This is a genomic window from Alistipes sp. Marseille-P5061 (assembly GCF_900290115.1).
GTDB lineage: Bacteria > Bacteroidota > Bacteroidia > Bacteroidales > Rikenellaceae > Alistipes > Alistipes excrementigallinarum.
This window is the reverse complement of sequence record NZ_LT985749.1, coordinates 22,230-79,900: the sequence shown is the minus strand read 5'-3', so window position 1 is coordinate 79,900 and position 57,671 is coordinate 22,230. Positions and strand designations below refer to the sequence as shown.

Below are 57,671 nucleotides of genomic sequence, written 5' to 3'. Positions count from 1 at the left end.
GCTGGATGAAGAGCGCCGGGTCGTGGCGGTCGATTTGCGGGGCGACGCCCTGCGTGAGTGGTTCGAAAAGGTTTCGCAAAACAATTAGGAAAATTTTATCATACAAATGGCTTTTCCCCACTACACCCAACTCGATGCGATGGATTGCGGGCCGACGTCGCTACGAATCATCGCGCAACATTACGGCCACCATTACTCGTTGCAGACGCTGCGCGAGCGGTGTCATATCACACGCGAAGGGGTTTCGCTGTTGGGTATCAGCGATGCTGCGGAGTCGATTGGGTTTCGCACAACTGGGGTAAAGATTACGTGGAAACAACTGCGCGATGCGGCCACGTTGCCGTGCATCGTCCATTGGAACCAGCAACATTTCGTGGTGGTTTACCGCATCGCCCGGCACCGCGGCAAATGGTGGATATATATATCCGACCCGGCTTCGGGTCTGCTCAAATACGGCGAGGAGGCGTTTCTGAAAGCCTGGATTCAGAGCCGGGAGCTTCCTGATGCGGCAGAGCTATCCGACAGGGCGAGGCACGACACCCGTTCTTCTTTCCTGTCCTCAGGCAAGGGTATTGCGCTGCTTCTGGAGCCCACGCCCCAATTCTACCGGGAGAAAGGCGACGAGGACAAGCGGCTGAAGTTCTCCGGTCTGGTGCAGTACCTGCGACCCTACAGGAGCTACCTGGTGCAGTTGGCGCTGGCGATGCTTACGGCCAGTGTACTGAGCCTCATCCTGCCGTTTCTCACGCAGTCGGTGGTCGACAAGGGCATCGGGACGAACAACCTTTCGTTCGTGGTGATGATGCTTGTGGCGCAGGTGGTGCTGACGCTCGGGCAACTGGCCAACAACCTCATCCGCTCGTGGCTGATGCTGCACATGACCACTCGAATCAGCATTTCGCTCATCTCGGACTTCTTGGCCAAGCTCATGCGACTGCCGATTGCCTTCTTCGACTCGAAGATGGTGGGCGACATCATGCAGCGCATCGGCGACTACGACCGCATCCAGTCGTTCCTCACGGGTTCGCTGCTGAGCATGGGGATGGCCGTGCTCACGTTCGCCATCTACGGGGCGGTTATGGGAGGCTACGACCTAACGATTCTCGGAATCTTCCTGCTGGGCAGCGCCCTCTACATCGGTTGGATTCTGCTCTTTCTGCGTCGGCGTCGCAAACTGGACTATATGCGCTTCCAGGAGGCTTCGGCCAACCAGAGCAACATCGTGCAGCTCATCAACGGCATGCAGGAAATCAAGCTCAACAACTGCGAGAAGCAGAAGCGCTGGGAGTGGGAACGTATCCAGGCACGGCTGTTTCAGGTCTCGATTAAGGGGCTCGTGCTGGGGCAGACACAGGAGGTAGGAGGCACGTTCATCGACCAGACAAAGAATGTCGTAATCTCGTTTCTGGCGGCCTCGGCCGTCATCGAGGGCGAGATGACGCTCGGCATGATGGTCGCTCTGCAGTACATCATTGGACAGTTGAATGCGCCGCTGTCGCAGTTCATCCAGTTCGTTCAGGCAACGCAGGATGCGAAGATTTCGCTCGAACGCCTTTCGGAGGTGCAGGAGAAGGAGGACGAGGAGCCGGCCGACGGGGAGCGGATTCGCGAGATTCCGGATTCGGCCGACCTGGAGTTCCGGGGTGTGACGTTTCAATACGACGGGCCGCACTCGGCCAAGGCGTTGGACGACGTGTCGGTCACAATCCCGGCGCATAAGGTGACGGCCATCGTGGGGGCGAGCGGCTCGGGGAAGACTACGATGCTGAAGCTGCTGCTGGGCTACTATGCTCCGACGGCGGGGGAGGTGCTGCTGGGCGACCGCCGCATTGGACAGTACAGCCCCTCGTGCTGGCGGCGGGCTTGCGGCACGGTGATGCAGGAGGGGTATGTCTTCTCCGACACCATTGCGGGTAACATCGGCGTTTCGGACGAGCGTCCCGACATGGAACGGGTGCGCCGTGCCACGCGTATCGCCAACATTGACACCTTCATCGACGAGTTGCCGCTGGGTTACAACACCAAGATTGGAGCCGACGGCCACGGACTGAGCGTCGGACAGAAGCAGCGGCTTCTGATTGCCCGGGCGGCTTACAAGCGAGCGAAATACCTCTTTTTCGACGAGGCGACCAACTCGCTCGACGCGAACAATGAGCGAACAATCATGGAGCGGCTCGAACGGTTGTTTGAGGAGAAGACGGTCGTGGTGGTTGCGCACCGCCTCTCGACCGTCAGGAACGCCGACAAGATTATTGTGCTGGACCACGGCCGCATTGTCGAACAAGGCACGCATGCCGAGCTCACGGCTAAGCGAGGATACTACTACGAGCTAGTCCGAAACCAGCTGGAGTTGGGAAACTAAAGATATGAATTACACGCAAACTCGTTTTTTGCGGCCTTGCCAGCCGCAGCTGACGAAAAAGCTCTCCTGTGAGAAGGCAAAACAGAGAATGACAAGTTCGTATGTTTAACCAAAACGTAGAAAGGCATTACTAAAGTGGCAAATTTTTTCGGAATCGCGGATGCGACAATGAAAACGGCTGTTCCAGGACATCTGTCGAGAAACAAAAGTCTGAAAATTATTAAATCGATTAAAAAATGTCAATCATGAAAAAGTTTCGAGTTGTTGAAGAAGGACGTAACCTCACTTATAAAGAAATGAGTAAGACTTGTGGAGGAGCATGCTCTGATACCACTCAATTAGCGAGCTGTTCCAGCGTTAAGTTTCTTACTTGTACGCCTTGTGCGTGGTATATGATTTGTACTGACAGCCAATTCAGTATGTGTGGAGCAACCGCATTGGAGACCTGCAAAGGAACGCAGCGAGTTACTATCGATCAATCTAAATTGAATCAATGATTTAAAATTCGATATAGGGTGGATTATTTCGCCCTATATCAATAATCTTCAACATATGCGACATTTTATCTTTTTTATTATATTGTTTCTCTCGCACTATAGTTCTTTGGCTCAATCTATTGGGCAAGTCCATGAGTGTGTTGAAATGACTAATATCGTGTTTCGTTTAGCCGATATCCCAGAATATAGCAATGTCACCAACTCGCAATACATAAAGGATATAGATATGTATATGGGAAAAGATAAATCGCATGAAATCGTTCAGTTTGTGCAGAAACTAAAAGAGACGAATCAAAAGGCATATGAAATGCTCCCTAAAATTACAGCCTGCTTGGATATATCTGATGGAACTGTCGGATTTCGGGAAACGGTTGATTTAAATACGCTTCAGGCTGAGTTGGTGGAGAAAGGACTACAATCAGTATGCAGTCGTTTCGTCGCATTGCTCAATGATTTTTATAGAGTGTCTGGATTCAAGAGATTCTTTTTGAATCATTCCTCGTTTTATCATAATATTCAATGCAGATTTAATGCACTCTTGGCACAACTAGGGACGAGTTGGCTCCCGTCTTTTTTTGAACCCCAGTTTCGAGAAAGCATAATTGCAGTTTCCCCAAGTAATGGCCCATTTAATTATGCAATACCGAATCTTCCTGATAAAAAATATCAGGCGTTTGTCATAATTGGTAATTCTCGATTTGATGAGTTCGGATTACCCGTATACGATGAGATGGAGCTCTTTGCAACCGTACATGAATTGATGCATCCCTATACGAATTCTATTGCTGATGTTCTATATCCCATGATTCAATCTGCAGTCGCGCGTATCTATTCGAATACGCAGGAAGCCATCAATGCGGCAGGTTATTATTCTCCGGAAATGATGTTTACGGAATGGCTGAATAACCTATTTACGATACAATCTCTCAAGTCGGTTTTAAATCAGGATTCGGTCAATTTCCTACTGCGAATTCTTGAAGGGAATGGATTTATATATATGAATCGTTCGCTAAGTTTTTTGGAGCATTTTATTGCGAATAAAAGCGATTGTGTAGCACAAGACGTATTACTGACTCAATTTGCCGGTTTCATAAATTATACAGCAGACCATATTGCACAAATTCAAAATGAAATAGCTTACAAGCATCCTTATATTGTAGATGTTTTTCCTGCGTTGAACAGTTTGAATGATGTGGCAGGTATAAATTGCATCATTTTCAGCTTTTCTGTTCCTATGCGAACAAATGCCTATGGATATGCATGTTTGCAAGATGCATATGTAAACAATTTGTATCCTGTTGTCAAGAATGCCTTATGGCAAGATGCGTATACGTTTGTGCTAGAAATTGACAGTTCAAAACTCAATTTTGGTACAGAGTACGGAATCCTTCTGAAAAAAGACTCGTTCCAATCCGTGTATTATTATACTTTGGCAGAAGATTTTATCTACAAAATAAAAACGAGAAAGCTATGAAAGTCTCAAACTATTCTTTTCTTTTTAGTACCGAAAATTATGAATTTTACATTTATAATACGCTGTCAAACGCATTGATTGAAATAGATAACGATACCTATAATATCTTACTCAAGGCTCGACAGAACAAATCAGAGGTGTCAGAACAAATGTTGGACTCCGATTTATATAATACGTTGTGTCAAAAAAAATTCATAACAAATAATGAACAAGATGATTTTCTGTTGTATAAATCCATAGTTCTTAAGCAAAGAGCTGATAAATATCATATACATATGACTGTAGCTCCCACAATGGATTGTTGCTTCAATTGTCATTATTGTTTTGAAAAATTTAAAGCTCCAGATTATATGTCTGAGGCAATAATGGACTCCATAGTTTTGTATTTGAAAAACCTAGATTCGAAGCCGCAATTACGAATTACCTGGTTTGGAGGAGAACCGTTAATGGCATTGCCACAAATGGAAATGTTGTATGATAAGATTTCTACCTCATACCAAAAACCGAAACACTCCGATATTATTACCACAGGATTTCATATTACCCCCCAAGCTATAGAGATATTAAAAAAAATAGGGATAGAATCGATGCAAATCACTTTGGATGGCTTGAAAGATACTCATAACCGAATCAAAACAACACATAATTGTGACGATGTATTTGGAAAGGTTATGGATAATGTTGACTTGTTGTTGAAAAATACCGACATACATTTGATTTTCCGTGTCAATTTAACCAAGCGAAATGCCCATGAGTTTGTTTATTTATATAAATATTTGTCATCCAGATTCTCATCACACCTTCATAAAATTGGAATATGTCCAGCTTTTGTTATGGACCGAGGTGACTGTAATTTATCAGATGATGAGATTGAATATATCTTCACTCACGATGAAGATGCTATGTTTGCATTAGACTTGTATAATAAGGATGGTATAGCAACTCAATACACTCAATATCCATCTCGATTCTTTAATGAATGCGCAATTCGTAATATCATGTCTATTGCTTTTGACCCGCAAGGATATGCATATAAATGTTGGGAAGTTATCGGAAATCGAAAGCATGCTTTTGCTCGTTTATATCAGAATGGATTATTTGAAGAATTTAATGAAGTGATTCTTAATCGACATTTATTTGGTGCAGACCCTCTTGAGGACCCTAAATGCTCACAATGTGCATACCTCCCGATTTGCAATGGTGGTTGTCCAATACAGCGGATTCAAAATGTTTTTGAATGTCGAAAAAATTGTACTTGTACTCATTTTAAAGGGCACATGGCAGATTTTCTGAAGATACATTTACGTCTCACCAAGGCTGGTTTTGATAATCACTCATAAAAAATAGATTATGCCTCTAATAGAACATATTTCGCACAGCGAGGAGGCACAGTCGATTCTGGGCCGGGCTCCGTCTTGGGTTGTGCGGTGGGGGGTGACGGTTGTTTTCTGCATTCTTGCAGGAATCGTATTGGGCTGTTATTTCATCAAATACCCGCAGACGGTCACGGCCCCGATTTCAATCACGACGATCAATCCGCCCTCAGACCTTGCGGCCCGCTATGACGGACTGCTCGATACGGTCTGCGTCTCGAACGGCGATGCGGTGCATGCGGGCGAAGTGATTGCCCTCTTCACGACGGCCGCCCGCTACGGTGATGTCGCCACCCTGGAGCATTCACTCCGCGGGGCCGACACCCTGTCGTATCCGCTTCTGGTACGCTCGCCGTGGCTCGACGGGAGCTATGCGCTTGGGGAACTCCAATCCACGTGGGCCGACTTTCTGCGACAGTGCCGCGACTACCGTCACTACCTCGATATCGACTATTCGGGGCACAAGCGCCGGCTGCTCGAGGCGCAGATTGCCAAAAATGAGGAGTACTACGACCGGCTGCTGACGCAGCGTGCGCTGCTTGCCGCCGATCTGAACTACGGACGCCGCACGCTGGAACGCGATTCACTGCTGCTTCGCGAGGCAGTGATTTCCGAGGCGGACTACGAAAACACGGCACAAAATTACCTCTCGAAACGCAATTCGCAGGCGGGGTTCGATGCCACGCTGACCTCCACCGAGCTGACGATTCTCCAGACGCGGCAGCAGCTTGTGGAGCTGACGCTCGACGCGGCGAACGAACGGGCGGAATACGAGCGGGCGCTGGAGCAGTCGCGTCAGCAGCTGCTGGCGCAGATTGCCCAATGGCGCGAACAGTATGTCATCACGTCGCCGGCCGAGGGGCATGTCTCGCTGCAGCGCTATTGGAGCCGCAACCAGCACGTCTCGACGGGCGAGGTGATTGCATCGGTGGTTCCCGACGGGGAGCTGGCCGTCATTGGACGCATGCAGGTTGCCTCGGCCAGCTTCGGAAAGGTCCACACCGGGCAGCAGGTTCTCGTCAAGCTCAATGGATTCCCCTATATGGAGTTCGGCGTACTGTACGGCGCAGTCCATTCGATTTCAGCGGTTCCCGAGCAACAGCAAACCCAGGGCGGCACGAGTATCGTCTATACCGTCGAGGTGGAGTTCCCCGCCGACCTGCGGACTACCTACCGCCGTGAGTTGCCGCTCATCCAGCAGATGGACGGTACGGGCGAGATTATTACGGAGGAGATGCGCCTGATTGAACAATTCATCCAACCCGTCGTCTCTCTCTTCAAAAACCGATAGCCGCATGAAACGAATACTCATCCTATCAATCGGCGTACTGCTGTTCTTCGGCACCTCCGGCTATGCTCAGGAGCGGCGCTGGACACTGGAAGAGTGCATCGCACATGCTTACATGCAGAATATCGAAATCAAGACGCAGGAGCTCGCGGCCGCGGAGAAACGCCTATCGCTCTCAGAGTCGAGGTGGGGCTACGCTCCCGAACTTTCGGCTTCGGCGGGCTACACGCTTTCGACGGGACGTGTGTTGGACCCCACGACCTACGACTTCGTGGAGAACCAGATTGTATCGGGCAACAACGCTTCGGTCGGGGTGAGCCTGCCGCTTTTCAGCGGACTGCGCAACCACTACAACCTTCGGCGGGCGAAACTTGACCTGCGTTCGTCGCTGCTTGCCGTGGAGACGATGCGCCGCAGTGTGCGGCTGAACGTCACGGCCCGCTACCTGGAGGTGCTGTGCGCCGAGGAGACAATCCGCGATGCCGAGCAGGTCGTCTCCGAGCTGGAGGTCCAGGCCGGAAAGACGGAGCGGATGGTTGAGGCCCGCAAGGTGACGATGGCCGACCTGCTGCAGATTCGTTCCCAGCTTTCGGATGCCCGAAACGACGTGCTGACGGCCCGGAACACTTACGAGATTGCCCGGCTGGAGCTTTGCCAACTGCTTGAAATTGAAGACTACGCCTCCTTCCGGACCGTGGCTCCCGATACCGCCCGGCTGGTTCACGGAGGTCTTGCGGAGGATGACTCCGTCCTCGATGCCGCGCAGCAGCTACCCGAAGTGGAGTCGGCACGGGTGGGAATTGAGTTGGCCCGGCGCGATTTGCAGCTTGCACGTACCGCCTACTGGCCGACCCTTTCGCTCGCGGCGGGTTACGGCTCGAGCTACTCGGATGCGCGGCAGAAGATGTTTCAGCAGGCCGACGGGACCTATCGCTACGAGGCGTATCCCTTCTTCGAACAGTACCGGGACAATGCGAGCAGCTATGTGTCGCTGTCGCTCAGTATTCCGATTTTCGGGAAGTTCACGACGCGGAAGAACGTGCAGCGTCAGAAACTGGCCCTGCAGCGTGCGGAGTATGCGCTGCGAACGGCCGAGAAACAGGTAGAGAAAGAGGTGACGCAGGCGCTCATAGATGCCCGTACGGCCTGGGCGCGATACCTCGGGGCGCAGGAGTATGTTGCCTCGGCCGAGGAGGCGGTCCGGCAGGTGGGTCGGAAATACGACCTCGGTGCTGCGACCGTAACGGATTACAACGCGGCTGTAACCACTCGGGTCAAAGCCCGTTCACAACAGTTGCAGGCGAAATATGAATATCTGTTCAAATGCCGGATTCTCGAATACTACGCCGCGCCGTGACTACCTCGGGGAAGAGTGGTCAAATTCTTGTCAATTCATTGATTGGTCTCAAGGGATATCGATGTAAACGGAACATTCGATGCCGGACTTGTTGCCGCTGTTGATGCATTTGTGAAACTTTGGTTCAACTGCTGGAAATATTCAGCAGTTAGGCGTCTTGACAAAACCTCTGTTGTTCCACTCTTTCTCTATAGGGCCTACTTCAAGCGGTGGGTAGCCTATCCCCTCCGACTGAAATATCTTGGGAGCCATACAACTGCCGCTGCGCAGTCCTGAACCGCAAGAACCGCCTGACCCACTTCCTCGATACGCTGCGGGGTACGCTGGTCGAGTTAAGTCAGAAGTAAACCCTTTCTTCCCGGATGGTCTTTCGACTGTTCGGGATTTTTGCAGGAGTGGGGTAGTGAGTACCCTCCCTGCCGGCCATCCGCGGCCTGGGGAGGTCGGCTGGAACAGGTCGTCTCATTCCTCTGCTATCTTGCTGCCCTTAAACCGACAAGTATGCAGCAGGAGGATGATTTGCGGGCATTGGAGAAGATTGTCCAGTTTGCCCGGGCCCTGGGAATCGTGTTTCTGGGGCTGAACAGTTACTGGTTCTGTTACGACTGGTTCGCGCGCCACGCGCTGACTACTCCCGTCGTGGACCAAATCTTCTGGAACCTTCAACAGTCGACCGGGCTCTTCACCTGGTCATCCATCACGAAACTCTGCGCCCTCTTCTTTCTGGTGTTGGGATGCTACGGCACACGCAGCGTGCGGGACGGGAAACCTTCGAAGCGGCAAATCCTCCTCCTGGCGCTGGCTGGTTTCTTCCTGCTCTTCGGCAACGACACGCTGCGGAGCCTTCCCGCTGGGCTGGAGTTTCGTTTCTGGAGCTATGTGCTGACCCTGCTGGGCGGCTACCTTGCGCTGTTGACCGCCGGGGTGTGGGTCCGCCGCCTGCTGCATACGACCCTTGCCAGTGACCCCTTCAACGACGACAACGAGAGTTTCGAACAGGAGGCTCGTCTGCTCGAAAACGAATACTCGGTCAACCTTCCGACCCGCTACTACTACCGGGGTGAGTGGCGGCCGGGGATGATTAACGTCATCAACCCCTTCCGGGCGACGATGGTGCTGGGAACCCCCGGCTCGGGCAAGTCCTATGCCGTGGTGAACAGCTACATCCGCCAGCAGATTGAGAAAGGCTTTGCCATGTATATCTACGACTTCAAGTTCGATGACCTGTCGCTGCTGGCCTACAACCACCTGTTGCGCCATCTGGATGCCTACCCGACGCGGCCGCGCTTCTGCGTCATCAACTTCGACGACCCCCGACGTTCGAACCGCTGCAATCCCATCGCCCCGGAGTTCATGACCGACATTTCGGACGCCTACGAGTCGGCCTATACCATCATGCTGAACCTGAACAAGACGTGGATCCAGAAGCAGGGCGACTTCTTCGTCGATTCGCCGATCATCCTGCTGGCAGCGATCATCTGGTACCTGAAGATCTACGACGGAGGCCGCTGCTGCACCTTCCCGCACGCCGTGGAGTTTCTGAACCAACCCTACGAGAAGATCTTCCCGGTGCTGACCTCCTATCCCGAACTCGAAAACTACCTCTCGCCCTTCATGGATGCCTGGCGGGGCAATGCGCAAGATCAGCTACAGGGACAGATTGCCTCGGCAAAGATTCCCCTCTCGCGGATGATCTCGCCGCAGCTCTACTGGGTGATGACGGGCTACGACTTCTCGCTGGACATCAACAACCCGGCCTCGCCCAAAATCCTCTGCGTGGGAAACAATCCCGACCGGCAGAACATCTACTCGGCAGCCCTGGGACTCTATAATTCGCGCATCGTGCGACTCATCAACAAGAAAGGACGGCTGAAATCCTCGATTATCATCGACGAGCTCCCGACGATCTACTTCCGGGGGCTGGACAACCTCATCGCCACGGCCCGTTCGAACCGTGTGGCCGTCTGTCTGGGCTTTCAGGACTTCTCGCAGTTGGAGCGCGACTATGGCGACAAGGAGGCGAAGGTGATCTTTAACACCGTGGGCAACATCTTCTCGGGGCAGGTGGTGGGCGACACGGCCCGCACGCTCTCCGACCGTTTCGGCAAGATTGTCCAGCTGCGCGAGTCGCAGTCCGTCTCGAACGAGAACATCACCCATTCGACCAACACGCAGCTCGACGCGCTGATCCCGCCGTCGAAGATTTCGAACCTCACGCAGGGGATGTTCGTCGGTTCGGTGGCCGACAACGTGGACCAGCCCCTGCCCCAGAAGATTTTCCATGCCCGCATCGAGCTGGATAGTGCGGCAATCCAGGCCGAGGAGCGGCGCTTCGTTCCCATCCCGCAGATCTCCTCGTTCCTCGACGAGGAGGGCACGGACCGCATGGAGGAGATCATCCGCGAGAACTACTACCGCATCAAGGAGGAGGTGGTCCAGATTGTCGAGCGGGAGATCCGCCGCATCGAGAACGATCCCGACCTTGCGGGGCTCCTGCCGAAGAAAAAATAGGATTCCACCGTGCGGAAAACCCGCGGCTGACGGCCATATACGGCCTGCGCAGGACGATTGGAAGCGACGGACATTCAGCTCTTTATATTCGCGGCATCAACCTTTTGTTTCACTTAAAACAATTGTATTATGCCCGAAGAGAATCTGAATCAACCGATCAATCAGGCCCCGGAGCAGGCCAATCCTGCCTACAAGGAGACGCTGCTGCTCTACAACGAACAGAACGGCGCCGTGGAGGCCGTCTCGGAGCTCAAGCAGGAGGGCCGGCAGTACAAGGCCATCACCACCTCGCCGCTCACGGCCAACAAGCCGGCCTTCTTCGACCTGCGGAACAGTTCGGCCGTGGGCGCCTTCATCAAGGGGTTCCTCTCGCAGGAGAATGCCAAGCCGTTCCATTTTCTGAAAGTCGCAGCGGACAAGGCCAGCGAGGTGGCGCAGTCGCTGCTGCGGCTGGCTGACAACCCGAAGGACCCCGAGGGATTGAAGGCCTTGAACGACCACCGCGTCACCTCATACCAGCTCGAACGGGTCAAGTTCGACACGCAGGAGCTGCACCTGCAGGAGCTGAAGGAGATGGGCGTCATCGTTACGCCGAAGGAGCTGGAGGCGATGAAGCTGGGCCTTCCCACGACGGAGCTCCACAACATCAGTCTGAAGGTCGGCGACCTGTCCGTAGCCGGAGAGTTCGCCCTGCGTTCCTTCCGCGACCGGAACGGCGACGTGCAGGTCGGGCTCGAAAGCGCCCTGGCCCGCCCGGAGTTTGAACGCGAGGAGTTCCGGATGATGTTCACGGCCAGCGACAAGGAGCAGATGCTGTCGGGGAAGACCCCGGACCGCCTCTACGAGATGCCCAACCCGCATACGGGCGAAAAGGAGTGGTGCTACGTGACGCTGAACCCGGCTACCAACCGCTTCGTGACGGTCCCCCGGCGCGAAGTCCCCGAACTGCGCTTCTTCAACGGCGTGCGGCTGACCGATGCCCAGCAGGAGAACCTCGCCTCGGGAAGCCGTGTGCAGGTCGAGGGGTGCACGATGCGCAACGGCGACATCACCTATTCGGGGAAGGTCGGCTTCGATGCCCTGACGCGCGAATACCGGATGACGGACTACCGTTACAGCAAACCCTACATCCCCGAGTCGCTTTCGAAACAGTTGGACGAGCGGCAGCTTGCCGCCGTGAAGAGCCCCGAAGGACTCGACTGCTCGAAGGAGAAGGCCCGCCCGATTCTCGGACGCAACGGCAAACCGCTCTCGTGCATCATCCGGCTCAATCCCCGGACCAACGGCGTGGACTACGACTTCACGAACCTGCGCCGCCAGGAGCAGCAGGCTTCTCAGACGAAACAGCAGGAGCAGAAACAGCCCCAAAAGCAGGAACCGGCGCCCGAAACGCCGAGCCGGGGTCGGAAACGCTAATGCCGCACGACGATGGAACAACCCGATCAAACGTGGTTCAGCGAGCGCCTCCGGCAGTTTCTCGAGGAGCGGCACCCTTCGCAGCCCCGTTACCGACGGATGATCGAGCGGCGCAGCCGGTTGGCATTCGAGGGTTACAGTCAAAGTCTTGAAGCCGGTGTTCCGGTCGACCAGGCGATTCGTGTTGCCGACCGGATTCTGTTCCGGGGGCTGCTCTTCTCGCCTTACGATACGGTCCATCTGATCCTCGAAACCGACTACCCGGCCATTCCCCAAAGCCAGCGTCAGACGGTGGCGCTGAAGCTGATCCGGATCTGTTCGCCAATCTTCGAGCGCACGCCGCTGGGAGACGACTTTGCCCAGCGTCCCGAGTTCCGGCTGCTCAAGGAGCGGCTCCGACGGGCCATCCGCCGGTGGATCGACGAAAACGGGGTGCCGGGCTACCAGAGTCTCGAACGCCCGGCGCCTCTCTCGAAACGCTTCAAATAACCAATTTTTCAATCCCCTTTCAAATCTTACAACCATGAAAAACCGAATTTTTGCGATGGCGGCTCTCGCCGCTGTGCTGTTTGCTTCGTGCAACAAGGAAACCGAAATGATTAACCCCGCTCCGGAAGCACGCCCTGATGGTGCCACGGTAACAATCACCCTCTCTTCGGGCGATGATGCGCAGACCCGCGCCTTCTTCGATGCCACGGCCACGGCCGAGGCGTGGGAGAAGAGCCTCTCGTCGCTCTCTGTCTTCACGTTCAACGCCTCGGGCGATCTGATCCTGCGCCGCGATTTCACGGTCTCGGAACTCGCCTCGAAATCGGCGACCTTCTCGCTTCCGAAGTCGGCGGCGGGAACCGAATGCTCGTTCTATGCCGTTGCAAACTACGACGCCTCGTCGGCCAAAACCAAGTCGGCACTTACGGCCCTCGTGGAGAAGTCGGCTGGAGACTATAACGGGACCTTCGCGGATGTCTCGACCAAGGCGCTGCGCTCGGGCGGCTTCGTGATGTCGGGCTCGACGACCAAGACCGTCGGTGCGGTGAACACCTCGACGCAGGTGGGTATCTCGCTCAAACGCACGGTGGCGAAGGTTGCCCTGCAGACCACGATCGCCCCGGAGTTTTCGGAGAAGTATCCCGGCTCAATCACGATCAACTCGGTGAAGCTCTCGCGCGCCGCGTCGCAGTCGCTCGTCGTGGCCGGGGAGCCCTCGACGGGAGCCATGACCTACACGCATACCCAGACCCCGGGGACGGCCTCGTCGAAGTACAACAGCCTCTTCTACCTCTATGAGACGGGGACGCTCGATGCCGGAAGCCGCGTGCTGCTGGAGATCAACGCGACCTACGACAGCGACGGCAGCAGCTCGACGAGCGATGACCGTTCGGATGTAACCTATTCGGTCGAGCTGACGGGCAAAGCCGCGGGTCAGATCCTCCGCAACGGCTACTACCGGGTCGCTGCCAATATCACGGGCCTTGTGGGTCAGGATTGCCAGGTGTCGGTAACGGTTGCCGACTGGGAGACTCCCGTCACGCAGTCGGTTGATCTGGGCGCCTAATCCATGTGTTGCGGGTCCCGCCTTGCCCCGAGGGGTCGGACGGGACCCTTTTTTCTCACCTTTCAAACACGAACAGTTATGAAACGAATCCAGCAACTGGTACTCCTGCTGTCGGTCCTCCTTGTGACGTTGACCGGATGTCGGGAGAGCCTGACCGAGGAGGCCGTGGCGCCTCGCGGTGTGGCGGTCGAGATCGCCGTCCGTCCCGACGGGATGCAGGAGCAGACCCGCTCGACGGACGAGGATGCGATCGCCGATCTGAACTTTTACCTTTATGACGACCAAGGCAGTCTGCTCCTGCATCGCTACCAGCAGGCGACGACCCTTCGCTTCGAGGTCGTGCCCGGACATTATCGGATGCGCCTCGCTGCCAACCTCGGCCGCGACCTCGGGGCGGATCCCTCGGAGGAGGAGCTCCGAATCTCGAACGCCGAAAGTTACGAACGCCTTCCGATGGCCGCCGAGGAGGAACTTGATGTTACGAGCGTTGGCACAAGCCCCTCGACTATCGAGGTTCGGCGGTGCGTGGCCAAGGTCTCCTATGAGATCAACGTCAAAGACCCCAATATCGAGCTTCGCTCCGTGCAGCTGATCTCACTTCCGCGCACGGCGGTGCTCTTTAATCCGGAGGCAGCCCCGTCGTCCAATCCGGCCGACTATACGGACGGTCCCGAGACGACGCTCACGGGAACGGCGGCCTCGGGTGTCTGCTACCTGCTTCCGAATCTGCAGGGCACCGTTCCGTCGATCACGGACCAGCGGCAGAAGAGCCCCGAGCATGCTCCGGAGCACGCCTCGTACCTGCTGATCCGCGCCGCGAACGGCAGCCGGAACCTCCTCTATACGGTCTATTTGGGCGGCAACAACACCTCGGACTTCAACGTCCGGGCCAATGTTCACTATACCTTCCGCATCTCGATCCTGGGCGACGATAAGATCGACACGCGCGTCTATTCCTACTCGATTCAGGTGTGGGACGACTTCGATGACTACCGCTTTGGCGACTACTGCATCTACGAAGGAACGACCCTGCTGCATATCGACGTGGAGAACAACGACGATGAGCTGCCGCTGAACGGGACGTTTGCCGTCATCTCGGGCGAGAGCTCGAAGGTGTTTTTCGACGACTTCCACGGCGAATCGGGCCCGGATTTCAAGGTATATTATCCGAACAGCACCAATCTCTTCGGCGTGCAGTACAGCCCGACGGTTTACACCTCGTCGAACTCCCGCTTTGCTTACCGCATAACACTTCGGGATCCCTACGGGGTCTGCGGAACCTACGACTTCGAGCATCAGATGGCCAACGTCGTCTACATCAAACCCTCGGCCGGCGGTACGATCTCGGCCTCGGGGGCCTTGTGGAGCGGTGAGACCGGCTCGGGGAGCAGCCTTCGAAGCGTGGCGCTGTGCTACGAGCAGGGATGCAGCCTGACGGCACGCGCCGGTGCGGGGTATCAGTTCGAGGGGTGGTACTCGGACAGCAACTATTCGCAACGCCTCTCCACCTCGGCGACCTATGCGTTCCGTCCGGAGCAGGCCCGCACGGAACTCTACGCTCGGTTCAAATCGACGATTACGCCGCTGGACGGCAACGGCACGGCGAACTGTTATATCGCCCGCAAACTCAATACGACCTATTCGTTCGACGCAACGGTGCAGGGCAATGGCCGTTCGACCCAAAATGTAACGCCCCAAAAACTGTCGGGTGTCGAGGCGCGGATTCTCTGGGAGACGGGAGCGGTCCGTAATGCGGTGATTCGTTCGGCCGAATATGCCGATGGCAGAATCTGTTTCGAGACCGGCACGGCACACGGCAATGCCGTCATCGGGCTCTTCGACGCTGCGGGGACCTGCATCTGGTCGTGGCATATCTGGGCTGTGGACTACGACCCGCTTTCCACGGCGAAGACCTACTCAACGGGAGCCGTCTTCATGGAGCGCAACCTCGGAGCGGAGACCACTTCGCTGACGGATGTACGGTCCAAGGGAATGTACTACCAGTGGGGGCGCAAGGATCCCTTCATCTATCCCTCGGCAAATACGCCGACGACCTATTACACCCCGTCGGCCGTAACCAGCCTCGAAGGGTATGAATTCAAGGCCTATGGCCGCAATGCGAGCCCGTCGCTTCCGACGAGCGACTATACGGTACAGTGGGCCATCGAGCATCCGACGACTGTGATGGCCGGTAATCCCTATTCGGGAAGCTGGCACAACCCGCTGAATCCGAATCTCTGGGGCAACTACACGAACGGGACGACCGCCTCGCCCGTCAACCGCAAGACAATCTACGACCCCTGTCCGCCGGGCTGGCGGGTGCCGCATATAGAGGCGTGGGACAGGAACTACTTCAAGAAGGCGACCTACGTGAATGACGGCGGCTGGTATATGTATTACTCTTCGGGTTCATTGACGACGCTCTATCCCTTCACGGGCTATATGGATGGCAGTTCGGGACGGGTGCAGTACTACTGGCCAACCTGCCAGGTGCGTGTCTGGACGAACACCCCGAACCTCGGCTCGTCGAAAGATTACGGACAGCACCTCTATATTCTGGACGAGAGCGGCATTGTTGCCATTACGGACTCGGTCCGGCAGGATGAGGGGCTGGTCGTGCGCTGTATCCGGGAATAAAACGCGAAGACAATGAAACGACGACAAATCATACCGATTCTGACGGTGCTGCTTATGGCCTTGTGGGGTTCGCCCCACAAGGCTGCGGCACAGATTTTCGCCGTGCGGGCCAATGCGCTGGCCGCATGTACCGCGACGCTGAACCTTGGCGCCGAAGTGGCCCTGACGGACCGCTGGTCGCTGGAGGGAGCGCTGTTCTGGAATCCCCTGCGCACGGAGGAGTTTGCCACCTCGTTCCGTGCGGTGCAGCTCGGCGCCCGCTACTGGTTCTACGAAACGCAGGTCGGCCCCTTTGTGGGTGCGCAGCTCTCGCATGTCAACTACCTCGTCGGCCGCCGCACGCGGCGCTACGACGGACGGGCGTGGGGCGCGGGCCTCTCCTGCGGCTATTCGTGGATGCTCTCCAAACGGTGGAGCGTAGCCGTAGAGGGAGGCCTCGGGCTTTTCCATACGAAGGACACCCGACGAGACCCCACGGTCTCGGACTGGGACGATGAATATATCTACCACTCGCGACGCTGGACCTTGGCCCCTTCCCGCCTGGAGGTGTCGTTCGTCTATCTGTTTTAGCCATGAGAAAGCAACGAATGATTCTGGGCGGCGTGCTCGCTGCCGCGATGTGCGCCGCGACGGGCTGCTCGGTGGCCACACGCCTGGAGCGTCAGCGCGCCTCGGCACACCTCTCGCAACTGACGCGCGCGGAGCGTCAGGCCCAGCGGCAGGACTATCGGCCGCAGGTTGTGCGGCTCCAGCGCGACAGCAACACTTTCTTCCTGGCTCCGGTCGATACGCTGCCCGACGGCGAGCGGGTCATGTCGCTGCAGATCGAGCAGGTAACGGTTGTGGCGAAGGTCCGCTCGGTGCCCGAACGCAACGGACGGGTGCACCTCGACTTTGTGGTTACGCTTCCGAAGCAGCTGCTGGGCAGCAGCCGCAGCGTGGTCATCACGCCTCTGCTGCACAAGCCCGACGGAACCGTTCCGCTGGAGGATCTCGTAATCCGCGGGGGACGCTTCTCGCTGTTGCAGGAGCGCGACTACTGGCAGTACGAGACCTATGTGCGGCGCTTCCGGCCCGATACGCTGGGGCGGGAGGCGGCCTTCCAGCGCTTCGTGAAGTTTCCCTACCCGGAGGATGCGCGGCTCGATTCGCTGGTCGAGAGCCGCAGCACGATCACTTACTACTATTCGCAGGAGGTTCCGACGGACGAGACCTCGAAGAAGATGCTCATCACGCTCACGGGGAAGGTGCAGGCTGTGGACGACAGCGCCTACCTGCTGCCGCCCTCGGATACGCTGGCCTATCTGGTCTCATCGATGCTCTCCTTTGTCGACACGCTGCCGCGCTACCGCATCCGCGTCATAGACAAGTACGTCACGGTCCGCGACCGCAACTACATCCGCTTCTTTGTGGGCGACACCCGGGTGGTGGATACGCTGGGCGACAACGGCCGCGAGCTGGAGAAGATCTCCGGCCTGATGCGCCGGATCATCGAGCAGGAGGAGTTCTACGTCGATACGATCACCCTCACGGCCTCCTCCTCACCGGAGGGACGCTGCGCCTTCAACGAGCGCCTCTCACGGGGGCGTGCCGAGGCGCTGAAACGCTACCTGGTGCGTCACTACGGCCGGGGTATCGACACGCTGCTGACGGTGCGGTGGGTCGCCGAGGCGTGGCCCGAGCTGATGAACCGCATCCGCACGGACCCGGCGCTGACGAACCGCGAGGCGATACTGGAGCTCCTCTCCGCGGAGCGGAATCCGGACCGAAGAGAACGGCTGCTGCGCGAGCGCTTTCCCCGGGAGTACGCCTACCTGAAGGAGGTGGTCTACCCGCAGCTCCGCACCGTGGACTTCCGCTATAATCTTCGCCGCAAGGGGATGGTCAAGGATACGATCCACACCACGGAACTCGACACGACCTATGCTCGGGGAGTGGAGCTGCTGCAGCGGCGTCAGTATGCCCGGGCGCTCTATATTCTCAACGACTACAACGACCGCAATACGGTGGTGGCACACCTCTCGATGGACCACAACGAGCGGGCGCTGGAGCTGCTCTCGACGATGCCGACGGATGCCGTGACGGAGTACCTGCGGGCTATAGCCTGCTCGCGGCTGGGCCGCAAGGTCGAAGGGCGCGAACACTTCCTCGAAGCCTGCCGTCGGGATGAACGCATGGAGTATAGGGGGAATCTGGATCCCGAAATTTCAGAACTTTTGAAAGAGTAAAAACGATGAAACGCAAACGCATAATAACGATTCTGACCTACGTTCTTCTGGCCGCAGCCTGGGGCGCAATCTTCGTCTCGCTCTTCACGGCCTGCAACGTCTACGAAGACACGACGGTCGAGATTATCCGATGTCCCGAAATCCGGGATACCGTCCAACTCCCGGAGTGGGAACCCCTGGAATAAACAAAGGCTGCGATTGAGTTCGCAGCCTTTGTTTTTAATTGTTCTTGGGTACGAGAGGTCGGCAAAATTCCTTGTTGACCACCCGGTCGCGCATGGTCTGCATGGAATTGAAATTGCGTGAGATGTTCTGTATTATCTCAATGTAGTTGTCCTGCCATTCTCCTCGTTCATCCTGCCACTGATAGTAAAACGGCTTGATGGAAACACATTTCGGATGCTCGAACAACGTGTTCAACAAGGTGCGGTCCGAATTGCCGCAGGAGTGCCCCATGATGTAAATCTGGTAGTAATCCGAATTGATGAATCGGAGCAGTTTGCGATATTTGTCTGTCTCGAGATAGCGTATGGATTTGATGTTCGTCAGATAATCGTTGTTGTTCAGTTTTGAGATTGTCTTGTAGTCATCGTCCATCTCATCCCCATAACCGAAAATAATATGGTTCAAATCGTCTCCCAGTGTTCCATGTATGTGATTTACTTCGAAGCCCGAATTCTTGTTAAGATACAGATCTGCCGTAGTTGTATAGTTGAAATTCAGCAGCAGAATCTGGTCCGGAAGCAGGAAATAATCCGGTATACCATCTGCTCCGGCAAAGACGTCTTTAATATGGTCTAATGGTGATTTTTGAATCTCCATCTCTATGTCGGAACGACAATGTAGAGGCTCCTTATTGTATTTCCGTAATAGGGAATCACCGTTGTCTATATTGTTTCGAACACGTTCAAATCGCTGAATAATGAACTCTCTGAAAACCTCATTGCTCTCTACAGACATGTCTCGAGCCGCAAAAGGTTCGTAGATGGCCTTGTCGATGCACCCTTTAACCAATTCAGGTTTTATCTGTTCATTTTGAATTTTTTGTAGATATACAACCAAATATATTTTTATCAACTCTAACTCATCGTTGAGCTTTTTGGGAGCAGTATATCCACAATCAGTTTCTCTAAAAACCCGTTTCAGCCAAGAATAATATTCACTCTCTATATCTACCCAATTTTGAAGTTTGACAGCTTTGTTGATTGAAGCGAAAAGAGGACTGTCATATTGGATTGGCAGACTTTCAAAGAAATCATTATATTCTTTGATGTGCAGACTTTGTTCCCACCCCCTTTGAAATCGGAAAGCTAGGTTATTTAGAACAAAGCGGAATTGTTCTAATTTTTTTAAATTATCAGAACCGTCTATTTTAATAGAGCACAAACCATCTGCTAGATCTGTTTCTCCTTCCAATAAACTTGTTTGTAGTATCATTTGATATGCGCGCATAAAGTCCTTGTAACTCGTAGGAAGATTATGCGCCAAATCAAATCCGTTCCCAATCAATATGATTCTGTTCATACCTGTTCGCTCATTGCTGATATCTACAAATATACGAAATATTTTCCTCGGATAAACCTCGTCATCGCCGCCCGTCCCAGCAAGATAGCCACCCTGTGCAAAGATGCCAAGAGAACTGCTCTTGTCCTCATTTGCGCAGGGTGGCTTTGTCTCTTTTGCTGTCCGGGCGTTCCGGGCAGTTTCTAAAAATCTTACCATTATGAAACTGTTGACCGAGGAGATCATCTCCCAATTCGAGGCCCATCCCATCGGGTCCCAGGACGGAAAAGGGCTTGATGCCAAAGTTCTTGTCAAATACTTCAACCCCTGCGGCAGAGGGACGTGGCTCATCACCGAGGCCGAACGCGAAGACGACGACTGGCGCCTCTACGGATATTGCCATATTTTCGAGTGGGAGTGGGGCTATCTGTTGCTCTCGGAGCTGGAATCACTGCGGCTGCCCTTCGGATTAGGCGTTGAACGCGATCTTTATACCGGCGGGAAATACCTCCGCGATTTTCTCTCCGAAGAGGAGATCCGACAGCTGGAGGCGTTGGGCTGAAAAAACAGGAGCAACGGGTGCACCCGTTGCTCCTTGTCTTATCGCTGGATTGGTTTGACGAGATTCTTTTCGAGAATCTTCGCAATCTCGGACATCGGGTAGAGAAACTTCCCGCCGAGGACCGTGTAGGGGATAATCCGCTCGTCGCGGTAGGTCTGCAGCGACCGTTGGCTCAATCCGAAGAGGTTCCGCACCTCCTCGCTGGTGAGATAGGTCTCTGCATTGAGATGTGAGGGCAGGGTCTCGATCATCGCCTCGATCCGGTCGAGTGCCGCCAGCGCCTTCTCCTGAAGCTCCCTGTACTCCGGAGATTTCCGCGTAATCCACTCTTCCATCATGCCCGGGATTTGACCAGATTGGCATCGAGGATGCGCTGGATGTCGCTTTCGCGGAAATAGACCTTGTTGCCGATTATCGAGTAGGGGATCTTCCGCTGCCGCCGGTAGTATTGTAGCACCCGTTTCGAGACGCGCAGCATGCCGCATACCTCCTCCTGGGTCAGCCAGCCTCCGGGTTTGCGGGGCATGGTCTTCGTGGCCAGGTGGGTTGTCCGGCTCTGAATCCGGTTGACGATCGCCTTCAGCTCCTCGAAGGCGGCCGCCTCAATCAGTTTGCATTCCATGGTACACCTTTTTTAGTTTGTAGGGGCTCCGCTTCCCGGAACCCGCCCGCAAAATAGGACGGAATTCCGGAAAAGATGCAGAGTGTCCTTTGCAGACCTTGCATGTCCGACATCGGGCTACAACGCCATGTTTTCGGCGACAACCTCCATGTCGCGCATGATTGACGAGTCGAGAACCTTCGCATAGCGGCGTGTCATGTTGACGTTGGCATGGCCGAGCATCTTGGCGACGTTGTCAATCGTGGCGCCGCTGGCCAGCGTTAGGGTCGCGAACGTATGGCGTGCGCAATGCGTCGAGAGATTCTTGCGGATGCCGCAGATATCGGCCAGTTCCTTCAGATAGGAGTTCATCTTCTGGTTGCTGCATACGGGAAGCAGTACGCCGTGCGTCTGACAGTAGGGGTGGTCCCTGTAGCGGTCGATAATCTTTTGCGCCTCATCGAGCAGCGGAATGTTGCACATGTTCTTGGTCTTCTGACGTGCCTTGCGAATCCAGATCTTGCCGTGGATGTCCGCCACCAGATGCTCCGGTTTGAGCTGTTGCACGTCCATAAAGGCCAGCCCCGTCAGACAACAGAAACAGAAGATGTCGCGGACCTGCGACAGTCGCGTGATGGTGATTTCCTTGTTGAGCAGCACCTTCAGCTCCTGTTTCTCGAGAAATTCGCGTTCGACCGGCTCGAAATGAAAGTGAACCTGGGCAAAGGGGTCCTTCTTCATCCAGCCTTTGGCCAGTGCAATGCGGATAATCTTTTTGAAGTTCAGCAGGTACTTGGTGGTCGTGTTGTGGCAGCACCGCCGGACGGTCTTGAGAAAAAATTCGAAGTCCTCGATAAACTGATTCGTGATCTCATCCAGATAGCAGTCCTCTTTCTTATAGTTCTTTTGCAGGAACTCCTCGGTCAACCGCAGCGTGGTTTCGTAGCGAATCACCGTTGCCGGAGCGAGACTGATGCCCGACAGCGCCCTGCACTTTTCGTTGTGGGCGCGGAAAACCTCCATCAGCGTGTGACGGTCCGACTGCTCCTTGCCCAGATAGCGATTCAGAATGATTTGGGCGGATACCTCTTTCTTGTCGAGCTCGAGGTCCCTTTGAATCCGCAGAATGTTGGCGGAAATGGCGTCCAGGTATAGGTTCAAATCCTTTCCGCCGCGGCTTTTTTCGTTGGCTTTTCCTTTTGCCGAGTTCCAGGCGTGCGGCTCGATGAAGCGTTTGATTGAGGCGTCAGCGCGTTCTCCGTTGATTGTCAGACGCATAAACACGGGAGCCTCGCCTCGTTTGTTGGTCTTGTCCCGCCGAATGTAAAACAACAGTCCGAATGTTGTCCTTTCCATAAGTACACCGAATTAAGGGTTACAAAATTAGTTTCCCAAGTGTCTCATGTCAAGAGGAAGACCGCTGCAAACAGGTGCAAACCAAACTGTTACGAGCAATTCGGTGTACTTTTTCGGCCCGGAAAAAGGTACACCGAATAGGCCACAGGTAACCCGCTTTCCGATGCCTTTTTCTGCATTCCGGTCCAAATAAAAAACCCTGTAAATTCGTGATTTACAGGGTTTTGCAATCTTTTGCGTTGCTTCTTGGCGGAGAGTGGGGGATTCGAACCCCCGGTACAGTAATCCCGTACGGCAGTTTAGCAAACTGCTGGTTTCAGCCACTCACCCAACTCTCCGGGCAGCTGAAACGTCGTTTCCGAACGTTAAGCGGGGACAAAAGTAAGTCAAAATTGGCGAAGTACCAAATAAAACCGGGATAAATTTTGTTTTCCGCTCCGGGGCTCGGCGCCCGTGCCATCCGGCCGGGGCGGAAAACGGGCGTGCGAGGCGTCTCTGGCGGGCCTGCTCCGCAGTCTGCGGCCCTGCGTCTGTGAGATTTCTCGTTGCGGAATCATTATTGCAGGGAGCGCTGTTGAATTATCGACGGATTTTTGTACCTTTGTCCGATATTTTGCAGACAATGGCAGAGAACGAAAAAGAGATACTGGAAAACCTCGGGGAGCAGGAGTACAAGTACGGCTTCACCTCCGACATCGAGACCGAAACCATCGGCAAGGGCCTCTCGGAGGAGGTCGTGCGGCTGATTTCGGCCAAGAAGGGCGAACCCGAGTGGATGACCGAGCGCCGCGTGAAGGCCTACCGCCACTGGCTGACGCTCGACCCCCCGACGTGGGCCCACCTGACGATTCCCGAAATCGACTTTCAGGACGTGATTTACTATGCGGCCCCCAAACCGCAGAAGAAGCTGGGCTCGATGGATGAAGTCGACCCCGAACTCAAGCGGACCTTCGACCGCCTGGGCATTCCCCTCGAGGAGCAGATGGCGCTGGCCGGCGTAGCCGTCGACGCCGTGATGGACTCCGTCTCGGTGAAGACCACCTTCAAGCAGACGCTCGCCGAGCGGGGCATCATCTTCTGCTCGATGGCCGAGGCCGTGCGCGACTACCCGGAGCTGGTGAAGAAGTATCTGGGCAGCGTGGTCCCCTATACCGACAACTTCTATGCGGCGCTCAACGCCGCCGTCTTCTCCGACGGCTCGTTCTGCTACATCCCCAAGGGTGTGCGCTGTCCGATGGAGCTGTCGACCTACTTCCGCATCAACGCTGCCGGCACGGGGCAGTTCGAGCGGACGCTCATCGTCGCCGACGAGGGGGCCTATGTGAGCTATCTGGAGGGTTGCACCGCACCGCGGCGCGACGAGAACCAGCTGCATGCCGCCGTGGTTGAGATTGTCGTCGAGCGCGACGCCGAGGTGAAGTACTCGACCGTGCAGAACTGGTACCCGGGCGACCGCGAGGGGCGGGGCGGCATCTACAACTTCGTCACCAAGCGCGGCCTCTGCCGCGAAAACGCCCGCCTGTCGTGGACGCAGGTCGAGACCGGCTCGGCCATCACGTGGAAGTATCCGAGCTGCGTGCTGGCGGGCGACAACTCGGTGGGCGAGTTCTACTCGGTGGCCATGACGAACAACTACCAGCAGGCCGACACCGGCACGAAGATGATACACGTGGGGCGCAACACGCGCAGCCGCATCGTCTCGAAGGGTATCTCGGCGGGCCTCAGCCAGAACTCCTACCGGGGTCTGGTCCGTGTGGCCCGGGGTGCGGAGAACGCCCGCAACTATTCGCAGTGCGACTCGCTGCTCATCGGCGACCGCTGCGGCGCGCACACCTTCCCCGTAATCGACGTGCGCAACCGCTCGGCGGTGGTCGAACACGAGGCCACGACCTCGAAGATTTCCGACGACCAGCTCTTCTACTGCAACCAGCGCGGTCTGTCGACCGAGGATGCCGTGGGGCTGATTGTCAACGGCTATGCCAAGGAGGTGCTGGCCAAGCTCCCGATGGAGTTCGCCGTCGAGGCGCAGAAGCTGCTGGCGCTCAGCCTTGAAAATACGGTGGGGTAGCCCCCGCCCGCCCGGCTGCGGACGGAAAGGCGGCCGCGCCTGCGATGCGGCGAGGTGCCTCCTTCGGCCCGCGGGCCGGAAATGTGAAACGGAAAAAAACGGACAGAAAAGATATGTTAAGCGTAAAAAATCTGCATGCCTCCGTCGAAGGCAAGGAGATTCTCAAGGGAATCGACCTCGAGGTCAAGGCGGGCGAGGTGCATGCCATCATGGGACCCAATGGCTCGGGCAAGTCGACGCTCGCGTCGGTGCTCGCGGGCAACGAGAAGTTCACCGTCACGGCCGGTTCGGCCACCTTCATGGGGCACGACCTGCTCTCGATGCCCATCGAGGAGCGCGCCCGTCTGGGGCTCTTCCTCGGATTCCAGTACCCGGTCGAGATTCCGGGCGTCTCGATGGCCAACTTCATGAAGCTGGCCGTCAACGAGCAGCGCCGCTACCGCGGTGAGGAGCCCCTTACGGCGGCCGAGTTCATGCGCCTGATGCGCGAGAAGAGCGCCGTGGTCGAGCTCGACGCGAAGCTCACGGCCCGCTCGGTCAACGAGGGCTTCTCGGGCGGCGAGAAGAAGAAGAACGAGATTTTCCAGATGGCGATGCTCGACCCCAAGCTGGCGATTCTCGACGAGACGGACTCGGGCCTCGACATCGACGCCCTGCGCATCGTCGCCACGGGCGTTACGCGGCTCCATACGCCGCAGAATGCGACGGTGGTCATCACCCACTACCAGCGCCTGCTGGACTACATCGTCCCCGACGTGGTGCATGTCCTCTACCGGGGCCGCATCATCTACTCGGGTGACAAGACGCTGGCCCTCAAACTCGAAAAGGAGGGATACGACTGGCTTATCAACGATTACGCGGAGGAATGATACGGCTCGATGAACTTTTGTGCGGCGGGGCCTTCCGCCTCTTCGAGGGCGAGCGGCTCGACATCCGTCACACGGAGCCGGCGCCCCTGGTGGCGGCCGGCGCCCCGAAGCTGAGCGTCGTGGTTGCACCCGACGCCGCGGCGTCGCTCGTGCTGCTCTACGACCGGCCGCTCGAGGCCTCGGTCGAGGTCGAGCTCGGGCGCGATGCGCACCTGGAGCTGTGCGTGCTCTTTACGGCCGAGGCCTTCGTCGAGGTGGAGGTGCGGCAGCAGGGGCGGAGCGAGTGTCACCTGACGACGCTCCAGCTCGCGGGGTCGAACCTCGTCTGCCGCGTCGGGCTGCAGGAGCCCGGTGCGTCGAATACGCTCCACGGGGCCTTCCTGGCCGGTGCGGGCGAGCACTGCGTGGCCGACATCCGCATCGACCATGCGGTGAGCGACTGCCGCAGCGAGTCGTGCGTCAAGGGGGTTGCCTCGGGCGACGGCGTGGGTGAATTCCGGGGGCTGGTCTACGTGGCGGCAGACGCGCAGCGCACCGATGCGCGGCAGACGAGCCGCAACGTCGTGCTGGGCGACGAGGCCCGCATCACGACGCGTCCCCAGCTGGAGATTTATGCCGACGACGTGAAGTGCTCGCACGGCGCGACGGTCGGACAGATGGACGAGGATGCGCTGCTCTACATGCGGCAGCGCGGTCTGAGCGAGGCGCAGGCCCGGGCGCTGCTGATGGAGGGCTTCGTGGCCGACGTGGTGCGCCGCTGCGGCGTGGAGCAGCTCCACGAGGTGCTCATGCGCGGCGTGGGCGAGAAGCTCGAACGAATCTGATGCCGGCGCGGCGCGCGGCGCGAACGAGGCGCATGTGCGGCGCCGCGGCAGCCGGTGGAAAGTGAAAGGAGATACTATGTTAGAGGTTGAAAAGATACGCGGGGAGTTCCCCATTCTCGAACGCCGGGTCTACGACCGGCCGCTGGTCTATCTCGACAACGGCGCCACGGCGCAGAAGCCCCGCTGTGTGATTGATACGGTCGACTACCTGCACCGGGAGCTGAACGCCAACATCCATCGCGGCGTGCACTTCCTCTCGGAAGAGGCGACCGAACGCTACGAGCAGGCGCGGCAGCGCATTGCCGGCTTCATCGGAGCGGCCGAAAAGGAGGAGGTCGTCTTCACGGCCGGAGCCACCGCATCGCTCAATACGGTGGCCTACGCCTGGGGCGGCCGCTTCGTGCACGAGGGTGACAACATCGTCATCAGCGAGATGGAGCACCACTCGAATCTGGTGCCGTGGCAGATGCTCGCCGAGCGGTGCGGCGCCGAAATCCGCGTGCTGCCCTTCGACGACGAGGGGCGGCTGATGACCGAGCGGCTCGCGGGTCTGCTCGACCGGCGGACGAAGGTGGTGGCCGTGACGCAGGCCTCCAATACGCTCGGCACGCGCCCCGAGCTGCGGCCCATCATCGATGCGGCCCATGCGGTGGGCGCCGTGGCGGTGGTGGACGGCTGCCAGGGCGTGGTGCACGGCGGTGTCGACGTGCAGGCGCTCGACTGCGACTTCTACGCCTTCTCGGGCCACAAGCTCTACGGCCCGACGGGCATCGGCGTGCTCTACGGCAAGCGGGCGCTGCTCGAGGCGATGCCCCCCTTCCTCGGGGGCGGCGACATGGTCGACCGCGTCTCGTTCGCCCGGACGACCTATGCCCCCGTGCCGCTCAAGTTCGAGGCCGGCACGGCCAACTTCGTCGGAGCCATCGCACTGGGCGAGGCGGTGAAGTTCGTGCAGCAGTTCGCCCCGGCCGACATCGAGGCCCACGAGGCGGAGCTGCTGCGCCGCGCCACGGAGCGCCTCTCGGCCATCGAGGGGCTGCGCATCTACGGCACGACGGCCGACAAGTGCGCCCTCGTCTCGTTCAACGTCGAGGGGGTTCATCCCTACGACATGGGGATGATTCTCGACAAGCTCGGCATCGCCGTCCGTACGGGACAGCACTGCGCCGAGCCGGTGATGACCCACTACGGGGTGACGGGCATGTGCCGTGCGTCGTTCGCCCTCTACAATACGCTCGCCGAGGCCGACGCGCTGGCCGACGGCGTAGCCCGTGCCGTGCGGATGCTGCGTTGAGCTGCCGGGGGGGAGCTGAGCGGCGTGCCGATGCTGCTGCGGGCGGATGTTGTGCCGAGTTGCGGGCGGATGCCAGGCCGAGTTGCGGCGGATGTTGAGCCGATGTTGCGGCGGGCGGGCCGCCGTACGGAGAGCAGGCTGCGGCATCTGCGGCTTAGCGGAATCCGGACACTGGCTGCCGCGGCGGCTGCGGCCGGGCGGCGGAACCCTGATATTGAATAAATGAACCGACCATGTTAATCGTACTCGAAGGTTTGGACGGCGCCGGGAAATCGACCCAGGTAGCCCTGCTGCGCCAGCTCTTTGCCGAGCGCGGCGTGGAGAGCCGTTACGTGCACTTCCCGCGCTTCGATGCGCCTGTCTACGGCGAACTCATCGCCCGCTTCCTGCGCGGCGAATTCGGCGGCGTGGAGGCGGTGGACCCCTATCTGGTGGCGCTCCTCTTTGCGGGCGACCGCGCCGAGGCGGCACCCCAAATCCGGGAGTGGCTCGCCGCCGGCGATGCCGTCATCTTCGACCGCTACGTCTACTCGAACATCGCCTACCAGTGCGCCAAGCTGCCCGAGGGGGAGCCGCGCCGGAGGCTGGCCCGGTGGATTCTCAGCCTGGAGTTCGAACACAACCGTCTGCCGCGTCCCGACCTCTCGCTCTTCCTCGACGTCCCCTTCGCCTTCACCGAAGAGCGTCTCCGCTCGGCGCGCGAGGGCGACGACCGCGCCTATCTGCACGGTGCGGCCGACATCCACGAATCGTCGCTCGCGCTGCAGCGCACCGTGCGCGACGTCTACCTCGAGGCGGCGGCCGGCGATGCGACGCTGCGCATCGTCGACTGCGGCGACGGCGAGGGGCGCATGGCTTCGCCCGAGACCATCGCCCGCCGCATCCGCGCCCTCGTCGAACCGCTGCTCTGACCCGCTTCCGCAACGAAAACCTCCGCAACGAAAACCTCCGCCCAAACACCCTCCCGACCCGCTCGATACCCTCACGACCCTCCAACCCCCGCTCCCGCAATGAGAAGCTCCCGCATCTTCAAAATCATCGCCAACATCTGTCGGCTCATCCTCGCCTGCACGTTCATCCTCTCGGGCTTCACCAAGGTGGTCGACCCGTGGGGCACGGCCCTCAAGGTGAACGAATACCTCACCATCTACGGCATGGAGTTCCTCCAGCCGGCAAGCATGGCCTTCTCCATCTGGCTGTGCGGCGCCGAGCTGATGATGGGCTGCATGCTGCTCTTCAAGGTCCGCATCCGCCTCATCTCGATTTTCGCCCTCGCCTCGATGCTCTTCTTCACGGTGCTCACGCTGCTCAGCGCCACGGTCATCCCGGTCGAGGACTGCGGCTGCTTCGGCGACGCCATCCGCCTCACGCCGTGGGAGACCTTCCTCAAGAACCTCGTCCTGCTGCCGATGGCCGTGGTGGTGTGGTGGCGCTACCGCCCCGACAAGGTCTTCGCCTTCAAGCCCGTCGAGATTGTGCTCACCTGCCTCTTCTTCTTCCTGTCGATGGCGCTGGGCACCTACTGCTACCGCCACCTGCCGCTGGTGGACTTCCTCCCCTACAAGGTGGGGGTCAACATCTGGCAGGAGATGCACGCCTCCGAGGCCGAGGCGGGCGAGGTGGAGACGGTGCTCGTCTACCGCAACCTCGAAACGGGCCGCCTGCGCGAATTTTCGCTCGAGGATACCGAGTGGCAGGATACCACCCGGTGGGAGTGGGTCGATACGCGGACCGAGAGCGACTCGTCGCCCGTGCGCCCCATCATCGGGGAGTTCGCCCTGCACGATGCCGAGGGCGACGCGACCGAAGAGCTGCTGACGGCCCCCGGGCGCGTGTGGTTCCTCTGCGTCACCTCGTTCGAGCGGATGCCCCGCGGCTGCGCCCGGCGTTTGGACCGGCTGGTCGGGCAGGCGCTGGCGGCCGGCGAGCGGGTCGTATGCCTCACGCCCGAACCCCTCGACGGGGTGACGTGGCATGCCTTCGGAACGGCGGGCGAGGTGCGCTGCTACAACATCGACGCCTCGACGATGAAGACCATGCTGCGCGCCGACAACGGCGTGGTGGAGCTCGTCGACGGGGTCATCCGCGCTAAAAGGAACTGTCGGGATGTTCGTCCGTAAGGGCGGGCGCGGCGACACGGTATGAAAGTTGATTCCGGAGAACCGGAATCAACTTTTTTATGCGTTCACTGCTCCTCCTCTGCTTCGTGCCGCTGCTGGGCGGCTGCCGCGGCGGCGACGTCCCCGCGGCCGATGCCGTGCGTCCGGTCAAGACCGAGACGGCAAGTGATGCGGCCTTCATCGACCGCGATTTCGTCGGTCTGGCCACCCCCGACGATGCCGTCAATCTGGCCTTCAAGCTCTCGGGACAGCTCCTTGCGGTCCCCGTGGCGCAGGGGCAGGAGGTGCGGCGCGGCGAGCTGCTTGCCGAGCTGGACCCGCGCGACGTGAGGCTGCAGGTCGATGCCGGCCGCTCGGCCTTCGAGCAGGCGCGCTCCAACCTGCAGCGCATCGGGCGGCTGCTCGAACACGGCGCCGTCTCGCAGCAGGAGTACGAGGCCGCGCAGACCAACTACGTGCAGGTGAAGTCCTCGTACGACAACATGCTCGACCTGTTGGGCGAGACGCGTCTGCGCGCGCCCTTCAACAGCGTCGTCGAGGCGGTCTACGTCGATACCTACCAGCGCGTGCAGGCCGGCGAAACGGTCCTCCGTCTGGTGGGGCCCCGCACCACGACCGTCAAGTTCACCCTCCCCGAATCGGGGCTGCGGCTGCTGGCCTCGCCCCGGACGAGCTTCTACGTCGAATTCGACAACTACCGCGGCGTGAAGTTCCCCGCGCGGCTCAAGGAGTACGCCAAGACCTCGTCCGACGCCTCGGGATTCCCCGTCTCGCTGCGTCTGGACGACTCGCTGACGCAGCGCTGGCCCGTCTCGCCCGGCATGTCGTGCACCATCACCCTGCGGAGCGCCGACCCGGTGACCGACGCCGTGTCGCTGCCGCTCACGGCCATCTGCGCCCCGGCCCAGGGGGGCGAATATGTCTGGGTGGTGGGGCCGGGCGATACGGTCCGCCGCCACCGCGTGCGTCTGGGCGAGCTCTACGGACGCGACCGGGTGATTGTCGACAGCGGCGTGATGCCCGGCCAGCGGGTCGTCGTGGCGGGGGTCTACCGCCTGCAGGAGGGCGACCGCGTGCGGATACTGGATTGAGCCGGCCCTCCTCTTCGAAATGCTCCCGACGATGAATCTTCCCGAATATACGCTCCGCCGCCGCAAGGTGGTCTGGTTCCTGCTTCTGGTGCTGCTTGCGGGCGGCGCCGCGAGCTTCACCTCGCTCGAAAAGAAGGAGGACGCCCTCTTCGTCATCAAGAGCGCCATGCTCGTCTGCACCTATCCTGGCGCCACGCCCGAGCAGGTCGAGGAGCTGGTCACCGAACCCGTCGAACGCGAGGTGCAGGCCATGCGTGCCGTCCACAAGGTGACCTCCGAGTCGGGCTACGGGGTGGCGAAGGTGCTCGTCGAGCTGGACCCGGCCACCCGCGCCGCCGAGATTCCGCAGCTCTGGGACGAGCTGCGGCGCCGCGTGCTCGACGTGCAGCCGACGCTGCCCGAGGGGGTCTCGCCGATTCGCGTGGCCGACGACTTCGGCGACCTCTACGGAATCTACTACGGACTCTCGGCCGACGAGGGCTTCACCTGGAGCGAGCTGCGCCAGTGGGCCCAGCGCATCAAGCGCGAGCTGGTGACGCTCGACGGCGTGCAGAAGGTGGCGCTCTTCGGCGAGCAGACCCCCGTGGTGAACCTCTACGTGAGTCTGGCGGCGCTGGCCAACTTCTCGATTCGCCCCGAGACGGTCGTCGCGACCATCGCGCGGCAGAACACCCTGGTCGAGAGCGGTCTGAAGCAGGCGGGGCTCATGCAGGTGCGCCTGCTCGAGGACGGGACCTACCGCACGACGGAGGACATCGCCGACCAGCTGCTCATCTCGTCGACGGGCAAGCAGTACCGGCTGGGCGACGTGGCGCGCGTCGAGCGCGGATACGTCTCGCCGCCGCAGAGCCTCATGCGCGTCAACGGCCGCCGGGCCATCGGCATCGGCATCTCGACCGAAGCGGGGGTCGACGTCGTCCGGAGCGGCCGCGCCGTGGGGCGGGTGCTCGAGTCGCTGCGCAGCCGGATGCCCGTCGGGCTGGAGCTCACGGAGCTCTATCCCGAGGACCGCATCGCCCGCGAGGCCAACACCGCCTTTGCCCTCAACCTGGCCGAGTCGCTGGCCATCGTCGTGGCGCTCATCATGCTCCTGATGGGGGTGCGGGCCGGGGTGCTCATCGGCAGCTCGCTGCTCTTCTCCATCGGCGGCACGCTGCTGCTCATGCTCCTGCTGGGCGAGGGGCTCAACCGCACGTCGCTCGCCGGCTTCATCATCGCCATGGGGATGCTGGTCGACAACGCCATCGTGGTGACCGACAACGCCCGGCAGGCGATGCTGCGCGGCGTTGCGTGCCGCCGCGCGCTGGTCGAGGGTGCCAATGGCCCCCGCTGGAGCCTGCTGGGGGCGACGCTCATCGCCATCGTCTCCTTCCTGCCGCTCTATCTGGCGCCGTCGGCCGTGGCCGAAATCGTCAAGCCGCTCTTCGTCGTGCTGGCCGTCTCGCTGCTGCTCAGCTGGCTGCTGGCCCTCACGCAGACGCCGCTCATGGGCGAGCTGCTGCTCCGCACGGAGCCCCGCACGGGCGGCGGAGAGGGGGCCTTCTTCCGCCGCTTCAATCGTCTGCTCGGCGCGCTGCTGCGCCACCGCTGGCGGACGGTTGCCGTCGCGCTGCTGCTCTTCGCCCTCTCGCTCTGGACGATGGGGCGCATGCCGCAGAACTTCTTCCCCGAGATGGACAAGCCCTACTTCCGCGCCGACGTGCTGCTGCCCGAGGGCTACGGCATCCGCTCGACGGAGCAGGTCATCGAGCGGATGGAGGGGTGGCTGCGCCGCCGCCCGGAGGTGAAGAACGTCTCGGCAACGATGGGCTCCACGCCGCCGCGCTACTACCTGGCCAGCGGCAGCGTGACCATGAAGCCCAACTTCGGCAACCTGCTCGTCGAGCTCCGCGACCGCCGTCAGACGCGGCAGGTCGAGGAGGAGTTCGGCCGCTACGTCCGCGCGGAGTTTCCCGACGTGTGGCTGCGCTCGTCGCTCTTCAAGCTCTCGCCCGTGCCCGATGCGGTCATCGAGTTCGGCTTCGTGGGGCACGACCCCGAGGTGCTGTGCCGCCTCACGGAGCAGGTGGAGCGCATCATGTGGCGGACGCCCGGCACGGAGAACATCCGCAACAGCTGGGGCAACCGCATCCCCACGTGGATGCCCGTCTATTCGCAGATGAAGGGGCAGCGCATCGGCGTGAACCGCAGCCAGATGGCGCAGGACCTCACGGTGGCCACGCAGGGCTTCCCGCTGGGCGAGTTCCGCGAGGGGGACCTCATCATGCCCATTCTGCTCAAGGACGAGAACCTGGCCGACTACAACCTCACCAACCTGCAGACGCTCCCGCTCTTCACCCCCGCCGGGCGGGTCTTCTCGCTGGGGCAGGCCACCGACGACTTCCGCTTCGACTTCCGCACGGGGGTCATCCGCCGCTACAACCGCGAGCGGGTGATGAAGGCGCAGTGCGACCCGGCGCCGGGGGTCAACGCCGCGCGCCTCTTTGCGACGCTGCGCGACGAGGTGCGGCGCACGGTCGAGCTCCCCGAGGGCTACACGCTCCGCATCTTCGGCGAGGAGGAGAGCCGCGAGGAGTCGAACGCCGCCCTGATGAAGTACCTGCCGCTGACGGCCGCGGCCATCTTCTTCATCCTGCTGCTCCTCTTCGGCAACTACCGCGACCCGGTGGCCGTGCTGCTGCTGGCGCCGCTGCTCTTCATCGGCGTGGTGGCGGGGCTGCTCGTCACGGGGCGCACGTTCAACTTCTTCGCGCTGCTGGGGCTCATCGGGCTGGCGGGCATGTATGTCAAGAACGCCGTGGTGCTCGTCGCCCGCATCGGCGAACTGCGCAGCGGCGGGATGGCTCCCGGCGAGGCGCTGGCCGAGGCGACGCGCAGCCGCATCGTGCCGGTGGTGAGCGCCTCGGGAACGACCGTTCTGGGCATGCTGCCGCTGCTCTTCGACTCGATGTTCGGGGCGATGGCCGCCACCATCATGGGCGGTCTGCTGGCCGCCACGCTGCTCACGATTCTGGTGCTGCCGGTGGTCTATGCCCTCTTCCACAAAATCCGTCTGTCATGAAACATTCCCGCCGGCTTCTGCCGCTCCTTCTGCTTGTCCTGCTCCTTGCCGCACGGATACCGCTGCGGGGGCAGACCCTCCTCGACGACTACCGCCGCGACGTGCTCCGCTACAGCCGCGCGCTGAAGATGGCCGCGTCGGCCAGCCGTGCGGCCGGCGAACGGCTGGCCGTGGCCCGCACGGGCTACCTGCCCCGGCTGTCGCTCGACGGCAGTTTCTCGGTGGCGATGCGCCGCAGCGAGGGGGCGAAGCCGTGGAGCTTCGGGGTGACGCCCCAGCTGGTGCAGACGCTCTACGGTGGCGGGGCGGTCCGCGCGGCGGTCGACGAGGCGTCGCTCGGGAGCGACATCGCCCTCTGCGACGAGGAGTTCACCCGCTTCGAGGTCTGCTATTCGGCCGAGTACACCTACTGGAACCTCTCGGCCATGGAGGAGTTCGCCGCCTCGATGCGCCGCTACGTGGGGCTGATTCGCTCGCTCAAGGAGGTGGTCGACTACCGCTTTAGCGAGGGCTACGTCGCGCGCAGCGACGTGCTGATGATTGACGCGCGGCTGAGCGAGGCGGCCTACGAACTGCTCACGGCCGAGCGCAACCTGGCGGTGGCGCGCCACAACTTCAACCTGCTGCGCGGCGCCGCGGGCGAACAGCAGGCCCGACTGGCGCAGAGCATCCGCGATACGCTGCCGCTGCCGGCGCGGGTGGCGGCCGACGAGGTGCTGGAGCGCCGTGCGGACCTCAGGGCCGCACGTCTGGCCGGCGAGCGGGCCGCGGCCGGTGTGCGGGCGGTGCGCTCGGAATACAACCCCCGGCTGAGCGTCGGGGTGGGGGCGTCGTGGCGGCCCCACTCGCCCAACCGCACGGGCTCCACGCTGCTCGACGGCGAGGCCTTCGTGCAGCTCTCGGTGCCGATTTTCCACGGCGGCGAGCGTCGCCGGGCGGTGCGGGCCGCACGGGCCGAGCAGGCGCGCACCGTGTGGCAGGAGGCGCAGCTGCGCGACGACGTCGTGCGCGAGGAGATGAACGGCTGGACGACGATGGTCCAGGCCCGCGCGCAGGTCGTCGCCTCGGAGCAGAGCCTGCGCATCGCGGGCGAGAACCTCGAAATCAGCACCTACTCTTACGGCGAGGGGCAGGCCTCGATTCTCGACGTGCTGCAGGCGCAGCTGAGTTGGATTCAGCTCTATACGAACGCCATCCAGTCGCGCTACAACTATGCCGTGGCGGTGGCCGACTACCGGCGCATCACCGCCACGCCGGCGGAGGAGTAGGGTGGCGGCAGTCGCGGTGCGAAGAGCCGCACGGTGGAGGAGTAGGGCAGCAGCGGTCGCGGTGCGAAGAGCCGCACGGCCCCTGCGGCGCTCATGAAGCGGGGCCCGGAGTGCCGCAGACGGCTCCCCGGGCCCCGCCGGGCTCCATTCGGCATTCCGAATCCCGTTTGACTTTCCGGGCCTCAGTCGGTTCTGCCCGGGCCCTTAGTCGGTTCCGCCCGGCCCCGTTCGGTCCCGCCCGGCTCCGTTTGGCTTTCCGGCCACAGTTCGGCCCCGCTGGCCGCCTTCGGCTCCCTTCGCGGGGGCGGGGACGGGAGGGGTCACCCCTTGTCGGGCTCGGTGCTCACGATGACAATCTCGCAGCTGACGGGGGCAATCCGCCCCAGCATGCGGGTCGTGCCGCAGGCCTGCTCGTGGGTGAGCCGCAGGGCGTGGCTCACGGCCGTCTGCTCCTGCTCGCGGCGGCAGGCGACGTTGAAGTGGAGGCGGAACGAGGTGAAGAGGCTCTCGTCGCGCAGCGAGTCGGTGTCGAGCTCGCCCGAGAGGCTGATTTCGAAGTTGCTCGGGCGGACGTGGCTCTGCTCCATGAGGCGCAGCGCGACGCGCCCGGCGGCGCAGGCACCCGCGCGGAGCAGCATCCCGTGGGGGGGGCAGCTCCGTGCAGGTGGTCTCCGGTTCGGGCCGGAAGGTCGAATCGGCATTCATGCGAAGTGTGATTTTTTCGGTCATGGTCGACAGGATTTTGTGTTACCTCTCCATCGCGGGCAATAATCGTTCCCCGATGGTGTGCGGATGGCCAAAAAGTATTATCTTTGAGCCATCCTTTGCGAAGCCCGCCGCCCTCCGCTTCCGGAGACGCATGCGGCACGGGGGCTTCGCCCAAAAACGAATGCTATGCGCGGAAAACTGATTTGGTCGCTGCTGCTGGGCTCCCTTGCGTGGATGCAGACGCAGGCGGCGACACCCGAGGCTCTGGCCGCCCTCGAGCGCGGCCGCGAACTCTTCGACCACGGCCGTTGGAGCGACGCCCGGCTCGAATTCCTCAAGGCGCGCGAGGGGGTTACCCCGGCCGACTACCACGCCCTCCAGAGCATCGACTACCACCTGGCGGCCTGCGCCGTCGAGCTGGGCAGCCGCGATGCCGAAGCGGCGCTGCTGGACTTCGAGCAGCGCTACCCGGGCTCGGTCTTCGCCAACGACGTGCGCTTCTCGCTGGGCTCCTACTACTGCACGCAGTCCGATTTCGAACGGGCCCGCGACTGCTTCGAACGGACCGACTACAAGGCGCTCGACCGCTCGCGCCGCGAGCAGTACGACGTGCGGATGGGCTACGTCGCCTTCACCGAGGGGCGCTATGACCAGGCCTACGACTACTTCGACCGCATCGGCAGCCGCAGCCGCTACATCGACCATGCCCGCTACTACAAGGCCTACATCGACTATGCCGAGGGACGCTACGGACGGGCCCGCCAGGGCTTCGAGCAGCTGGCCCGCAGCGAGGCCTACGGCCCCGTGGTGCCCTACTACCTGCTGCAAATCGAGTTTCGCGAGGGGAACTACCGCTACGTGGTCGACCACGGCGACGAGCTGATGCGCAAGGCCGTGCCGGCGCGCCGCGCCGAGCTGGCGCGCGTGGTGGCCGAGTCGTGGTTCCATCTGGGCGACTACAACCGCACGCTCGAGTACCTGGCCGTGTTCGAGGAGGCGGGCGGCGAGCCGGGACGCGACGAGAACTACCTCAAGGGCTTCTCGCTCTACCGCACGGCCCGCTACGCCGAGGCCGAGGAGCCGCTCCGCAAGGCGTGCGGCGCCGACGACGCCCTGACGCAGAACGCCTCGTACCACCTGGCCGACTGCTGCCTGCGTAACGGCGACAAGCAGTCGGCGATGGAGGCCTTCGCCATGGCGGCCAACGAGCAGTTCGACTCCACGATTGCCGAGGATGCCCTCTTCAACTACGGCAAGCTGCAGTACGAGCTGGGCGGCGGCGCCTTCAACGGGGCCATCAACGTGCTGAGCCGCTATGTGGAGCGTTACCCCTCGTCGCCGCGCGCGGCCGAGGCGCGGACGCTGCTGGTGGCGGCCTACTACAATTCGCGCGACTACGATGCCGCCTATGAGGCCATCCGCGCCGTGCCGGAGCCCGATGCCGAGATTCGCGCCGCACTCCAGAAAATCGCCTACTTCCGTGCGCTGGAGGCCTACTCGGCGGGTGACCTGGCGGCCGCCCAGCGTTCGCTGGCCGAATCCGAGCGGGTGAACGTCAGCCCGAAATATGCGGCGCTCGGCAACTTCTGGCAGGGCGAAATCGCCTTTGCGCAGGGCGACCGCGCCACCGCCGCTTCGCGTTACAACGCCTACCTGAAGCGGGCGCCCCGCAGCGAACGCGAATATGCGCTGGCGTGGTACAATCTGGGCTACTGCGACTTCGACCGCGGACGGATGAGCCAGGCGCGCGCCTCGTTCGAGAAGTTCCTCGCGCTCCGTACGGCCCCGGCCCGCTACCGCGCCGACGCCTGCAACCGTCTGGGCGACACCTACTATTCGGAGCGGTCGTTCGACCGTGCGCTCGAGGCCTATGCCCGCGCCGAGGCTGCCGGTGGCGACGCCTCCGCGACGCGCTACGCCCGCTACCAGCGGGCCGTGACGCTCGGCATCGTGGGGCGCAACGACGAGAAAATCGCCGTACTGCGCCAGCTGGCCGCCGACCGCGGGGGCGAGTATGCCGATGCGGCCGCCTACGAGCTGGGACGCACCTACATCGCGCAGCAGCGCTACGACGAGGGGGCCCGGGCGCTCGAACGCTTCGTCGAGGAGTACCCCTCCTCGCCGCGCGTGACGCAGGCCCTCTCGGACCTGGGTCTGGCCTACCTCAATCTGGGTGACCGCGCGCGGTCGCTCTCCAGCTACGAGCGGGTGGTGAGCACCTCGCCCCACTCGCCCGAGGCGAAGGAGGCGATGCAGGGCATCCGCGAAATCTATGTCGAGCAGGGCAACGTCGACGGCTACTTCGCCTACGCCGAGCGGGTGGGGGCCGAGAGCGACCTGACGGCCCTCTCGCGCGACTCGCTCACGTTTGCCGCCGCGCAGAAGCTCTACCTGGCCGACCGGGTGGAGGATGCGGCCAAGTCGCTGCGCAGTTACGTGAACAACTATCCGAAGGGGTATTACCTCAACGACGCGCTCTATTACCTGAGCGACTGCTACCTGCGCAGCGGCGAGCGCGAATATGCCATCGAGAGCCTCACGGAGCTCGCCTCGCGCGGACAGCACCCCTACCGGGTGACGGTCCTCGAGAAGCTCTCCGAGCTGACCTACGCCGAGAAGCGCTACGACGAGGCTGCGGCGGCCTACCGCCAGCTCTACGATGCGGCGCCGACCGCCTCGGGGCGCGAGGATGCCATGACGGGCTACGTGCGGGCGACGCTCGCCGGGGGCGATACGGCCAAAATCGAGGCGATGGCGGCCGACGTTGCGGCCCATCCCGACGCCGGGGCCACGGCGCTGCGCGAGTCGAAGTATGCGCTGGCCGGCCTGCTCCGCGAGCGGGGCGACGGCGACGCGGCGCTGAAGCTCTACCGCGAGCTTGCCGCGGAGGTGCGCACGAAGGAGGGCTGCGAGGCGGCCTACCGCCTCATCGAGGCGCAGTTCGCCTCGGGCGACCTGGACGGGTGCGAGAAGGCGGTCTTCGCCTTTGCCGACCGGGAGCCCGCCTCCTCCTACTGGCTGGCCAAGGCCTACATCCTGCTGGGTGACCTCTACGTGCGCCGGGGCGACAACTTCCAGGCCCGCGCCACCTACCAGAGCGTGGCCGACGGATACTCGCCCGCCGACGACGGCATCGTCGACGAGGCGAAGAAGCGAATCGAAAAACTGAATTGAGCAAGAGCAAGATGAAGAGATTGTTGCTGGCCGTCGCCCTGTTGACGGCATTCCCCTGTGCGACGATGGCGCAGGTGGAGAAGCAGGTCGAGGTGACCAAGGCCTATGTCCCGAAGGTGGAGCAGGCCGCGAAGCTGGCCATCGAACCCGACATGACCGATACGGTGCAGATGCGCCCCGAAATCGACTATACGATTACGCCGCTGTCGCTCGAGACGACCCTCGATACGCGGCCGATTCGCCCGGCGTCGGTCACCTACTGGGAGTTCAACCGTCCGCTGCCCTTCTATCTGAAGGTCGGTGCGGGCTATCCGCTCAATTCGGTGCTGGACTTCTACGCCGCCACGCAGAATCCCGATACGGGCTATGCGCTGGGCTACATCAACCACAAGGGGCGCTATGCCGACATCCGGAACTGCTTCGATGTGAAGAATAACTCGCTCTGGATGGAAAACCGCGCGGGCGTGGCTGCCGGCAAGTATCTGGGACGCCACCTGCTCGAGGGGCACGTCAGCTACGAGAACCGCCTGCTGCACCGCTACGGAGTCTACCTCGCTCCGTGGCATGAGGATATGCGCCCGTGGATGGAGAAGCCGGTTGCCGGTTCGAAGGTCAACTACGGCGAGTTCGCCCTGAAGGTGCGTTTCGGCGACGACTTCAAGGATATGGAGCGCCTCAACTTCGACGTCACGCTCGACGGGTTGCTCTTCCGCGACCATTCGTGGGCCTATGACTATCCGTCGAAGGCGCAGCAGACCAACCTCGGGGCGAAGGCCCGCCTCGGGCGCCGCTTCGGCCGCCATCTGCTCCTGCTGCAGGGCGGGTACGACTACCTGGGCGGCGGACGCAGCTACGACTTCTACTCGGAGAACATCGTCCGCGCCGGGGCCCGCTACGGCTACGAGGGCGGGGTAGTGGCACTTGAGGTGGGGGCCGACTACACGTGGGACAAAATCGCGGGAGCCTCCTCGCGCAGCTACATCTTCCCCTATGCCCGGTTCGAATTCAACATCGGCACCGAGAAGCTGCGCCCCTTCCTTGACGTCGACGGAGGACTGCACGACAACAGCTTCCGCTCGCTCACGCGGATGAATCCCTACGTGACGGCGCCTACCCGGTTCAATGCGCACTGGGAGAAGTTGAACGTGTCGGAGCCCCTGCAGCTTGCCTTCCGGCAGAAGAGTTCGGCCGACTACAACGTGCGGCTGGGCATTCACGGCTCCATCTTCCGCAAGATGCTCTCCTACCGCATCTATGCCGGCTTCTCGGTGCGCGACGACCATCCCTACTGGTATTCGCTCTCGGCTCGGGAATTCGAGCGCCTGTCGGACGAAGGTGGGGATGAGTCCATCCTCGCGGCCTTCAACGGCTACTTCATCCCCGTCTTCGGGCGACAGACCGTCACCTCGTTCCACGGCGAGGTTGAGTTCCGTCCGGTGAGCAGCTTCCTGCTCTCGCTCGAGGCGCACGGCTATGCCTACAACAACGACCTGGCGCTCCAGACGGGCGAGCCTCGCTTCCGGGGCGCGGTCAAGGCCCGCTACGAAGGAGGCAAGGTGTCGTTTGGCGTGGGACTCCACATGCAGGGCAAGCGGAAGTGGTCAACACTTTACGAGGCCATGCTAACCCCCCAGCTTGGCAGTCCCGAATACATTTATGCACACTACTTCTCGCCCGACTACCTGGACTCGTTCGAGGCCCCCTTCGCCTTCGACCTGCGGGCCGACGTGGTGTGGAAGGTCAGCGGACGCGTGACGCTCTTCGCCGAGGGGCGCAACCTGCTCGACCGGAGGCTCTACGACTACGCCTGGTATCCCGAGTACGGCGCCAACTTCACGGCGGGCGTCATCCTCAACTTCTGAGCCGCCCGTCAGGCCGCCATCGAAGCGTCCGGGCCACCCGTTGAGCCGCCGGGCTGTCCGTCCGGGCCGCCCGTCCGAGCTGCCCACTGAGCCGCCGCCGGGTCGTCCGCCGGGTCGTCCGCCGGGTTCTCCGTCGGGGTCTCCGTCGGGGTCGCCCACCAAGCCATCCGTTCAGACCGTCCGACGGGTTCCCCGCCGAGCCGCCCGCGCGCGGCATCCTTTGCGACGCAATGCATGCAACTCCGGTCCGAAAAGGGCCGGAGTTTGCCGTATCTTTGTCCGATGTATCTGATAATGCATTGTTTTTTCACTACATTTGTAGTATGAAAACCGTTCGCCTGCTTCTTTCGTTCGCCGCGGCGCTGCTCTTCCTCTCCGCCGCAGCCGCTCCGAAGGGCTACCCGGTCCGGGGCCGTGTCATCGACCGCAATACGCGCCAGCCGGTGCCCTATGCCTCGGTGGTGGTCTCCGATGCCGGAAACCGCGGCGCTTCGACCGACTCGGCCGGCATGTTCACCATCGAGCGGGTCGAGCCCGGCATCCGGCGCTTCGTCATCTCGTCGCTCGGCTACCGGACCTTCCTCACGTCGGAGTATCTGGTCTCGGCGGCGACCCCCTTCGTCGAGGTGGAGCTCGAGGAGGCCCCCGGCGCCATCGAGGCGGTGACGGTCACGCCGTCGCCCTTCCGGCGGACGGTCGAGAGCCCCGTGGCGATGCACGTCATCGGCGTGCGCGAAATCGAGAAGAGCCCCGGCTCGAACCGCGACATCTCGCGCATCGTGCGCTCCTATCCCGGCGTCGCCTTCTCGCCCGTGGGCTACCGCAACGACCTGATTGTCCGCGGCGGAGGCCCCTCGGAGAACCGCTTCTACATGGACGGCATCGAGATTCCGAACATCAACCACTTCGCCACGCAGGGCGCCACGGGAGGCCCGGTGAGCATTCTCAACTCGGACCTCGTGCGCGAAATCAGCTTCTATACGGGGGCCTTCCCCGTCGACCGCTCCGGAGCGCTCAGCTCGGTGCTCGACTTCCGGCTCAAGGACGGCGACATGGACAAGCAGAGCTTCAAGGCGACGCTGGGCGCCTCGGAGGTCTCGCTCAGCGGCCGCGGCCACATCGGGCGCAAGACCACCTACCTCTTCTCGTTGCGGCAGTCCTACCTCCAGCTGCTCTTCAAGATGCTGGGGCTCCCCTTCCTGCCCAACTTCATCGACGGGCAGTTCAAGGTCAAGAGCCGTCTGACGGAGCGTGACGAGCTGGTGGTGCTGGGGCTGGCGGGCATCGACGACATGAAGCTCAACACCGACCAGAAGGGCGAGGAGGCCGAATACCTGCTCAGCTACCTGCCCCGCATCCAGCAGGAGACCTTCACCGTGGGGGCCACCTACCGCCACTATGCGGGCATCCATACGCAGTCCGTCGCGCTGAGCCACACCTATCTGAACAACCGCAACCTGAAGTACCGCAACAACGACTCCTCGACCGAGGAGAACCTGACGCTGCGCCTGCGCTCCGTCGAGCAGAAGAGCACGCTGCGGGCCGACAACCGTTCGCAGCTGGGGCGCTGGACGCTGCGCGCCGGCGCCGAGCTGACCTACTCGACCTATACGAACACCACGCTGCAGCGCCTCTTCCACAGCGCCGAGCAGGGGAGCGAGCTCTCCGACTATCGCACGTGGCTCGGCATGGTGGGGTGGGGCGCCTTCGTCGGCGCCGACTACAAGTCGCCCAACGAGCGCTTCACGGCCTCGGCCGGCGTGCGGGCCGACGGCTGCGACTACTCCTCGTCGACGAGCGCCTTCTGGCGCAACCTCTCGCCGCGCCTCTCGCTCTCGTATGCCTTTTCGCACGCCTGGTCGCTCAGCGGCAGCGCGGGCCTCTACTACCAGCTGCCTCCCTATACGGCCCTCGGCTTCAAGGACGGCGGCGCGCTGGTCAACCTCGGGCTCGACTACATGCGCGTGACGGAGGGCTCGCTGGGGGTCAAGTGGAACCTGCGCGACCGGCTGATGCTCTCGCTCGAGGGGTTCTACAAGTTCTACGACCGGGTGCCGCTGTCGGTGGCCGACGGCGTGCCCCTCACCTGCAAGGGGAACGACTACGGCGTGGTGGGCAACGAACAGCTGGTCTCCACGGCCGAAGGACGCTCCTACGGTCTGGAGGCGATGGTCAGCTGGCAGCTGCCCGACCGGGTCAACGTCGTGGGGTCGTTCACGCTCTACCGCAGCGAATACCGCAGCGACCGCCACGCCCCCTACATCGCCTCGGCGTGGGACAACCGCTTCGTGGCCAACGTGAGCGGCACCTACGACTTCCCGCGCAACTGGAGCGTCGGCCTGAAGCTGAGCGCCGTGGGCGGGGCGCCCTATACGCCCTACGACGTCGACAAGTCGTCGCTCAAGGAGGCGTGGGATGCCCAGGGACGTCCCTACTACGATTATGACCGCTACAACGCCGAGCGGCTCGATGCCTTTGCGCAGCTCGACCTGCGCATCGACAAGGTCTTCTACTTCCGGCGCTGCATGCTCGGCATCTACATCGACCTGCAGAACATCACGGTGAGCAAGCTGCGCCAGCCCGACGTGCTGATGAGCACCGGGGTGGTGGAGAATCCCACGGCGCCCCTTGCTGAACAGCGCTACCGGATGAAATACATCGCGCAGGAGAGCGGAACGCTCCTCCCGACGCTGGGTGTGACCGTCGAGTTCTGAGCCGGCCGCCGCATGTCGGGCCGGGCGGGTGCAAGCATCCGGAGAAAAGGTGGTGAAGATGGAGGATGGGCAGACCTGCCGCAGGGAGCTGCGCGCGGGGCGGGCGGCTGCTGAGCGCGGCCGTGGCAACTGGGCACGCAGGGCACAACAGGGCTCGGCAGAACGCCGCAGGGTACAACAAGGTACTGGAGGGTGCCGGAGGATGCCGCAGGTTGCGGCAGGGCACAAAAAAATGGGTAAGCTACTTATATCGCACCGCTACGACCACATACCCTTGCTCGATTCCTCGCCTGGGGGATTCTGTGGGAGCTGGTCGTATAAGACTTACCCGCGACAAAAGTAGGAATATTTTCCTATCTTTGCAAGAAATTTTCGTCGAATGCACAAAAAAGCGCTTCTTTTCATCACGCTCGTCGCCCTCGTTGTGGTGATGGCCGGGGCGGCCCTCGTCGTCCGCAACCAGTTCTACGGCAGTGCCGTACACGAGGAGTCCGACCTCTACGTCAGCTCGCGGTGCGACTACGCCGCCCTGCGCGACACGCTCGCGCGGCATATCGGCCACCGCTGGGCCTTCGACCGCTATGCCTCCCGTCTGGAGCTCGGGCGGAGCTTCAAGCCGGGCCGCTACCTGCTCCGGCCCGGGATGAACGTCATCGAGGTGGCCCGCATGCTTAAGCTCGGGGAGCAGACCCCCGTGCGCATCACCTTCAACAACGTCCGCACCCCGGCGCAGCTGGCCGGAAAGCTCGGCCGGCAGTTCGACGCCGACTCGGCCTCCTTCGCGCAGGTGCTCACCTCCGATTCGCTGGCCCGGACGCTGGGCTTCGACAGCGTGACGCTCTTCTCGATGTTCATCCCCAACACCTACGAATTCTACTGGACCGCCTCGCCGCAGGAGTTCGTCACCCGCATGAAGCGCGAATACGACCGCTTCTGGGCTGCGGGCCGCGACGAGAAGCGCGACCGCAGCGGCCTGAGCCGGCTGGAGGTGATGACCCTCGCCTCGATTGTCTACGAGGAGACGCGCAAGGTCGACGAGATGCCCCGCATCGCCGGCGTCTACATCAACCGCCTGCGCCGGGGCATTCCCCTGCAGGCCGACCCCACGGTCAAGTATGCCATGCAGGATTTCGGGCTGCGGCGGATTCTCTACAAACACCTGAAGTACCCCTCGCCCTACAACACCTATGTGAACAAGGGGCTCCCCCCTTCGCCCATCTGCATGCCGAGCATCGATGCCATCGATGCGGTGCTGGGCTACGAGCGCCACGACTACCTCTTTTTCTGCGCCCGTCCGACCTTCGACGGCTACCACAACTTCGCCCGCACGCTGCGCGAGCACAACGCCAACGCACGGGCTTACAGCGCAGAACTCAACCGCCGTCGGATAAAGTGACGCGCCGTGCGGCGAAAAAGGGGCCTCGGCGGCCGTTTTTGAATAAAAAATTGCTACCTTTGTTCGCATGATAACAAAGATTTACGCACAGAATCCCTCGGAGCGGGAGTTGGTCCGGGTCGTGGCCGTGTTGGAGCACGACGGGGTCATCATCTATCCGACGGACAGCGTCTATGCCTTCGGCTGCTCGCTGCGGAGTCCCAAGGGGCTCGAACGGCTGCGCCGCATCCGGGGCAAGAGCGAGGGCGAGCTCTCCGTCGTCTTCGGGAGTCTGGCCCAGGTGGCCGAGTATTGCCGGGTCGACAACGCCACCTTCCGGACGCTGAAGCGGAATCTGCCGGGGCCCTTCACCTTCGTGCTCGAGGCCTCGTCGCGCATGCCCGACAAGGCGCTCGAACGCCGCAAGACCATCGGCGTGCGCATCCCGGCCCATCCCGTGGCGCGGGCCATCGTCGAGGCGCTGGGTGCGCCGCTGGCGACGGCTTCGGTGCGCGACGATGACGAGGTGGTGGAGTACACGACCGACCCCGAGCTGATTCACGAGCGCTACGGCCGCGAGGTGGAGCTGGTCATCGACGGCGGCATGGGCGACAACGTCCCCACGACGGTCGTCGACCTGACGGGCGACGAGCCCGAGGTGCTGCGCGAAGGCAAGGGCGAACTGCGCTGAGCCGGGGCCGACAGCCGGGGGGGGGCAGAAAGCAGGACACCGGGCCGCCGGGGGCCAAAAGCAGGGGAGGCGAAAGCAAGGAGCCGGGCAGCCGGGGACTGACAGCCGGGGGCCGAAAGTAAGGGCCGGGCAGCCGGGGACCGAAAACCGGGAGAGCGGAATGCCGGGGGACCGACAGCCGGGAGAGCGGAATGCCGGGGGCCGACAGTCGGGGAAGCAACAAGCAAGGGACCGACAGTCGGGCGTAGAGAAAAAAGCGAAAAAAGATATATGGGAAAGACAAGTTTCTGGAACGATGCCGCCAAGTACGGGGCGATGGTCGGCCTGCTGCTGGCCGTCTCGACCGTCGTGGAGAACAGCATCGTCCTCTCGGGCCGGCTGTGGCTCTACATGCTGCTGATGGTCGAGTGGGTGGTGGCCGTGGTGCTGCACTACTACCTGCTCCACCGCTTTACGCGGCGGCGCGCCATGCAGCGCGACGAGACCGAGGGTTTCTCCTTCGGCGAAGCCTATGGCTTCATCGCGGCCATGTCGGCGCTCGGAGGCATCATCTCGGGAGCCGTGCAGTACATCTATGTCTATGGCATCATCGGCTACGGCCGCTACATCGAGCGCTCGGCCGACGCCCTCTATTCAATCATGGCCCGCAGCGGCAACGTCTCGGCTTCGATGGAGAACCTCCTCTCGCAGTCGGTGGCCCAGATGCAGCAGTCGCCCGAACCGTCGGTCTTCTCGGCCGTGGGCGGCGGCGTGCTCACCAGCCTGCTCTTCGGTCTGGTCTTCGGTCTGTTCATCGCCTCGACGGTTTCGCGTCCCGCCAAACCGTTCGGAGGTCCTGAAGGTAATGTGTAACGTGATGGAAAAACTCGATTTGTCAATCGTCGTCCCCCTCTACAACGAGGCGGAGTCGCTGCCCGAGCTGGTGGCGTGGATTGACCGTGTGGCCCGGGCCAACAACCTCTCCTACGAGGCGATTCTGGTCGACGACGGCTCGAAGGACGGCTCGTGGAAGGTCATCGAATCGCTCAGGCGGAGCTATCCCGCCGTGCGCGGCATCGGCTTTGCCCGCAACTACGGCAAGTCGGCCGCCCTCTACTGCGGCTTCGAGGCGGCCCGCGGCGAGGTGGTCATCACGATGGATGCCGACCTGCAGGATTCGCCCGACGAGATTCCCGCCCTGCGTCGCATGATTCTCGACGAGGGATACGACCTGGTCTCGGGCTGGAAGAAGAAGCGCTACGACCCGCTGGGCAAGCGCCTCCCCAGCAAGTTCTTCAACTGGACGGCGCGGACGGTCTCAGGCATCCGCCTTCACGACTTCAACTGCGGTCTGAAGGCCTACCGCCTCAAGGTGGTCAAGTCCATCGAGGTCTACGGCGAGATGCACCGCTACATCCCCTTCCTGGCCAAGCAGGCGGGCTTCACGCGCATCGGCGAGAAGGTCGTCGAGCACCATGCCCGCAAGTACGGCCACTCGAAATTCGGCATGGAGCGCATGGTCAAGGGCTATCTGGACCTCATCACCGTCTGGTTCATGTCGCACTTCGGCCGCTCGCCCATGTACTTCTTCGGCGGTCTGGGAACGCTCATGTTCCTCTTCGGCGGCGTGACCACGCTGTGGGTCATCGCTACGAAAATCTACCGGCAGCTGCACGACATCCCCGTGCGCGCGGTGACCGACCAGCCGCTCTTCTACCTGGCGATTCTTGCCGTGATTCTCGGCGTGCAGCTCTTCCTGGCGGGCTTCCTCGGCGAGCTGATTAACCGGGGCTCGAGCGACCGCAACAAATATCTGATTGACCGAAAACTCTGAAACGTATTATGATACAACGAATCCAAACAATCTATCTGCTCGTGGCCGGGGTGCTCATGGGGCTTACGCTCCTGCTGCCTCTGGCGTGGTTCGGCGGCGATGCCGGGTCGTTCGAGCTGCGCGCCTTCGCGCTCAAAAGCCTCGACGGCTCGCTGCACCAGAGCACCTGGTACATGGGCGTGCTGCAGGCGGTCTCCTGCCTGCTTCCGCTGGTGACGATTTTCCTCTACCGCCGGCGGCTGCTCCAAATCCGCCTGTGCGCCGTGGCGATGGTGCTCATGGTGGGCGTGGTGGTCATGGAGGCCATCTACTACTTCCTCTGCGCACGGCTCTTCGCCGACTTCGCCTTCCACACCCAGGGCTTCCGGCCGGCCATTGCGCTGCCGCTCGTCAGCCTCTTCTTCATGTACCTGGCCGCCCGCGCGATTTTCCGCGACGAGCTGATGGTCCGTGCCGCCGACCGCATCCGCTAAGTCGGCCGCTCCGCTCTCCGCATTCTGTACTTTGGTACAAAATGCGGACTTTTTGCCCTAAATCGTCTCTTGAGGACGCTCCGGACGGAATTGTGGAGAGCGGGGTATTAAATGTGTGTTAAATGCTGGGGATGCCGGCTTGCTTTGTCGAAAAATAATTTTATCTTTACAGCGTGAAATAGTCTCCATAATGTAACCCGTTATGGGACAAATACGAATAATTATAAGACCTCACATATTCATTAATTTTTTTACTTTTTTATGAAACGATTGAATTTTTGGAGGACATTGTTCTTCTCGATGATGGCTGTGACGGCCTTCGTCGCATGTTCGAGCGATGATTCGGAGGGCTCTGGCGTAGAACCCTCAATTACGGTCAACGGAAAAGAGGCCGTGACGGTTGCTCATGACCTTTCCGCCGGTACGACCGAAGCCGTCGAAGTTGTTTCTGCCGGAAAGTGGACCCTGGTCTCGAAGACCGAGGGCTCGGATACCTGGTGTACTCCCAGCGTGAACGGCGGCAACGGCGGTACGACGCAACTTACCTTTGAGCTGGGAGCCACAACCGAGGCGCGCACGGCTGTCTTCGACCTCTCGGCTACGGGCGAGCTGATGGGCTATCCCATCACCAAGCACGCCACGGTGACCGTGATGCAGAACGGCTCGGGCTCGACCACCGGTGAGACCAACGTGGCCGAGGTTCGTGCGCTGGTTGCAGCGATGAACCCCACGATGACCAAGGTGGACGCTTCGGCCGAGATTCTGGCTCTGGGCGACATCATCGGTGTTATCTCGGGCGACCCGGGCGAGACGCCCAACATGGGCAACAAGTACCTGACGGTCATCCAGGATGTCGACAATGCCGAGAACTCGGGTCTGATGATTAACCACAACAACGTGTCGACCTGGAAGACGGGCCAGTTGCTGAAGATTTCGCTTGCCGGCGCGCAGGTGCAGAAGTACAACGGTACGCTCCAGCTCAGCCTTTCGAACAGCGCTACGGTAACCGTGCTTGAGGAGGGTGTCGAGATTACGCCGGTCGAGCTCGCTTCGCCCGCCGACATCGCCAAGTACGAGTCGCAGCTGGTGACGCTGCCCAACGTGCAGACCGCTTCGGAATATGCCGAAGGGACTACCTATGCTCAGCAGTACAATGCCAACTTCGTAACCGACAAGGGTGAGTCGTTTGTCGTTCGCACCAACAAGACCGGTAACGAGGGCTTCGGCGCCACCGCTATCTCGAACCTCAGCGGTCCGATTGTCGGCGTGGCCAACTGCTATCAGCGTGATAACGCCGGTGCCGTAACGGTACAGCTCTTCCCGCGCAATGCCGAGGATGTTGCCGGTCTGACGAACCCCCGCTTCACGATTCAGAGCTCGTCGGCTACCATTGCAGATATTCTTGCCGGCGGCGAGGGTGCCTACAAGGTGGAGAATGCAACGGTGATGGCCGTTACGCAGCGTTCGTTCGTTGCCAAGGATGCTACGGGTGCAATCCTCGTATTCCGCGGCTACGACGCGGAGATTCCCGAGGTGGGCTCGGTTGTTACGCTCGACGGTCAGGTTACGACCTTCAACCAGGCACTGCAGTTCGACGCTTCGGCTACGGTGACCAAGACCGGTACGACGACCGTTACGGAGCCTTCGGCCACCGAGGTCAACGCTTCGAACATCCAGTCGATTATCGACGCCAACAAGGTTGTCTTCGTGAAGCTGCCGGGTGAGCTCTACAAGGATGGCGACTTCTACAACATGAACCTCTCGTTCGACTCGTCGCATTCGGGTTCGATTGACGCTCCGGCCGAAAGCCTCAACATCGACAGCTACCTCAATCAGGTGGTGGATGCCTACGGCTGGTTCATCTACACGACCGGCAACGGCGTTCGCTTCACGATTGCCGCCACGAAGCTCGTCTCCAACACCACCACGCCGAGCGTGAAGTTCGACAAGACGTCGCTCTCCTTCGCCGCAACGGGCGCCGAGCCCCAGAAGGTGGGCTTCACCGCTCAGAACGTCACGGGCAGCGTCGATATGTCCATCGAGGGTACCGATGCCGACAAGTTCAGCATCACCGCGCAGGACGCTTCGTCGGTAACGGTATCGGTTGCCGGTGACAACACCACCGATGCCGCCTTCACGGCCCAGCTGGTTGCCAAGGTCGGCAGCGAGACGCTCGCTACGGTAGAGCTGACGCAGGCCAAGGCTGCCGCTGCAGGAGCTGAGACCATCGAGCTTGATTTCACGACCTCGTCGTACGACATTCCCGGGTCCAGCAGTGCAACCGAGCAAACCTTCTCTACGGGTGGTTATACCTTCAAGTACTGTTATCTGAAGTACTACACCGATGGCAACTACGTGATGTTCGATGCAAAATCGCATGAGGGCAGCTATCTGACCGTTCCTGCCGTTTCGGGCAAGAAACTCGTTAAGGTTACGATTACGAACCGCAAGGGTGCCTCGTCTACGGCTAAGGTCGCAATCTATCCGGAGGACTCTACCACCGCTGTTGCCGGCGGCGAGGCTTCCGAGTGGCCGGAGGATGCTCAGAAGCTTGCATCGGATTTGACCTTTAATCTGACGGGTACCGATGCCGGTGTTGCCTATCGCATCTATGCCATCAAGGGTAAGAATGCACAGGCTGTAAAGGTTGTTCTGGAATACGAGTAACCGCTGCCGGCATTCCATCCGCAGTCGAGGAAACCGACTTTTAAACCAACCACTCTTGGCGGGGGTAACACTCCGCCAAGAGTTTGGTTTCTTTACATGTCTTTTTTCTGAAATTTCATCGGTTTTTTATCATGCTGAAATTCAAACCGGTAATTCTGTCTGTCATCCTGCTGTCGATACTCACGATATTCGTGGGTTGCGGCGACGAGTCGCAGGGCTCCGCCAGTTCGAAAGCCTGGCTCGCGGCCGGAACCGTGAACTGCAACGCCACGACAAACAGCATCCAGACCCAGGGCGACCGGAATCTGACCTGTACGGCAACCATCCTGACGCAGGGCGACACCGAGTGGTGCTCGTTCGACCTTGCCTCCTCCGTTCTGGAGACCACGGTTGCCGTCGGCAAGCCCATCTACATCTACATGAAGAAGAACACCGCCGCGTCGGACCGTGAGGCGACGCTCCGCGTGCTTTTCTCCGACGGCTATACGGCCGATTTCACCATGACGCAGACCTCGTTCTCCGTCTCGGCCGACTACGACCGCGCCTGGGGCGAACAGCCCCTCTACCGTGCGGAGGCCGATTATGTCTACAAAACCTACTATACGACCCTGTCGAACGGCAAGCGCGTACGCAACTACTCCATCTGCTACGACCTCGACCGCCACGTCTCGAACTGGGTCGCCTATCCGCAGCATGCGAGCTACTGGACCGGCCGCAGCTACGAGGTCGGCGGTACCACCCAGGGGCGCACCAACGCCTGGGCCTACGACGATACACAGACCGAATACACCTCGTCGAGCCCCTACTACCGGGTGGTCAGCCGCAACGTGACGCAGCCCGCCATCGCGGAGCAGGACCAGCAGTACATCATCCGCAGCTATGGCCAGGGCGGCTACCAGCGCGGTCACATGCTCTCCTCGGCATCGCGATACAATACCTGGGAGACCAACGCCCAGACCTTCTATGCCACCAACATGATGCCGCAGAACGGCTCGTTCAACGGCGGTTCGTGGGGCAACCTCGAGAACAGCGAGCGCACGTGGGCCGGAACGGGCCGCTACGACACGCTCTACGTCGTGACGGGTGCCAGCTTCAAGAGCTCGAAGAGCATCAGCAACGCCAACGGCCCCATCGCCGTGCCGTCGCACTGCTGGAAGGTGATGGTCCAGGCCCGCAAGGAGTTCCGCGACAAGCCCATCTCGGAGTGTACGGCCGACGAGCTGCGCGCCATCGGCTTCATCTATCCCAACGACGCATCGGCCGACGGCATGACGCTGGGCGACGCCGCATACTCGGTGTGCGAGGTGGAGGAGTTCACCGGCTTCGAGTTCTTCCACAACCTCTCGGCCGACGGTGCCGCCGTCAAGGAGCGACTCGTGCTGTCGGACTGGGGCATCAGCAACTGATACAACCAATACAGGAGATACGAACCTGAATCGAATCAAACTCAATAGCTTTATGATGAAGAAAATTCTTCTTACAGGACTGTTTGCCGTGCTGCTCGTGGCCGGTTTCGCGCAGAAGCCCTATAAAGTGGTCTTCTACAACTTCGAGAACCTGTTCGATACGATTCCCGACCCCGACGTGCTCGACAAGGAGTTCACGCCCGACGGGCCGAAGCGCTGGAACACGGCCAAGTACACGCGCAAAATCGGCAACCTGGAGCGCGTGCTCTTCGACATCGCCGCTCAGGACAAGGATTACCCGATTGTCATCGGCGTGTCGGAAATCGAGAACCGTGCGGTGATGGAGGATGTGATTGCCACTCCGAAGCTCGCCCCCGGCAACTACCGGGTCGTACACTACGACTCGCCCGACGCCCGCGGTGTCGATGTGGGCTTCTTCTACCGCCCCGACGTCTTCAAGCTCGAGGGCAGCCAGGCCATCAAGTTCAACATGCCGGGCCGTCCCGACTTCCGTACGCGTGACTTCGTCACGATGTGGGGAACCATCGAGTCGGAGCCCTTCTTCTTCCTGGTGAGCCACTGGCCGTCGCGTCTGGGCGGCAAGGAGGCCTCGGCCTCGCTGCGCATGGCCGCCGCACGGCAGGTGCGCTCGATTGTCGACTCGGTCAAGATGCTCCGTCCCGAGGTGAAGGTGGTCGTCATGGGTGACCTGAACGACGACGCGACGGACGACAGCGTCATCGAGGGTCTGCACGCCAAGGGCAAAATCTCCGACGTGAAGGCGGGCGACATGTTCAACCCCTTCATCGCGCTGCTCAAGGCGGGTTACGGCACGCTGGCCTACCGCGATGCCTGGAACCTCTTCGACAACATCATCGTCTCGGACAACCTCGCCACGGGCTCGACCGGTGCGCTGAAAATCCAGCGCGTGGGCAAGTCGAAGTACTACGGCGGCATCTTCCGCCGCCCCTACATGCTCCAGAAGGAGGGCCAGTACAAGGGCTACCCGCTGCGTACGTTCGTTGGCAACGATTTCCAGGGCGGCTTCAGCGACCACTTCCCCGTCTATATCTACATAGCCAAATAACACTTAACATAACTGTATGAAACTGAAATCTCTACTCTTTCTTCTGCTCGCCGTGACGACCGCTACGGTCTCCTGGGCTCAGGACGGAGGCGTGCGCGGCAAGGTGGTTTCCCGCCTGGGACGCGAAGCGCTGAGCAACGTGAAGGTTACCCTAGAGTCCACGGGCCTGACGGTGACGACGGATGAGAACGGTAACTTCGAAATCGAGAACCTGCCGGCCGGCAACCACCGCATTACGTTCACTACGCCCGACTTCGAGGAGCTCGACATGGTGGTGCGCGTCGGCAATACGGTGAAGGACCTCCAGTCGGTGGTCGTATCGCCCCTGACGAGCCCCGAGGCCTTCGATGACCAGATTTTTGCCGAGCTCGACATGGACAGCTCCTCCTCCGACGAGCAGCCGCTTCCGTCGGCCCTCTCGGCGTCGAAGGATGTCTTTACGAACATCGCCTCGTACCGCTTCAGCGAGATGCGCTTCAACGTGCGCGGCTACGACTCGCAGTATCAGGACATCTATCTGAACGGCATCCGCTTCAACGACGCCATGACGGGCTACGGCCCCTGGTCGCTGTGGAGCGGTCTGAACGATGCGACGCGCAACCAGGAGACCATTTCGGGTCTCGGTTTCACGGACTACGGTCTGGGCGGCATCGCCGGTCAGACGAACATCAACGCCCGCGCCTCGCAGATGCGCAAGGGCCTGCGCGTGAGCGTCTCGAACGCCACGCAGCTCTACCGCTTCCGCGTGATGGTCTCCTACGCCTCGGGTCAGCTTGACAACGGCTGGTCGTACGGCTTCTCGGTCGGCACGCGTCAGGGCGGCAACGGCTATGTGGACGGTGTCTACTACAACTCCTATGCCTACTTCGGTTCGGTCGAGAAGCGCTTCGGCGACAACCACCGTCTGGGTCTGACCATCATGGCCTCGCCCACGGAGCGCGGTGCGCAGCAGGCTTCGACCGAGGAGGCCTACAACCTCTTCGGCAACCACTACTACAACCCCAACGTCGGTTATCAGGACGGCAAGCTGCGCAACTCGCGCATCCGCAACACGCACGAGCCCATCGCCATGCTGACCTACACGTGGGACATCTCGGAGCGGACGCGCCTGTCGGCCGCCACGTCGCTGCGCTTCGGCAAGAACGGCTACTCGGCCCTCTCGTGGAAGGACTCGGGCGACCCGCGCGGTGACTACTACCGTTATCTGCCTTCGTACTTCCTCAACCAGATTGTTCCGGGCGTAACCTCCGACAAGGGCATCTACGACCTGCTGCAGCGCGCCAAGCACGCCGGCGAGGTATGGACCGGAATGCTCGACTTCGACCGCTTCTACCGCGACAACCAGTATGTCGACCCGACGCTGGCCCAGTATGCCGGTGAGAACCAGCGCCGCTCGAACATCATCATCGAGGAGCGCCACACCGACCAGCTCGACTACAACTTCGCGGCCAACGTCGCCCACCAAATCAACAACAAGATGCGCATCGTCGGCGGAGTCAACCTGCGTGCCAACCGGACGTGGTACTACGACGAAATCAAGGACCTGCTGGGCGGCGACTACTGGTACGACATCGACAAGTTCGCCGAGCGTGACCAGGGTCAGGACCCCGTCAACTACCAGAACGACCTGGACTACTACCTCCAGAACGGCCATGCCCGCATCGTGCGTGAAGGCGACAAGTTCAACTACAACTACCGCGCGCACCTGCTCGAAGGGAGCGCCTGGGCCTTCTACAACTACGCAACGGGCGGCTTCTCGATGAACATCGGCGGTGAGGTCGGCTATTCGTCGATGTACCGCGAGGGTCTGTGGCGCAAGGGCCTCTTCGCCGACAACTCGTACGGCGACTCGAAGAAGCTCGGCTACCTGACCTACAACCTCAAGGGCAACTTCGGCTACAAGTTCTCGGGCGCCCACTCGCTCGAGGCCAGCATCGTCTACATGCAGAACGCCCCGAAGTTCGTCAACTCGTTCGTATCGCCGCGTACGCGCAACACCACCACGCCGGGTCTGACGGCCGAGAACGTGCTGGGTCTCGACCTGACCTACAACCTCAACCTGCCCTACATCAAGGCTCGTCTGTCGGGTTACTACACCGAGATGACCAACCAGGCGAAGGTCATTTCGTTCTACGACGACCTGCGCCACTCCTACACCAACTTCGCCATGAGCGGCATCGACAAGCGCTACTACGGCGTCGAGCTGGGTGTGTCGGTTCCCATCTGGAACGGCCTTTCGGTAGTGGGCGCCCTGAGCTGGGGTGACTACACCTATACGTCGGACCCCAACTTCGTGCAGACCATCGACAACAGCGAGGAGGTGGTCAAGAACGACCGCGTACACTGGGAGGGGATGCATGTGGAGAGCTCGCCGCAGCTGGCCGCCAACATCGGCCTTGACTTCCGCGGCCCGCGCAACTGGTTCGCATCGGTCAACTTCAACTACTACGACAAGGTTTACCTCTCGATGAACCCGCTCTACCGTACGTCGACCGTCATCCGCAGCTACCTCGACGTGCTCTCCTCGTCCTCTTCGTCGGTCGAGGAGCAGGTAGCCGCCGTGCAGGCCATCCGTACGATGCAGAAGCAGGAGAAGTTCGACCCGGCCTTCACGCTGAGCGCCAGCATCGGCAAGAACTGGTACATCCACCGTCAGTACATGCTCGGCTTCAGCCTCGAGGTGAAGAACCTGCTCAACGACCAGGACATCCGTACGGGCGGTTACGAGCAGATGCGACTTAACCGCGTCCGCACCGACAAGGGTACGCAGTACAAACGTTTCGACTCGAAGTACTTCTACATGCTCGGTACGACCTACTACCTGAATGTATATTTCCGTTTCTAATCCGAAAATAAGCATCAATGAAAAGCGTTAAGATATTTCTGGCTGCGGCCGTCGCTCTGCTGACCGTCGGCTGCTACAACGACTTCGACACGCCGAAGATAAAGGTGTGGCAGGAGGACGAGGTGGCGGGCATGGGTCTGACCCATATCTCGATTCTCGACCTCAAGAAGGAGTTTGTCAATCGTTTCGGTTCCCTCTCGGGTACGGGTCAAAACACGAGCTGGGACGACACCAAGGCGCTCAAGCTGGGCGAGGCCTACGCGGGCGAAGATGAGTTCGAGAGCGCGGGAACCGCATTCTGGCCCGAGGCTGCCAACTACTACATCAAGGGCAAGGTGATTTCGAGCGACGAACAGGGCAACATCTACAAGTCGCTCTACATCTACGACGGTACGGCCGCCATCGAGCTCAAGCTCAGCGGTACGCTCTACACGACCTACAAGCTCAACCTCGATACGAAGGAGAGCACCTGGGTCTATGTCCTGCTGCGCGACCTCTACCTGGGCAACTACCGCATGATGCTCTCGCTGGGCGACGCTCCGTCGGACTCCTACAACGTCGTGCAGGAGCATAAGTTCTATGCCAACTCGAACCTCGAACTGGCCGCCGACATTGACGCCCACGTGCTGCCGGGCGAGCCCTGCAAGCTCGAGGACGGGGACATCCTCGAGGTGAACAGCAGCAACTACACGACGCTGGTGACCGACGAGGAGTCGGCGCTGAAGAATCTGGGCCGTCTGGTCCGCTTCTCGGACATCACGGTCCGCTATGCCGGCGTGAAGAACCAGAACGGCGAGGTTCCGACGGCCATGAAGAACGGCACCTACGATAACAGCTATCCGACGTGGACCTGCACCGACGTGCGTCCCGTGCTGTTCCAGCCCTGGTACCGCTGGGCCTACAGCGTCAACAACGAGAAGCTCTATGCCTCGGTGCTCATCTCCTACAATCCCCAGGCGACCTATACCTCCGACCCGGGTGTCTATACGGTGCGCACGAGCGGCTATTCGCGCTTTGCCATGAAGCCGATTCCGAAGGACGGCGCCGTGGGCAACGTGCTGGGTCTCTTTGCCATCTATTCGAAGCAGAGCACCTATTCGGGCGGGTCGCGCGACTATGCCCAGTATCAGATTACGGTAAGCCGTATCGAGGACCTCGACTTCAAGGCCGAGGACCTGCTCAGCGAGGAGTGGATTGAGGCCAATACGCCGGCCGAGTCCTACGACCCGCCCGTAGCGGACGATACGGGCGACGACCTCGAGTAGAGGCGGCGCATCCGTTCCATGGGGCGGCATCCGGCAGCGGATGCCGCTCTTTTTTTGTGCGTGTTCGGGCGATGGGTTGGTTGTGCGTATTTGGGACGATGGGAGCCGGTGCCCGGCCCTGCGGGGGGCCTCTTCGGCCCTTCCGGAAGAGCAGGAGCGGGCTGAGGGGGGCGGAAACAGGCCGCGTGGTGGTGCAGGCGAGGGGAAGTTGGCAGACTGTCTCTTACAGACAGGTGGCGCTGGGGACGAATAGAGGGGTGTCGGGTTCGAGGAACG

43 protein-coding genes, 1 tRNA gene and 1 other RNA gene (1 of these 45 only partly in view) are annotated in these 57,671 nt (G+C 60.7%); 38 read left to right on the top strand and 7 right to left on the bottom strand.

The window, feature by feature from the left end:
- The 15 genes from C8267_RS04260 to C8267_RS04195 form a co-directional block, all read left to right on the top strand.
- Positions 1-88, top strand: the 3' portion of a protein-coding gene (locus tag C8267_RS04260; RefSeq protein ID WP_106633795.1) for a TlpA family protein disulfide reductase. The gene continues 1,157 nt to the left of window position 1, outside the view; only the last 88 of its 1,245 coding nucleotides appear in the window; the start codon falls outside the window, past its left edge; its stop codon occupies positions 86-88.
- An 18-nt stretch (positions 89-106) separates the two neighbouring features.
- Positions 107-2,362, top strand: coding sequence for a peptidase domain-containing ABC transporter (locus C8267_RS04255; RefSeq protein WP_106633794.1), 2,256 nt, complete (start codon positions 107-109; stop codon positions 2,360-2,362).
- 245 nt (positions 2,363-2,607) lie between these two features.
- Positions 2,608-2,859, top strand: coding sequence for a hypothetical protein (locus C8267_RS10890; RefSeq protein ID WP_158699705.1), 252 nt, complete (start codon positions 2,608-2,610; stop codon positions 2,857-2,859).
- 55 nt (positions 2,860-2,914) lie between these two features.
- A complete protein-coding gene (locus tag C8267_RS04250) occupies positions 2,915-4,333 on the top strand; it encodes a DUF4932 domain-containing protein (protein WP_106633793.1) in 1,419 nt (472 codons plus the stop codon).
- A complete protein-coding gene (locus C8267_RS04245; protein WP_106633792.1) occupies positions 4,330-5,673 on the top strand; it encodes a radical SAM/SPASM domain-containing protein in 1,344 nt (447 codons plus the stop codon). Before C8267_RS04250 ends, C8267_RS04245 begins: the two co-directional genes overlap by 4 nt.
- A gap of 10 nt (positions 5,674-5,683) precedes the next feature.
- A complete protein-coding gene (locus tag C8267_RS04240) occupies positions 5,684-6,997 on the top strand; it encodes an HlyD family secretion protein (protein WP_106633791.1) in 1,314 nt (437 codons plus the stop codon).
- Positions 6,998-7,001: 4 nt separating this feature from the next.
- A complete protein-coding gene (locus C8267_RS04235; protein WP_106633790.1) occupies positions 7,002-8,351 on the top strand; it encodes a TolC family protein in 1,350 nt (449 codons plus the stop codon).
- A gap of 501 nt (positions 8,352-8,852) precedes the next feature.
- On the top strand, positions 8,853-10,862 hold the full coding sequence (gene mobC / locus C8267_RS04230; RefSeq protein WP_106633789.1) for a conjugal transfer protein MobC: 2,010 nt from the start codon (positions 8,853-8,855) through the stop codon (positions 10,860-10,862).
- Between the two features lie 129 nt (positions 10,863-10,991).
- Positions 10,992-12,278, top strand: coding sequence for a DUF3945 domain-containing protein (locus tag C8267_RS04225; protein WP_106633788.1), 1,287 nt, complete (start codon positions 10,992-10,994; stop codon positions 12,276-12,278).
- A 12-nt stretch (positions 12,279-12,290) separates the two neighbouring features.
- The gene (locus tag C8267_RS04220; RefSeq protein ID WP_106633787.1) at positions 12,291-12,767 is read left to right on the top strand and encodes a DUF1896 family protein; all 477 of its coding nucleotides are present in this window, start codon (positions 12,291-12,293) and stop codon (positions 12,765-12,767) included.
- Between the two features lie 34 nt (positions 12,768-12,801).
- Positions 12,802-13,833, top strand: a complete 1,032-nt coding sequence (locus C8267_RS04215) for a fimbrial protein (RefSeq protein WP_106633786.1) — start codon at positions 12,802-12,804, stop codon at positions 13,831-13,833.
- Between the two features lie 78 nt (positions 13,834-13,911).
- Positions 13,912-16,470 carry a DUF4906 domain-containing protein gene (locus tag C8267_RS04210; RefSeq protein ID WP_158699704.1) on the top strand — a complete coding sequence of 853 codons (2,559 nt, stop codon included), beginning with the start codon at positions 13,912-13,914 and terminating at the stop codon, positions 16,468-16,470.
- 12 nt (positions 16,471-16,482) lie between these two features.
- A complete protein-coding gene (locus C8267_RS04205) occupies positions 16,483-17,040 on the top strand; it encodes a DUF3575 domain-containing protein (RefSeq protein ID WP_106633784.1) in 558 nt (185 codons plus the stop codon).
- Between the two features lie 2 nt (positions 17,041-17,042).
- Positions 17,043-18,698, top strand: coding sequence for a hypothetical protein (locus tag C8267_RS04200; protein ID WP_106633783.1), 1,656 nt, complete (start codon positions 17,043-17,045; stop codon positions 18,696-18,698).
- Positions 18,699-18,703: 5 nt separating this feature from the next.
- Entirely contained in the window at positions 18,704-18,883 is a 180-nt protein-coding gene (locus C8267_RS04195) for a hypothetical protein (protein WP_106633782.1), read from the top strand.
- Between the two features lie 34 nt (positions 18,884-18,917).
- Here the strand turns inward: C8267_RS04195 and C8267_RS04190 are convergent, their stop codons facing one another.
- The gene (locus C8267_RS04190; RefSeq protein WP_158699703.1) at positions 18,918-20,420 is read right to left on the bottom strand and encodes an AbiH family protein; all 1,503 of its coding nucleotides are present in this window, start codon (positions 20,418-20,420) and stop codon (positions 18,918-18,920) included.
- 1 nt (position 20,421) lies between these two features.
- Here C8267_RS04190 and C8267_RS04185 point away from each other — a divergent pair, with 1 nt between their 5' ends.
- A complete protein-coding gene (locus tag C8267_RS04185) occupies positions 20,422-20,763 on the top strand; it encodes a DUF2958 domain-containing protein (protein WP_106633780.1) in 342 nt (113 codons plus the stop codon).
- Between the two features lie 38 nt (positions 20,764-20,801).
- Here the strand turns inward: C8267_RS04185 and C8267_RS04180 are convergent, their stop codons facing one another.
- The 4 genes from C8267_RS04180 to C8267_RS04165 form a co-directional block, all read right to left on the bottom strand.
- Positions 20,802-21,098 carry a helix-turn-helix domain-containing protein gene (locus tag C8267_RS04180; protein WP_158699702.1) on the bottom strand — a complete coding sequence of 99 codons (297 nt, stop codon included), beginning with the start codon at positions 21,096-21,098 and terminating at the stop codon, positions 20,802-20,804.
- Positions 21,098-21,385 carry a helix-turn-helix domain-containing protein gene (locus C8267_RS04175; RefSeq protein WP_106633778.1) on the bottom strand — a complete coding sequence of 96 codons (288 nt, stop codon included), beginning with the start codon at positions 21,383-21,385 and terminating at the stop codon, positions 21,098-21,100. The genes C8267_RS04180 and C8267_RS04175 overlap by 1 nt, the downstream gene beginning before the upstream one ends.
- Before the next feature lie 117 nt (positions 21,386-21,502).
- Entirely contained in the window at positions 21,503-22,720 is a 1,218-nt protein-coding gene (locus C8267_RS04170) for a site-specific integrase (protein WP_106633777.1), read from the bottom strand.
- A gap of 247 nt (positions 22,721-22,967) precedes the next feature.
- A tRNA-Ser gene (locus tag C8267_RS04165) sits at positions 22,968-23,058 on the bottom strand.
- A 284-nt stretch (positions 23,059-23,342) separates the two neighbouring features.
- Here C8267_RS04165 and sufB point away from each other — a divergent pair.
- From sufB to C8267_RS04120, 9 genes are all read left to right on the top strand, one after another.
- A complete protein-coding gene (gene sufB / locus C8267_RS04160; RefSeq protein ID WP_087362184.1) occupies positions 23,343-24,788 on the top strand; it encodes a Fe-S cluster assembly protein SufB in 1,446 nt (481 codons plus the stop codon).
- Between the two features lie 113 nt (positions 24,789-24,901).
- Positions 24,902-25,657: a Fe-S cluster assembly ATPase SufC gene (gene sufC, locus C8267_RS04155; RefSeq protein WP_087362183.1), complete on the top strand. Its 756-nt coding sequence runs from the start codon at positions 24,902-24,904 to the stop codon at positions 25,655-25,657.
- Positions 25,654-26,481 (top strand): SufD family Fe-S cluster assembly protein, encoded by an 828-nt coding sequence (locus C8267_RS04150; RefSeq protein WP_106633776.1) that lies wholly within the window; start codon positions 25,654-25,656, stop codon positions 26,479-26,481. The genes sufC and C8267_RS04150 overlap by 4 nt, the downstream gene beginning before the upstream one ends.
- 76 nt (positions 26,482-26,557) lie before the next feature.
- Positions 26,558-27,775: an aminotransferase class V-fold PLP-dependent enzyme gene (locus tag C8267_RS04145; RefSeq protein WP_106633775.1), complete on the top strand. Its 1,218-nt coding sequence runs from the start codon at positions 26,558-26,560 to the stop codon at positions 27,773-27,775.
- Positions 27,776-28,008: 233 nt separating this feature from the next.
- Complete coding sequence (gene tmk, locus C8267_RS04140) at positions 28,009-28,686, top strand: dTMP kinase (protein ID WP_106633774.1); 678 nt, start codon at positions 28,009-28,011, stop codon at positions 28,684-28,686.
- Positions 28,687-28,785: 99 nt separating this feature from the next.
- Entirely contained in the window at positions 28,786-29,895 is a 1,110-nt protein-coding gene (locus tag C8267_RS04135) for a BT_3928 family protein (protein ID WP_087362179.1), read from the top strand.
- Between the two features lie 59 nt (positions 29,896-29,954).
- Positions 29,955-30,986 carry an efflux RND transporter periplasmic adaptor subunit gene (locus C8267_RS04130; RefSeq protein WP_106633773.1) on the top strand — a complete coding sequence of 344 codons (1,032 nt, stop codon included), beginning with the start codon at positions 29,955-29,957 and terminating at the stop codon, positions 30,984-30,986.
- A gap of 31 nt (positions 30,987-31,017) precedes the next feature.
- Positions 31,018-34,047, top strand: coding sequence for an efflux RND transporter permease subunit (locus tag C8267_RS04125; protein WP_106633772.1), 3,030 nt, complete (start codon positions 31,018-31,020; stop codon positions 34,045-34,047).
- Entirely contained in the window at positions 34,044-35,315 is a 1,272-nt protein-coding gene (locus C8267_RS04120) for a TolC family protein (RefSeq protein WP_199792076.1), read from the top strand. Before C8267_RS04125 ends, C8267_RS04120 begins: the two co-directional genes overlap by 4 nt.
- Before the next feature lie 320 nt (positions 35,316-35,635).
- On the opposite strand, the gene C8267_RS04115 is transcribed toward C8267_RS04120, so the two are convergent.
- Positions 35,636-35,953: a hypothetical protein gene (locus C8267_RS04115; RefSeq protein ID WP_087362177.1), complete on the bottom strand. Its 318-nt coding sequence runs from the start codon at positions 35,951-35,953 to the stop codon at positions 35,636-35,638.
- Positions 35,954-36,209: 256 nt separating this feature from the next.
- Between C8267_RS04115 and C8267_RS04110 the strand changes: the two genes are divergently transcribed.
- From C8267_RS04110 to C8267_RS04095, 3 genes are all read left to right on the top strand, one after another.
- Positions 36,210-39,197, top strand: a complete 2,988-nt coding sequence (locus C8267_RS04110) for a tetratricopeptide repeat protein (RefSeq protein WP_106633771.1) — start codon at positions 36,210-36,212, stop codon at positions 39,195-39,197.
- Positions 39,198-39,208: 11 nt separating this feature from the next.
- On the top strand, positions 39,209-41,059 hold the full coding sequence (locus C8267_RS04105; RefSeq protein WP_106634161.1) for a hypothetical protein: 1,851 nt from the start codon (positions 39,209-39,211) through the stop codon (positions 41,057-41,059).
- A gap of 323 nt (positions 41,060-41,382) precedes the next feature.
- Complete coding sequence (locus tag C8267_RS04095) at positions 41,383-43,773, top strand: TonB-dependent receptor (RefSeq protein ID WP_106633769.1); 2,391 nt, start codon at positions 41,383-41,385, stop codon at positions 43,771-43,773.
- Positions 43,774-44,005: 232 nt separating this feature from the next.
- Here the strand turns inward: C8267_RS04095 and ffs are convergent.
- Positions 44,006-44,103, bottom strand: an RNA gene (gene ffs, locus C8267_RS04090) — signal recognition particle sRNA small type.
- A 49-nt stretch (positions 44,104-44,152) separates the two neighbouring features.
- On the opposite strand from ffs, the gene mltG reads away from it, so the two are divergent.
- The 10 genes from mltG to C8267_RS04040 all read left to right on the top strand — a co-directional run bounded on the left by mltG (position 44,153) and on the right by C8267_RS04040 (position 57,395).
- Positions 44,153-45,169 carry an endolytic transglycosylase MltG gene (mltG, locus tag C8267_RS04085; protein WP_106633768.1) on the top strand — a complete coding sequence of 339 codons (1,017 nt, stop codon included), beginning with the start codon at positions 44,153-44,155 and terminating at the stop codon, positions 45,167-45,169.
- A 67-nt stretch (positions 45,170-45,236) separates the two neighbouring features.
- Positions 45,237-45,839 (top strand): L-threonylcarbamoyladenylate synthase, encoded by a 603-nt coding sequence (locus tag C8267_RS04080; RefSeq protein ID WP_106633767.1) that lies wholly within the window; start codon positions 45,237-45,239, stop codon positions 45,837-45,839.
- Positions 45,840-46,109: 270 nt separating this feature from the next.
- A complete protein-coding gene (locus C8267_RS04075) occupies positions 46,110-46,691 on the top strand; it encodes a DUF4199 domain-containing protein (RefSeq protein WP_106633766.1) in 582 nt (193 codons plus the stop codon).
- A gap of 4 nt (positions 46,692-46,695) precedes the next feature.
- Positions 46,696-47,652, top strand: a complete 957-nt coding sequence (locus C8267_RS04070; protein WP_087362170.1) for a glycosyltransferase family 2 protein — start codon at positions 46,696-46,698, stop codon at positions 47,650-47,652.
- A gap of 8 nt (positions 47,653-47,660) precedes the next feature.
- Positions 47,661-48,125 carry a DUF4293 domain-containing protein gene (locus tag C8267_RS04065; RefSeq protein WP_199792075.1) on the top strand — a complete coding sequence of 155 codons (465 nt, stop codon included), beginning with the start codon at positions 47,661-47,663 and terminating at the stop codon, positions 48,123-48,125.
- Positions 48,126-48,386: 261 nt separating this feature from the next.
- Complete coding sequence (locus C8267_RS04060) at positions 48,387-50,792, top strand: DUF5689 domain-containing protein (protein WP_158699701.1); 2,406 nt, start codon at positions 48,387-48,389, stop codon at positions 50,790-50,792.
- Between the two features lie 131 nt (positions 50,793-50,923).
- Entirely contained in the window at positions 50,924-52,198 is a 1,275-nt protein-coding gene (locus tag C8267_RS04055; protein ID WP_234025689.1) for a DNA/RNA non-specific endonuclease, read from the top strand.
- A gap of 55 nt (positions 52,199-52,253) precedes the next feature.
- Positions 52,254-53,285 (top strand): endonuclease/exonuclease/phosphatase family protein, encoded by a 1,032-nt coding sequence (locus tag C8267_RS04050; protein ID WP_087362167.1) that lies wholly within the window; start codon positions 52,254-52,256, stop codon positions 53,283-53,285.
- Positions 53,286-53,301: 16 nt separating this feature from the next.
- Complete coding sequence (locus C8267_RS04045; protein WP_199792074.1) at positions 53,302-56,130, top strand: carboxypeptidase-like regulatory domain-containing protein; 2,829 nt, start codon at positions 53,302-53,304, stop codon at positions 56,128-56,130.
- 17 nt (positions 56,131-56,147) lie between these two features.
- Positions 56,148-57,395, top strand: coding sequence for a DUF5689 domain-containing protein (locus tag C8267_RS04040; RefSeq protein WP_087362166.1), 1,248 nt, complete (start codon positions 56,148-56,150; stop codon positions 57,393-57,395).
- Positions 57,396-57,671 lie beyond the last annotated feature (276 nt).

Excerpts from the sequence above, each read along its gene's own strand:
- C8267_RS04245 (WP_106633792.1), top strand. The coding sequence starts at position 4,330 with ATGAAAGTCTCAAACTATTCTTTTCTTTTTAGTACCGAAAATTATGAA.
- C8267_RS04220 (WP_106633787.1), top strand. The coding sequence starts at position 12,291 with ATGGAACAACCCGATCAAACGTGGTTCAGCGAGCGCCTCCGGCAGTTT.
- C8267_RS04130 (WP_106633773.1), top strand. The coding sequence starts at position 29,955 with ATGCGTTCACTGCTCCTCCTCTGCTTCGTGCCGCTGCTGGGCGGCTGC.
- C8267_RS04110 (WP_106633771.1), top strand. The coding sequence starts at position 36,210 with ATGCGCGGAAAACTGATTTGGTCGCTGCTGCTGGGCTCCCTTGCGTGG.
- C8267_RS04195 (WP_106633782.1), top strand. The coding sequence starts at position 18,704 with ATGAAACGCAAACGCATAATAACGATTCTGACCTACGTTCTTCTGGCC.
- C8267_RS04255 (WP_106633794.1), top strand. The coding sequence starts at position 107 with ATGGCTTTTCCCCACTACACCCAACTCGATGCGATGGATTGCGGGCCG.
- C8267_RS04040 (WP_087362166.1), top strand. The coding sequence starts at position 56,148 with ATGAAAAGCGTTAAGATATTTCTGGCTGCGGCCGTCGCTCTGCTGACC.
- C8267_RS04225 (WP_106633788.1), top strand. The coding sequence starts at position 10,992 with ATGCCCGAAGAGAATCTGAATCAACCGATCAATCAGGCCCCGGAGCAG.
- mobC (WP_106633789.1), top strand. The coding sequence starts at position 8,853 with ATGCAGCAGGAGGATGATTTGCGGGCATTGGAGAAGATTGTCCAGTTT.
- C8267_RS04235 (WP_106633790.1), top strand. The coding sequence starts at position 7,002 with ATGAAACGAATACTCATCCTATCAATCGGCGTACTGCTGTTCTTCGGC.
- C8267_RS04050 (WP_087362167.1), top strand. The coding sequence starts at position 52,254 with ATGAAGAAAATTCTTCTTACAGGACTGTTTGCCGTGCTGCTCGTGGCC.
- C8267_RS04185 (WP_106633780.1), top strand. The coding sequence starts at position 20,422 with ATGAAACTGTTGACCGAGGAGATCATCTCCCAATTCGAGGCCCATCCC.
- C8267_RS04135 (WP_087362179.1), top strand. The coding sequence starts at position 28,786 with ATGAGAAGCTCCCGCATCTTCAAAATCATCGCCAACATCTGTCGGCTC.
- C8267_RS04125 (WP_106633772.1), top strand. The coding sequence starts at position 31,018 with ATGAATCTTCCCGAATATACGCTCCGCCGCCGCAAGGTGGTCTGGTTC.
- C8267_RS04105 (WP_106634161.1), top strand. The coding sequence starts at position 39,209 with ATGAAGAGATTGTTGCTGGCCGTCGCCCTGTTGACGGCATTCCCCTGT.
- C8267_RS04045 (WP_199792074.1), top strand. The coding sequence starts at position 53,302 with ATGAAACTGAAATCTCTACTCTTTCTTCTGCTCGCCGTGACGACCGCT.
- C8267_RS04175 (WP_106633778.1), bottom strand. The coding sequence starts at position 21,385 with ATGGAATGCAAACTGATTGAGGCGGCCGCCTTCGAGGAGCTGAAGGCG.
- C8267_RS04120 (WP_199792076.1), top strand. The coding sequence starts at position 34,044 with ATGAAACATTCCCGCCGGCTTCTGCCGCTCCTTCTGCTTGTCCTGCTC.
- mltG (WP_106633768.1), top strand. The coding sequence starts at position 44,153 with ATGCACAAAAAAGCGCTTCTTTTCATCACGCTCGTCGCCCTCGTTGTG.
- C8267_RS04180 (WP_158699702.1), bottom strand. The coding sequence starts at position 21,098 with ATGGAAGAGTGGATTACGCGGAAATCTCCGGAGTACAGGGAGCTTCAG.
- sufC (WP_087362183.1), top strand. The coding sequence starts at position 24,902 with ATGTTAAGCGTAAAAAATCTGCATGCCTCCGTCGAAGGCAAGGAGATT.
- C8267_RS04065 (WP_199792075.1), top strand. The coding sequence starts at position 47,661 with ATGATACAACGAATCCAAACAATCTATCTGCTCGTGGCCGGGGTGCTC.
- C8267_RS04145 (WP_106633775.1), top strand. The coding sequence starts at position 26,558 with ATGTTAGAGGTTGAAAAGATACGCGGGGAGTTCCCCATTCTCGAACGC.
- C8267_RS04250 (WP_106633793.1), top strand. The coding sequence starts at position 2,915 with ATGCGACATTTTATCTTTTTTATTATATTGTTTCTCTCGCACTATAGT.
- C8267_RS04240 (WP_106633791.1), top strand. The coding sequence starts at position 5,684 with ATGCCTCTAATAGAACATATTTCGCACAGCGAGGAGGCACAGTCGATT.
- C8267_RS04060 (WP_158699701.1), top strand. The coding sequence starts at position 48,387 with ATGAAACGATTGAATTTTTGGAGGACATTGTTCTTCTCGATGATGGCT.
- C8267_RS04210 (WP_158699704.1), top strand. The coding sequence starts at position 13,912 with ATGAAACGAATCCAGCAACTGGTACTCCTGCTGTCGGTCCTCCTTGTG.
- C8267_RS04095 (WP_106633769.1), top strand. The coding sequence starts at position 41,383 with ATGAAAACCGTTCGCCTGCTTCTTTCGTTCGCCGCGGCGCTGCTCTTC.
- C8267_RS04150 (WP_106633776.1), top strand. The coding sequence starts at position 25,654 with ATGATACGGCTCGATGAACTTTTGTGCGGCGGGGCCTTCCGCCTCTTC.
- C8267_RS04080 (WP_106633767.1), top strand. The coding sequence starts at position 45,237 with ATGATAACAAAGATTTACGCACAGAATCCCTCGGAGCGGGAGTTGGTC.
- C8267_RS04190 (WP_158699703.1), bottom strand. The coding sequence starts at position 20,420 with ATGGTAAGATTTTTAGAAACTGCCCGGAACGCCCGGACAGCAAAAGAG.
- C8267_RS04215 (WP_106633786.1), top strand. The coding sequence starts at position 12,802 with ATGAAAAACCGAATTTTTGCGATGGCGGCTCTCGCCGCTGTGCTGTTT.
- C8267_RS04115 (WP_087362177.1), bottom strand. The coding sequence starts at position 35,953 with ATGCTGCTCCGCGCGGGTGCCTGCGCCGCCGGGCGCGTCGCGCTGCGC.
- C8267_RS04055 (WP_234025689.1), top strand. The coding sequence starts at position 50,924 with ATGCTGAAATTCAAACCGGTAATTCTGTCTGTCATCCTGCTGTCGATA.
- C8267_RS04070 (WP_087362170.1), top strand. The coding sequence starts at position 46,696 with ATGGAAAAACTCGATTTGTCAATCGTCGTCCCCCTCTACAACGAGGCG.
- tmk (WP_106633774.1), top strand. The coding sequence starts at position 28,009 with ATGTTAATCGTACTCGAAGGTTTGGACGGCGCCGGGAAATCGACCCAG.
- C8267_RS04075 (WP_106633766.1), top strand. The coding sequence starts at position 46,110 with ATGGGAAAGACAAGTTTCTGGAACGATGCCGCCAAGTACGGGGCGATG.
- sufB (WP_087362184.1), top strand. The coding sequence starts at position 23,343 with ATGGCAGAGAACGAAAAAGAGATACTGGAAAACCTCGGGGAGCAGGAG.
- C8267_RS04170 (WP_106633777.1), bottom strand. The coding sequence starts at position 22,720 with ATGGAAAGGACAACATTCGGACTGTTGTTTTACATTCGGCGGGACAAG.
- C8267_RS04200 (WP_106633783.1), top strand. The coding sequence starts at position 17,043 with ATGAGAAAGCAACGAATGATTCTGGGCGGCGTGCTCGCTGCCGCGATG.
- C8267_RS10890 (WP_158699705.1), top strand. The coding sequence starts at position 2,608 with ATGAAAAAGTTTCGAGTTGTTGAAGAAGGACGTAACCTCACTTATAAA.
- C8267_RS04205 (WP_106633784.1), top strand. The coding sequence starts at position 16,483 with ATGAAACGACGACAAATCATACCGATTCTGACGGTGCTGCTTATGGCC.